The organism is Streptomyces sp. NPDC088387 (assembly GCF_044753385.1).
Taxonomy (GTDB): Bacteria; Actinomycetota; Actinomycetes; order Streptomycetales; family Streptomycetaceae; genus Streptomyces.
In genome coordinates, this window is record NZ_JBIVNC010000007.1 from 459,332 (window position 1) to 516,507 (window position 57,176).

The following is a 57,176-nucleotide window of genomic DNA, read 5'->3' on the forward strand; positions in this document are numbered from 1 at the left end:
GACCCCGACACCAGCGGCTTCCTCCGGGGCGACCCCGACAGCACCGCCCTCTTTCGGGGCGACCCCGGCATCACCGGTCCGAGGTCGCGTCGTGCGCGTGGGCTCGCCGTTCCGGGACCGCGGCGACCCCTTCACGCCGGATCACCCATAGTGCGCCTCCGCCCACCACTGGCCCTGTTCCAGGACGAGCAGCCAGGCCGGGCCCGCCTCGGTGACGACCTGCATACGGACCAGGCGGCGGGCCCGGTCCGCGTTCCACCACTGCTCAAGAGCCGGCCACGGTCCCGCCCAGCCCTGTACCGCCTCGGGCCGGCCGCCCTCGACGATCAGGCGGGCCGGCGGCGCGGACAGCACCAGACGCGCGGAGACCGCCACCGACTCGCCGTCGGCGTCGAGCAGCCGGGCCTGATTCGGCCGGGCGGGCACCCACGCGGGGTGCGGAGCGGGCAGCCTGCCCGGCCAGGGCCCGTCGGGCAGCCGGTGCTCGGGCGGTACGTCGCCGAAGGCCACCCGTATCGCCCGCTCGGCGGGTCCCCGGCCACCACCGAGCTCGACCCGGGTCACGGCGTGGTGTCCGAGCATCGCCTGCAACCGGGCGGCGGCGGTCTGCATCTCGGCGGTCGCCGACCGGGCGCCGAAGAGGAGTTCCTGCCGGCCGGTGGCCGCGCTCAGCGCCTCGGGACGCAGCGTGAGCCGGACGATGCCGGTGGCCGCTCCGCCCCCGTCCGTCAGCGCTCCGGTCTCCTGCCATGCGGTGAGCTGCCAGCGCACCCGCTCGGCGACCGCGAGCTCCGACAGCTTTCCCTCGTGGCGCCACAGCCGGGTCAGCCGCTTTCCGCTCTGCGCGCCGGCGCCCGCGAGCTCCAGGGCGACCTCGATCCGGGCGCACACCGCCCCGGCCGCGGCGAGGCGTTCGTGCAGCCGCCGCGCGAGCTCCTTCGCCGCGAACGCGACCGGCTCCAGCAGGGTCCCGGCCGGCTCGAAGACATGGGCGACGGTGAGGTCCTGTCCGGGCGTCCGGGTGCTCAGGCCCCGCGCCTCCAGACCGCGGGCGGTGCGGTGGACGGCCGCGCCGTCCGCGCCGAAGCGGGTGGTCACCTTGTCGCCGGGCAGCGCCGCGAAGGCGCCGAGCGTGGGCAGTCCCATCCGGGAGAGGAGCACCGCGAGCTCCGGCCTGCCGAGCACCCCCACCGGGTACGGGGCGAGGAAGCGCGCGGTCTGCCCCACGGGAACGAGCCGGCCCTGCCGGGCGGCGAGCGCGGCGGCGAAGACCGTGTCCGCGGCACCCACACGCACCGGGAAGCCAACGGCGGCGACCGTCTCGGTGATCCGGTCGGCGAGGGCCCGCTCGCCGCCGAAGTAGCGGGCGGGACCGCGCGCGGGCAGTACGAGGAGACCGGGGCGGATCACCTCCCAGCGGGGGGCCACGTGCTGCTCCAGCTGCTGGAGGACCGGTTCGAAGCAGCGGATCTCGCCCTCCACGTCCCGTTCGCGCAGCTCCAGCTCGGGCGCACGGCTGGTGGCCTGCCGCAGCCGCATCCCCCGCCGTACACCGAGGGCCCGTGCGGCCGCGGAGCAGGCGACGACCTTCCCACCGGCGACAACAGCGGTCGCCCGCGCCCCGTCGGGGTTGCTGCCGTCGGCGACGATGGGCCAGTCGGGCAACCAGGCACAGACGACTCGTTCGACGGCGCTCATCCGACGACGTGCAGTCCGCCGCGGCGCGCCTCACCGGCCGGTGCGGCACCGGACCGCACCCCACCGGAGGACACCGCCCCGGGCACGTCGGCCGGGGTGTCCGTCGCATCGGGGGTGTCCTCGAAGGGGCGGGCCCGTCCATCGGGCCCGGGCAGCCACAGCTGTACGGTGCGCGGCGCCCCGCCCGCCGCTCCGCGCCCGGTGGCCGAGACCCGCACCCGCCGGGCCCGCAGCAGTCCGTGCCCGGCGCCGACGCCCTCCCAGCGCGAGGCGGTCACCGCCATCCGCAGCTCGGCGCCCTCCCAGGAGCCGGTGGTCAGGAGTATCGCTCCGGTACGGCGCAGCACCGCCGAAAGCCGTCGGGCCTGCCGGCCGGGAGCGGGACCGAGCGGGCCGAGCAGCAGCACCGGCACGGCCTCGGCGAGCGTGGCGACGACCTCGGGCCAGCGCTTGCCGGGGCGGTCCACCCACAGTCCGGTACCTACGCTCAGCCCCATCGACTCGGCGGCGAGCACCCCCAGCTGGGGCAGCCCGACCACCGCCCAGGCGCCCGCCTCGGCGGCGGCCGGTGCGGCGAGGGCGAGCAGCAGCGGCAGATCCCGCCCCACGCTCACGGTGGAGCCGGGGCGAAGGCGGCCGTCGGGCAGCAGGGACCCCAGCTCGGATGCCACCGGAAAACCGGTGCCGATTCGTGCATCGTCCCTGCTGAGGACCGGTACTGCTGGCGCCATAACCCCGATGATCGGACAACAGTTCGAATATCGCAAGGTGACTCACTGCCACCTACGACCCCCCGGCCCACCCCCACGGGCCGGACGTGGCCCTAACTCCCTTCCCCCACAAGGAGATCGTCCTCCCCGTGCGTCTCGGATGAAATTCCTCACCGGAATCCCGCGGGACGCACACCCGGTCGAACACGGGGTCCGGCCGCCACCCCAACGCGATCGCCCCGACCCCTTCCGTCAGCCGGTGACCGGCTCCGCCTCGACGAAGACGGCGCCGATCTCCGCCAGCCGCTTGGCCGCGTAGGCCGGGTCGATCAGGCCCTCGGGGGTGTGGATGCCCGGCACAACGGCCTCGCCGCGCAGCCCGATCAGCCGCTCGACCCCGAGGGCGATACCCAGGGCGGTCAGCGGGCGCTGCCCCTCCGCGTGGACGAGGTAGTGGCTCGTGCGCAGCGGCTCACCGCCCGGGCCCACACCTTCGAGGTCGATCCGGGCCTCGACGGACGGACCGCCGCCCCGGCGCCGGCCCGCGGACTCGCCGACGGCGAACGCGAAGCCGACGTCCCGCGCTCCGGTGGCGAGGGCGACGCCCGGCACGTCGAGGACGGCGATGCTCCGCGCGGGCAGGGTCCGGCCGTCGGACAGGACCAGGTCGACATCGGCGTCGGGGCCGTCGATCCAGCGGAAGGCCCCGTCACGGCGGACCAGACCCGCCGAGGTGACCTCGCCCCACCGCTCCAGGTCCGCGATCCCCGCGGGCCCGCCGGTGTCCGACTCGTCGAGCATGGCGCCGACCCGGACGGCGTCGACCCGCTCGAACTCCCGGGCCAGCTCCAGCGCCGCGACGGTGATCACCCCCGCACACCAGTGGCTGGCCAGCAGCATCGGCGCGGCGCCGGCCCGCTGGGCGCCCAGGACGACCTCCGGCGCGATGTCGACCAGGCCGCTGGAGAGGCTGAGGTAGGGCAGGCCGCGGTCCTGCGCGTATCCCAGCCCGTGCAGCCGCGAGTCCCACAGCGCGGCCACCACCGCCGAGTGCTCACTGCCCTCCGGGAGCCCGAGGTCGGTCCGCTCCAGATCGACGGTGACGGCCGTCGCGTTGCCCACCTCGTCGGCGACCCGCTGCGCGCGGCCGAGGTCACGCCCCGCGATCGTCAGCGGCAGATCGGGGTGCCACTCCCGCAGCAGCGCCGCGGTCCCCGCGCCCGCCTGCCCCGAACCGCCCAGGATCAGCACCGATTCCGTACGCCCCATGACGCACTCCCTCCATAAGGCCGCGTCCCGCGGGCCGCGGCGGCTACCTACATTCCGTAACCTACACTACGTAGCTTACATTTTGTAGCCTACTTTTTGTAACCTAGAGTGGAGGGCACGTATCCGGTACCGCGGAGGAGGACCATGGCGACGACCGCACCGACCCGGCTGTCCAGACCGGCCAGGCGGGAGCATCTGCTCGACACCGCCATGGAGATCGTGCGGGGCCAGGGCACCGACGGCCTGACGCTGGTCACCCTCGCGGAGGCCGCCGGGGTCAGCAGACCGATCGTGTACGACCACTTCGGCACCCGGCCCGGCCTGCTGCTCGCGCTCCACCGGCGCCTGGACGAACGCCAGCGCGCCGCCATCGCACAGGCCCTGCGGGACGCCGCCCCCACCAGGGCCGAGATCGCCGGCGTCATCAGCGCCGCGTACTTCGCCTGCGTCGACACACCCGAACTCATCGCCGTCTCCGCCGCGCTCAAGGGGAGCCCGGAGATGGAGGCGGCCCAGTACGAGCTGAACGACAGGTACACGGACCTGATGGCCGACGCGCTGTCGCCGTACTCCGGCCTTCCGCCCGAGGCCCTGCGGCTGCGCTGCGTCGGCCTGCTGGGCGCGGCCGAGGCGATCGCCGGTGAGCTCAACCAGGACCGAGTGACGTCCGAGGAGGCGGTGGACGCGCTGGCCGAACTGACCCTGGGCGCCCTCGGGGACCACCAGGACGGGGACCGCCCTCAGCAGGACAGGGACCGCCCTTAAGACAGGGCCCCTCCCTGAGCAGGGATCACAGACGAAAGTCCCGCCCCTCGCGAGAAGGGCGGGACTTCGTCGAACCGGATCGAACGGGTGGCGCCGGCTGATCAGCCGATCTGGGTACCCGTGGCGGAGAGCGCCTCCGTCACCGGCTGGAAGAAGGTCTCGCCGCCGGACGTGCAGTCACCGCTGCCGCCGGAGGTGAGGCCGATCGCCTGGTCGCCGGAGAACAGCGAACCGCCGCTGTCCCCGGGCTCGGCGCAGACGTCGGTCTGGATCAGGCCGTTGACGATGTCGCCGTTGCCGTAGTTCACGGTGGCGTCCAGGCCGGTGACCGAGCCGTCGTGCACCTGTGTGGTCGAGCCGCTGCGGGTGACCTCCATGCCGACGGTGGCGTCGGAGGCGCCGCTGATGGCCTGCGAGGAACCGTTGTAGAGGTTGACCTCGCTCGGGTGGTCGACGTCGGCCGTGTACTTGACCAGGCCGTAGTCGTTGTCCGGGAAGCTCGACGCCTCGTTCTCGCCGATGACGGTGCCGGACGAGTCCGACCACGTGGAGATACCCTCGGTGCAGTGCCCGGCGGTCAGGAAGAACGGCTCGCCGCCCTTGACCACGTTGAAGCCGAGCGAGCAGCGGCCACCACCGCCGGTGATCGCGTCACCGCCGGCCACGAAGGGCTTGAACTCCCCCTTCGTGCGCTGTAGTTCGGCCGTCGAGCCGAGACCGTCGACGACCTTGGTGAGCTTGGCCCACTCGGCGGCGGAGACGGTCTTGTCGGCGGTGACGACCACCTTGTTCGTCGTCGGGTCCGTCACCCAGGAGGTGCCGGGGATGGTCGCGTCGCTCTTGAGGGTGGTGCGGGCGGACTTCAGCTCGGCGAGGGTGTTCTGGACGATTCTGACCTTCGCCCCGGCCTCCTCGGCGATCCGCGCGGCGGTCTCGTCGACCACGTTCACCACGAGGTTCTTCGCCTTCGCGTCGTAGTACGTGCCCGCCGCGTCGGTGCCGAGGTTCTGGCCGAGCGTCGAGGCGAGCTTTCCGGCCGCCGGTGCCGACAGGGTCTTCGGCACCACCGTGTCCGGGGTCTCGCTTGCGTTCGCACTCTGGAAGGTGACTCCCGCGGCGACCAGTGCGGCGATACCCGCACCTGCCACGGCGGCCCGCCGCCTGGGTATGCGTCGGTGCTTCAACTCGCGTCCTCCTGTGGGGGATCGGCCGGGTCGGTTGTGGGGACCTCACCGGCCGAAAAGGGTCTTGGACTGGGCGCCCACTATTCCGACCCCTACAGGGAGCACACAAGGTCGACTTCAGGACGCGCGTACGGCAACCGTCGTGCGCGCCCCGTGCCTTGAGCCGCCGGAGAATGAGTTGAGCATGCACGGTCAACACCGTGCGGGGCCCGGATCGTTCGCAGCGCAAACACTACGTGCGAGTAACCGGTAAGCACGGGGTGAGGTCTAGTCCTGTCTTGAATTCGCCCCTTGCGAATCCGGATCCGTCCGTGTTTGGCCCACCGGAAGTTGCTCCTGCACCGATTGCTCCACGGGAGCCGGCGCCTGCTGCACCGACTGCTCCACGGGAGCCGGTGCCGGCTGCCGCACAGGAACCGGCGCCGGCTGCTGCGCCCGCTCCAGGAACCGCAGCAGCTCCACCGGGAAGGGCAGCACCAGCGTCGAGTTCTTCTCGGCGGCGACCGCGACCACGGTCTGGAGCAGCCGGAGCTGGAGCGCGGAGGGGGTGTCCTCCATCTGCTGGGCGGCCTCGGCGAGCTTCTTCGACGCCTGGAGTTCGGCGTCGGCGTTGATGACCCGGGCCCGCCGCTCCCGGTCCGCCTCGGCCTGCCGGGCCATGGAGCGCTTCATCGTCTCCGGCAGCGAGACGTCCTTGATCTCGACCCGGTCGATGGTGACGCCCCACTCCACCGCCGGGCTGTCGATCATCAGCTCCAGACCCTGGTTGAGCTTCTCGCGATCGGCGAGCAGATCGTCCAGCTCGCTCTTGCCGATGATGGACCGCAGCGAGGTCTGCGCCATCTGCGAGACGGCGAACCGGTAGTCCTCGACCCGGACGATCGCGTCGGCCGCCGAGGTCACCTTGAAGTAGACGACCGCGTCGACGCGCACGGTGACGTTGTCCCGGGTGATGCCCTCCTGGGCCGGCACCGGCATCGTCACGATCTGCATGTTGACCTTCTGGAGCCGGTCCACGAACGGCAGGATCATCGTGAACCCCGGCCCCCGCACATCGGGGCGGAGCCTGCCGAGCCGGAAGACCACACCCCGTTCGTACTGCTTGACGACGCGCGCCGCCGCCATCACGTACACCACGGCGGCGGACGCGAGCGCCGCTCCCGCCACCACCAGCTCCTCGACCATCACGGCCCCCAGGGTCCGACGTGGGCGCATCAAGAAGGTGCGCCGGGCCCCCGTCCTTCGACGGTAACCCCGGTCTCGGAGCAAGAGCGAGCCCCCGCACGCCAGTTGCGTGCGGGGGCTCGCCCGTGGTGCCGGATCCGGATCACACGGTACGTAAAGGGGTGCCGCGGGGTGAGAAGGCCTAGTAGACGCTCACGCCGTACGCGGCCAGCGCCTCGGTCACCGGCTGGAAGAACGTCGTACCGCCGGAGGAGCAGTTGCCACTGCCGCCGGAGGTGAGACCGTAGGCCGTGCCGTTGCTGCCGTAGAGCGAACCGCCGGAGTCGCCGGGCTCGGCGCAGACGTTGGTCTGGATCATGCCGTAGACGATGCCGTCGGTGCCGTAGTTGACGGTCGCGTTGAGCGCGGTGACCCGGCCGGTGTGCGTGCCGGTGGTGGAGCCGTCACGGATGACGGAGGTGCCGACGCTGGGCGTGGCCGCGCGGGTGATGTCCACTCCGTTCGCGGTGCCGGGCCGGGCGACGGACCCGGAGTAGCGCACGATCCCGTAGTCGTTGTTCGGGAAGCTGGAGCCGGTGGTCGATCCGATGACCGAGGTACGGCCGGAGTTGGAGTACCACGTACCCGCGCCGTCGGTGCAGTGACCGGCGGTCAGGAAGTACTGGACACCGCTGCTGTTCTGGACGTTGAAGCCGAGCGAGCAGCGCCAGCTACTCGCATAGATCGCGTCGCCGCCCTGGATCAGCTTCTGGAACCTGCCCGGGGTGTGCTTGATCGTCAGCGCGTCGGCGTTGCTGCCGGCCTGCGCCTTGATCTTGGCGATCTCCGCCTCGGACACGGTCGAGTCGACCGTGACGACCAGGCGGTTGGTCTTGCTGTCGACGGCCCAGGCGGTACCCGGGACATCGGCCTTGAGCACCGAGTCGCCGGCGCTCTTGAGCTGGTTGGCACTGAACGGGGTGACGTCCGAGGCGCTCGCGTTGGGGATCGCGATCGCGGCCGCGGCCACGAGTCCGGTGGAAACGGCGATCAGCCGGGTCCGTCTCGCAATACCGCTACGGGGGGTGGTGCGCTTGATCCTCACTTGTCGTTCCTCCACATGGGAAGTCGGGGGCCCACTTGTGGGGTCGGGGCCCGTGAGGCGCAGCCGGGAGACAGGCGTGCCCGGATTCCGGACATGCCGTGTTCCTGACAAGCGCTGAGGGGGAGTATTCGGCCGCACGGCCGATCGGCGCAAGGGTGCCTTTCGGCCGCGCGGCTTTGACCCCTCTTTACCCAGAACCCCCTCGGACACGGCCCCCGCCCGCACCCCCGCCGGCGCGCCCCGCTCGCGCCCGGCGTCCGTCGTCAGGCCGTCAGATCGCGCTCCCCCGCGGCGATCGGCAGGTCAAGCCGGTTCCCGGGCGGTGGGAAGGGGCGGACGAAGTGGTCCGCGAACGCGCACGGCGGCAGCAGCGCCCGGTTGAAGTCGACGGTCGTACGGCCCTCGTCGTCCGGCGCGGCCGGGCGCGGAAACCGGAAACGGTAACTGCCGTTCCCGCTGGTGGCGTCGCCGAAAACCGCCCACAGCGAGCCCTCCGGTTCCACCGCCACCCGAAGGGTCGGCTCCCGGCCGTCCAGGGTGAACGCCAGCTCGCCGCCGAGCCCGAGCCCCCGCTCCCGGCCGTCCGCGCTCTCGACCCTGACCACACGGTGGTCGTCGTACGCGGTGAAGCGTCCCGGCACCGACCACGCGGGTCGTGGGGCGTGGCCCGGATGCCCGGGAACTGTTGACGTGCGGGTGCGGCGGGGTCGTAATCGCGCACGCCCCACGCCCCTTCGCGCATCAACACCACCAGCCGGCGCTCCCCGTGCGCCACCCTCGCGGCGCCCGCCGGACCGGGGTCCGCGACCAGCCGCACCCGACCCGCGAAGGGACGCCCGTCCACGGCCAGACCGTCGTCCGCGTCCGCGGTGAGCACCACGGCGTCCCCGTCGGCCTCCCAGACCCCGGGGATGGCCGGAAGTCGCCCGTCCGGATTGTCTTCCAGCCAGTGAGTGCCGGTCAGCGCAAGCGGCCCACAGGGCGCCGACACGGTCTCCACCCGCGGCTCGCGCCACAGCCTCCACTCACCGGATACGTCCGCCATCTCTTCCCTTCCTCCACACCGGGACAGCCGTCCCTCCCGGGGAGAGCCGAGCGCGGACCTCCCTGTTCCGCCCGGTCCGCGCCGCCCTCAGCCCCCCCCCCTATGCGGCCGCCCGTTCGGCCAGTGTCTGGAGGAACAGCAGGACCGCTCTCGCCGTGGCGTCGTTCTGGCGGAATGCCGGGCCGCCGGTGCGTGGGCGGGTGAAGGCTCCGGCGCCGCGTCCGTCGGTGTGCGGTCCGAGGGCGAAGCGCCGCGGGTGCGGCAGTCCGGCCCGGTCCAGGACCCGCCCGTCGGCGGGGTCCACGGCCAGCAGTCCGGCCGGGGTCGTGGCGGCGCCCTCGGCGTACAGCTCCCGCAGCAGGGCGTCCCGCGCGCGCTCGACGGTGGGGTGCGGCAGCCGCGCCTCCACCAGCGCCCGGGTCTCGACCGTCCATCCCGGCACGGTCGGGCTGGACGCCCGGAAGACCCCGTCCTCGGCGGCGACGGCCATGTCGGCACCGACGAACCGGACCACCCCGGCGCGCGACAGCGCCCCCAGCTGCCGCAGCCGCGGCCCCGGCGGCCCGGACGCGAGGTAGCTGAAGAACCCGTGCCACCAGGGCCCGATGTCACCGAGCCGCACCAACTGCCCGTACACCGACAGCAGTGCGAGGAAAACCGCCAGGTCCGGGCTGTGCGCCGAGTCGTGACGGCGGGTCAGATCACCTTCCACATAGGCCCGCAGCTCCTCCTGGAACTCCTCGTGCGAGCCGAACCGCGCCCCGGTCAGCGGTCTGTCCAGCGCCGCGAGGTCGAGCCGGTCGGCGGGATCGGGCACGGCCTCGGCGACCAGGACGGCCCGCCCGGCGGGATCCGCCACCGCGTACCGCTCCTCGAACCGCTCCCACTCCATGGCGGTCCGCTCCGGATGCGCGGCGAACAGCCGGTGATAGTGCGCGAACCCCAGCTCCTTCTCCACCAGCGGCCAGACGTCCCGCCGGAAGTCGAACCCGTCCGGCCGGGCGAGCAGCGCGTCGATCTCGGCGGGCCCGAGGAACCTCGGCACCGGCGGCCGCTCACCGACGAGGTCGTAGCCGATCTTCGAGTGGTACGGCACTCCGCGCCGCGATCCGACGTACAGCACCGGCTCCCGCCCCGAAGGGAGGTAGGTGTCGCCCTCGTACCGTCCGCCGCGCCCCTCGGTGAGCAGCACCATGAGGTCGACGAAGGCGAGCCCGAAGCCGCGCACCAGCACGGGTTCGCCGGGCGCGAGTGCGCCGAGGTCGGTGTCGGCGGTGAAGTCCGGCGGCACGTGGACCAGGCCGTGTTCCCGGGAGTACGCCGCCAGCCGGCGCTGTTCGTCGTCGAGTTCGGCGTCGAGATGGCCGAGCGTGAGCACCACGAGGTCGGCGAGCAGCGGACGCGGCCGGCCCTCCAGCCAGACCTGCTGCCGTCCCTCGCGCGGTCCGCCGATCCGCAGGGCCCGCCGTGGGTGGTGGTGGACCCGGACCCCGGGCGGCAGCGCGGCCACCGCCTGCTGGTGCACCCAGCGCAGATAGGCGCCCTGGAGCCGGCGGTCGGTGAAGGTGCGGCCGTCGACGCCGGCCCACTCGTGCAGGGTCGGGCCGTGCCGTACGGGGCCGTCCATCGCCACCGAGTCGTCGGTGAACATCGTGACGTCCTCGGCGTGCGAGTTCATCCAGAGGAGCGGCGACTGGGCATGCCGCCAGACCCGTCCGGCGCCCGGCGGATGCGGGTCGACGAGATGGATGTCGAGGCCCGAACCGGCGTACAGCTCGGGTGCGTTGGCGGCGATCCGCTCGATCACACCGGTCCCCCGCGGCCCGGCGCCGACGATCACCAGGGAGGGCCTCGCGGCCGACGGGGTGGGCAGGTGAGAGGGCATGCGAAGGCTCCGTGACACGACAGTTCCAACACGGGTGGTGCCTTCACACGGGCGGCCCCGGGGGGCGCCGCACGGCCGAGCCCCTCAGCAGGGCCGTGGTACGACGAGAGTACGGGCCTGATCGCGGACGCTGTCAAGGCTGTCCGTACTGTGAGCGGTACGTCTCAGGCCGGTTGACGCGGAACCGGATGCCTGTTCCACTTGCCCCATGCATCCACAGCAGTGGCTGGTCAAGCGCTCCCACATCGACTTCGGTCGCGTGTGGTCCTCCTCCTGTTGAGCTGACCCCCTGCCCGCGCCCGCCCCGAAGGGCGGACGCCCGCCGTGTTCCCCCTTCTTCCCGGGAACGCGCTGCCCCCTGCCTTCACACGCGCCCCCTCCCCTCGCACACGAACACCCGGCACCCGCGCGGCCTCAGCAGCCGCCACAGCGGTCGCGTCAGCGGTCGTCCCAGCGGTCGCCTCAGCAGTCGCACCCACAGCCGTCGCAGCAGCACCCGTCGCAGCAGCTTCCGCAGTCGCAGCAATTGCCACAGTCACAGTTGCAATTGCTACAGAACGACTCCTTGCGCTCCCGCGTCCAGGGGTCCTCGTACTCCCCGCAGCACAGCTGGCACGTACAGGCCAGTCCGGCCCAGACCGCGCAGCCGGCGACCAGTCCACGCCTGCCCCGGTGCGGTGGCTCGGGCGGCACGGGGGTGCCGGGGCCGCCGGGCGGGGCGTAGGGACCGGCGCCATGGGCACAGGTCGCGGGGCCGAACGTACGGTCGACCGAGGCGGGCAGTTCGTGCACGAGCAGCCGGTGCGCGAGGCGCCCCTCGCTGAACTCGACCTCGGCCAGCGCGAGCCGGATGCCGTGCACCGCGTCGTCGGCGAGCCGGCGGGCCTCGGCGAGCGAGGTCCCCGTCGCGGCCAGCGGGTTCCAGGCCCCGGCGGCGGCGTCCGTGTCCCGGTCCTCGACGGCGTCCAGCAGATGCGCCAGCCGCCCGAAGAGCCGTCCGGCCTCGGCGAGCGGCTCGGCGTTGCCCGGCCGGCCGGCGAGCACGGCGGTGTGCGCGAACGCGGCGGCGGTGGCCGACTCGGTCGGTTCGGTGACGGTGAGCAGAGGTGTTCCCGGCCCGGCCTGCGCCTCGACAAGCAACTGCCGGTCCACCGCGTCGACCAGCACGTTCGTGTCGAATCCGACGGCGGAGCCACTGCGGGCGCCGGCCCGTCCCCAGCTCTCGGCGACCCGGCGCGCGGCGAGCGCCACCGGCCGGCGGGCCAGCAGCCCGTCCCCGTCGGCGACATGGTCACGCACCTTGGCGGAGGCGAGCACCAGCGAGACGGCCGCCGCGAGCCGGGCCCCCTCGCCGCGTGCGACGGAGGCGGTCCGCATCCCGCGCAACGGGCACGGTCCCGCCGTACGCCGCCAGGCACCCGCTTCCCGTGCGGGGCCGTCGACCTGAGCCTCCGTCAGAACCGAGACCAGCAAACCGTCGTAATTGGTGACAATCCTGGCGAACTGACCGTGGTCCTTGCGCAGGGCGAGGCAAAGCCCGCACAAATGCGCCAGCCATTGGGTTTTGAGTCGCTGATCGAGGCGATGACGACAGGGTCTGACTATTCCGAACAACACGATCCCCCGTGATGCGAACGACTTTGACGCCGTGTCGGACCGGCGTCCTCGGCGCCGCATCGTAGCCCCCCGTCAGCGATCCGCACCGGTCGTCTCGTTCACCCGTACGACCCCGTCATCACCCGTCCGCCGTGAAGAATCATATTTCACTCACAGTCAGCAGCCATAGCCCGTACGACCCTTGGGAAGCCTTGTCACACACGGGCTCTCGACGTATTGGCTGTGCACCAGTAACGTCACAAACCCCCCGTGCGGCGTCTATCCACTTGGCGCGTCATACGCATCATGGATGACCATAGGGATGCGGAACGCAGAAGAGACCGCAGTGAGAGGAGGCGTCCATGGGATCGGTGCGCAAGGCGAGTGCGTGGCTCGGCCTCGTCGACGACAACGAAGACGAGCGCTACTACGACGACGACTACTCCGAGGGGAACGAGCCCGGGGAAGCCTGGGTCACCGACGCCCGGGTGAAGGTGGCCACGGACTCGGCGCAGGAGAAGGGCCGCCGGATCGGCACGGTCACTCCGGACAGCTTCCGGGACGCCCGCGCCATCGGTGAGCTCTTCCGGGACGGCGTCCCCGTCATCATGAACCTCACAGCGATGGAGGCCGGCGACGCCAAGCGCGTGGTCGACTTCGCGGCGGGCCTGATCTTCGGCCTGCGCGGCTCCATCGACCGGGTGTCGAACCGGGTGTTCCTGCTGACACCGGCCGACACCGAAATCATCAACGGGGAACCTGCCGCGCACCGCTCGGACGGCTTCTTCAACCAGAGCTGAGGCAGGGCCGCTCACCCGGCCCTGCCCGCGCCGGTCCGCGCCACAGCGGTCCGGCCCGGTCAGCGGAAGGCGTCGAGCCCGGTGAGCGCCTTGCCCAGCACGAGCTGGTGCATCTCGACGGTGCCCTCGTAGGTGAGCACCGACTCCAGATTGGTCGCGTGGCGCATCACCGGGTACTCCAGGGAGATCCCGTTGGCGCCGAGGATCGTCCGCGCGGTACGGCAGATCTCGATCGCCTCGCGCACGTTGTTCAGCTTGCCGAAGCTGACCTGCTCCGGACGCAGCCGGCCGGCGTCCATCCGCCGCCCCAGATGGTGGGCGAGCAGAATCCCCTTGTGCAGTTCGACCGCCATGTCGGCGAGTTTGGCCTGGGTGAGCTGGAAGCCGCCGATGGGCCGCCCGAACTGCTCCCGCGACTTCGCGTAGTCGACGGCCGCCTCGAAACAACTGCGCGCCGCGCCCATCGCGCCCCAGACGATTCCGTAACGGGCGTGCGACAGACAGCTCAGCGGTCCGCGCAGTCCCGTGACCTCCGGCAGTACGGCGCCGGCCGGCAACCGGACGTCGTCGAGGACCAGTTCACTGGTGACGCTCGCCCTCAGTGACCACTTGTGCCTGATCTCCGGCGCGGAGAAGCCGGGTGCGTCGGTGGGCACCGCGAACCCCCGGATCCCGTCGTCGGTCTGCGCCCACACAACGGCGACACCGGCGACGGAGCCGTTGGTGATCCACATCTTCCGCCCGTTGAGCACCCAGTCGGACCCGTCACGCTTGGCGTAGGTCCGCATGCCGGCGGGATCGGACCCGTGATCGGGCTCGGTCAGCCCGAAGCACCCGATGACGTCCCCGGCCGCCATCCGAGGCAGCCACTCCTGCCGCTGTGCCTCACTGCCGAACCGGTGGATGGCGTACATCGCGAGGGAGCCCTGCACCGACACGAGCGAGCGGACTCCGGAGTCGGCCGCCTCCAGCTCCAGACAGGCGAGCCCGTACTGCACGGCGCTCGCGCCGGCGCACCCGTACCCCTGGAGCGACATCCCGAGCGCCCCGATCCCCCCGAGCTCCTTCGCCAGTTCGCGGATCCCCGGCAGCTCACCGCTCTCGTACCACTCGGCGACGAACGGCACCACCCGCTCCCCCGCCCACCTGCGCACGGTCTCCCGCACGGCCAGATCCTCGGGTTCGAGCAGATCGTCGAGCCCGAGCGGATCCCGGGGATCAAAGGCAGGCAGCTTCGACACGAATCACCCTCCAAAAGCCTCAAAAACTAGCACCGCTAACACCGAACGTCCTCCGACGCTACGACGCACGCTGACGGAGGTCCAGGGGGTGGGGACCGGGGCGCCCCCGGACGGCTGGGCCCAGCCCCTGCCGGTAAAGGTCTAGACCGGGACGCGGGGGGTCACGGCCTCACGGGGCGCCGGTACCTCCGCGAGAGGCGCCTCGCACTGCATCCCCCGCGGCAACCGCAACGCCGCCACCGCCCCCAGCAGCAGCAACCCCGCACTGACGAGCAACGTCACATGCAGCCCGTGCACAAAGGAGTCCCGCGCCGCCCGGCGCAGGGCCACCCCGGCCGACCCACCGAGCCGGTCGGCCACCTCGTAGGCCTCCCCGAGCGAATGCCCCGCCGACTTCGACGCGGACGCCGGCACCCCCGGCACGGACGCAAGCCCGGGCGTGTACGCCGCGTTCATCACACTGCCGAGGAGCGCGATCCCGATCCCGGCCCCGAGTTGGTACGAGGTCTCGCCGACCGCCGCCGCACCACCCGCCTGTTCCGGCGGAGCCTCGCTCAGCATCGACTCGTACGCCCCGAACAGCGTTGTCTCCAGCCCGAACCCGAGCAGCACGAACCCGCTCAGCAGCAGCGGCGCGTTGTCCGCGTGTCCCATCGACGTGAGCAGCACCACCGCGAACGCCGTGAGCGCGAACCCGGCGCACACCATCCGCCGCGGCCCGAACCGGCGCAGCAGCCGCGCCCCGAACAGCCCCGCGGCCATCGCCGCTATGGTCAGCGGCAGCAGCCGCAGCCCGGTCTCCAGCGGCGAGAGCCCCAGCACCAGCTGGAGATACTGCGCCGCGATCAGCTCAAGACCGACCAGCGCGAGCATCGCGAGCACAATGCACCCGACGGACGTGCTGAACGCCGGCCGGGCGAACATCCGCAGGTCGACGAGCGGATGCTTGCGCCGCCGCTGACGCCGTACGAACAGGACGAGAAGCGTGACGCCGGCGACGAGCTGGACCAGCGTGAACGGGCCGCCCGGATCCTCGCCCCCGCCCAGCCGCTTGACCCCGAGCACCACACCGAAGAGTCCGGCCGCCGCCATCAGCGCGCCGACGACGTCCCAGGGACCGTCGTCCGAACCCGTCGACTCGGGCAGCAGAAGTCGCCCCACCGGCAGGCTGATCAACATCAACGGGATGTTGACGAGGAAGACCGAACCCCACCAGAAGTGCTCCAGGAGGAACCCGCCGAGCAGCGGTCCGACGGCCGCGCCCACGGCGGCGACCGCGCTCCAGATGCCGATGGCGAGCGCCCGCTCGCGCCGGCTCGGGAAGACCTGGCGCAGGATCGACAGCGTCGCGGGCATGATCATCGCGCCGCCGACGCCGAGCAGCGCCCGCGCCACGATCAGCACCTGCGCGGTGTCGGCGAGGGCCGCCATCGCGGAGGCGACGCCGAACAGGCCGTACCCGAGGAGCAGGATCCGTCTGCGGCCGACCCGGTCGCCGAGCGTGCCGAAGAGGATCAGCAGCGAGGCGCAGACAAGGGGATAGGTGTCGACGATCCAGAGCAGCTCTATCGCGCTGGGTTTGAGGTCCTCGGTGACGGCCGGCACCGCGACGTGCAGCACGGTGGCGTCGACCGCGACCAGCAGCAGGCTGGTGCACAGGACCACGAGGACGACCCAGCGGTTGGCACCGGCCCCGGCCGCCCGACGGCGCAGCGCAGCGGCGGCCGTGGTCGTCCCGGACATGTACGTACCTCCCAGAAGTTCCCTCGCGATCGGCGGGTTCTCGGGGTGGGGGACTCCCCCGAGACTCGGCCGGAGAGGAGCGGTGGTCTCCGGCCCGCGCATCGGACGGCGAGTGACACGTCAGAGTACGCGAGTCGGTGCGGGCGTCGCGTGGCGGACCTCTCACATGTCCTGCACAGACATGTGGCGTACGCCACGTACTCACCCGTCTCCACACCACCGCGAGCGGTACGGCTCCGGGCGCCGTCGATAATCGAGCCCGTGACCGATCTTGAAACGCCCGTGGCACGACCGCTCCTCGCGAGGGCGGCCCCGGCCCTGCTCGGCTACGCGGCCGTGCGCGCCCTGGGCCTGGTCGCCCTGGCCGTGTGGAGCGCCGGGCGCGACAAGAGCCCGTACACACTGCTGACCGCCCGCTGGGACGCGCTCTGGTACACGAGAGTGGCCGAGCTGGGCTACGGCTACGAGGTCCGCCTCGCGAACGGCGACGTCCACTCCAACCTCGCCTTCTTCCCGCTGCTGCCGTGGCTGGAGCGGCTGCTGCACGCGGTCACGCCGCTGTCGTACGCCGACTCCGGCTTTGCCGTGAGCCTGCTCGCCTCGCTCGCGGCGGCCTGGGGCGTCTTCGCCGTCGCCGATCATGTGTACGGCCGCCGGGTGGGCGTGTGCGCGGTGCTGCTGTGGGCCGTGCTGCCGGTCGGGATCGTGCAGTCGATGGCGTACAGCGAGTCGCTGTTCACGGCCCTGGCCGCCTGGTCGCTGTACGCGGTCCTCACCGGCCGCTGGCTCACGGCCGGCACCCTGGCCCTGCTGGCGGGGCTGACCCGCCCGGTGGGTCTGGCGGTGGTCGCGGCGCTCTGGACGGCGGCGATCGTGTCGTTCTTGCGGGAGCGCGGGGCCGAGGAGCACGCGGGCGCACCCCCGTGGCGGCGCGCCCTCGGCATGCTGCTGGCGCCCCTCGGCGCCGCCGGTTACGTCCTGTGGGTGGGCCACCACACGGGCAAGGGCCCCCTCGGTTATCTGGACGTCCAGGCGGGCTGGCGCAACGGCTTCGACGGCGGCTGGGCCTTCGCCCGGTTCGTCGCCGACAAGTTCACGTCGTTCCCGTCCGCCCTCGCCGGCATCGGCCTGATCGTCGGGGTCGCCCTGCTGATCCGGCTGTACGCCGTCTGTGTGCGGCAGCGCCAGCCGCTGCCGCTGCTGGTGTACGCGGGTGTCGTCACCCTGCTCGCCCTGTGCGCGTCGAGTTACTTCGGCTCGAAGCCACGCCTGCTGATGCCGGCCTTCCCGCTGCTGCTGCCGCTCGCCGTGGCGCTGGCCCGGCTGCGTACACCGAGGTCGGCGGCGGTGGTCGGCGCGGTCGCGGTGGCGTCGGCGGTGTACGGGGCGTTCTGGCTCAACGGCTCCGGCCCCCCGTGACGCTCACCGTCCGTGACGGTGAGCGCATGGACAATTCCACACCACGTCCTGGTGAACGAATACATAATCCCGGTAAAACGCTGCCCCTGGAATGATCAAAGGAATTGAAGGCGGCCCGTCCGAGGCATTGCGGATTCCTTGGAAATAAACCCCTCGCGAGAGCAATCCCACATCACATCGTCATTACAAAGGCGCTGCCTGCACCGGAATCACACCTCACTCCCTGTAGCGTCGATTGGGTGCGTACCGAACCAAGGCCAACCGGGCTAGACCGGATCTTCGCCCGACTGGACCGTGAGCCGGAGCGGCCCAGCCTCGACGTGCCGCGGATGACGCGGCACCGGGTGGTGCTGTTCGGCGCGACGCTGACCTTCTACATCACCATCGTCCTGGCGGTGGTGACGACCTCCTGGCTGGTCCGCTTCGACTGGCAGGCCATGCTCTTCCGCCCGTACCAGCAGTGGCCGGAGATCCACGCCTTCCTCGACTACTGGGTGGTCCTCGGCCAGCGCGGCCCGACCGCCGTGATGGTCGCCGCCTGGCTGGGCTGGCGCTGCTGGCGCCAGCACACCGTGCGCCCGCTGCTCGCGTTCGGCACCGCGCTGCTGCTGCTCAACATCACGGTCGGCGCCGTGAAGTACGGCCTGGGCCGCTCGGGCCCGCACTACGCGACCGAGGTCGGCTCCAACGAGATGTGGCACTGGTTCCAGGCCGGAAGCGACATATTTCCTTCGGGCCACACCGCGAACGCCGTGGTCACCTGGGGCATCCTGGCCTATCTGGCCTCCACCCCGGCCGCCCGGCGCTGGCTGTCCGCGCTGTCGGCCGTGATGTCCCTCAGCGTGGGTCTGACCACCGTCTACCTCGGCACGCACTGGCTCAGTGACGTGCTGCTCGGCTGGGCGGCGGGCCTGCTGGTGCTGCTCGCCCTGCCCTGGCTGGAGCCGCTGATCGCGCACTGCGAGGCCGTGCTGTTCGATCTGCGGGACCGTCTGTACGCCCGCGCGCGTGCCACCGCCCCCGCCGCAGAGCCCACCCCCGCCCCGGTGGGCGCCCCGGCCTCCGTACTCCCGGCCGCCGCGGACGAGACGGCCCCGGTGCGCGAGACCGCCGGCTCCACCGCCCCGCGCACCGCCCGCACCCCCGTCTACCTGGCCCCGGGCCCGCACACCACCCGCTCCGAGCGCACCCCGGTCACCCCGGCGGGCAGCAGGCGCCCCCCGCAGACCGACCGCGGCGCGCGCGGTACGGCGTCGACACCCCGCCCGGTGACCGGCGGCTGACCACCCATGAACCGGCGGGCGCCCGGTACGCACACACCGCGCCCGCCCAGCCCAGCCCGAAGGCCCCGGTCCTCCTGAACGGACCGGGGCCTTCGTATGTCCTGCCGTGCCGGGTCAGCCCTTCCAGGCGCGCGTCACCCGGCCGTCCCTGACCTCGAAGTTCAGCCGTCCCGCGCGGTACTCCATGGTGATGATCGCGCCCGGCGGCAGCGCGCGGACGGTCGACCACCCGCGCTCGCGTGCGCTGCGCTCGGCCGCGTCGGCGTCGAGGCCGACATAGGTGTCGGTGCTGTCGTCGGGTTCCCCGGAGGGTGTCGGTATCCGTGCCATACGGCCACGCTAGGCGCTGCGCGACGGGCGCGGTAGCGGGCCGGTCGGACCGCCGGTGGCGGAACACGGACACCGAGGGTCACCGGTTCCCGGGCGGTCACGCTTTTGTCACAGCATCACGACACGCGTTTCGGCGGAACTCCCTCACCCGGACGAGGGGATCCGTACGCGTTCCGCAGGCATTCGAACGTAATTCCCGCGTGCCGCACCGGCGCCCCGAAATGCCGGGCGGAAAGCGCCCCGAAGGGCCGTCCCGTACGGCATTTCACCGGGATTCCGGGTGGGGCCGGGGAAGCGGACACGCACCCGGAATCCGGGGCCGGCGCACGGTTTCTGTCCGTTCCCTGTCGACGGGCCGGGCGGGCTTCACGGCGCCGCTCCGGAGGCGCTGGTCGCGCCCGGCGTGCGATCCGCGCCCGCCGCGGACGACCCGTTCCTGGCGAGCGCCCGGCTCAGCCGGTCCCGTGCCGTGGTGATCGCGTCGGTCAGCTCACGCGGCTCGACGACCTCGAACTCCAGGCCCAGCAGCATCACGTGAATCACCATCACGTCGAGGTTCGCGGCACCGGTGCGCAGGATGCAGGTGTGCTCGGTCTCCGCCTCCAGTGTGCCCGCGGACGGGGAGATCTGCCCGGCCGCCTCGGCCAGGGGCGCCAGCACCCGGACCACGGCCTGTGCGGCGTACGCGCGCGTGGAGACACCCCGGGAGACATAGGCGGCCAGGTCCTCGGCGGGTGCCTCGCGCGGGGTGAAGCGCGGGCCGTGCGGGGGCCTCGGGGTGATCCGGTCGGCCCGGAACGTCCGCCAGTCGGCGCGGTCCAGGTCCCAGGCGACCAGGTACCAGCGGCGCTCGGTGCAGACCAGCCGGTGCGGTTCCACACTGCGCCGGGTCGAGGCGCCCTCGTGGTCCCGGTAGTCGAAGCGCAGCCGCTCGGTGTCCCGGCACAGCCCCGCCAGCTCGCTCAGCAGCCCCGGGTCGACGGCGTCGGGGCGCTGGGCGCGCAGCATCGGCACGGTGAAGGCGTTGAGCGCGCCGACCCGGCGCCGCAGCCGGTGCGGCAGTACCTGTTCCAGCTTGGCCAGCGCGCGTACGGAGGTCTCACCGATGCCCTCGATGCCCTGCCCGGCGGCCGTGCGCAGGCCGACCGCCACAGCGACGGCCTCGTCGTCGTCGAGGAGCAGCGGCGGCAGTTCGGCGCCGACGCCCAGCTGGTAGCCGCCGCCGGTGCCGGGGCTGGCGTTGACCGGGTAGCCCAGCTCGCGCAGCCGGTCGACGTCGCGGCGCACGGTCCGCGGGGTGACGCCGAGGCGGTCGGCGAGGTCGGCTCCGGACCATTCCCGGTGGGCCTGGAGCAGCGAGAGGAGACGCAGCAGTCGTGCCGAGGTTTCGAGCATGGAAGGAAGTCTGGCAGCAGTTGCGGACAGCGGTTGTCCGCAAGGGTCCCTACTTTGGACTCATGGACACCACGGTGCACGACTTCCGGATCGACATCCCGCAGGCCGACCTCGACGACCTGCGTAGCCGCCTGGACCGGACCCGCTGGCCCGACGAACTGCCGGACGCGGGCTGGGACTACGGCACCTCGCTCCCGTATCTCCGGGATCTCGCCGCGTACTGGCGGGACGGGTACGACTGGCGCGGGCACGAGGCGGCGATCAACGAGTTCCCGCAGTACACGACCGAGATCGACGGCGCGACCGTGCACTTCCTGCACGTCCGCTCACCGGAGCCGGACGCGCTGCCGCTGCTGCTGACCCACGGCTGGCCGGGCTCGATCGTGGAGTTCCTCGGCCTGATCGGCCCGCTGAGCGACCCGCGCGCGCACGGCGGCGACCCGGCCGACGCCTTCCACCTGGTGATCCCGTCCCTGCCGGGCTTCGGCCTGTCCGGCCCGACGCGCGAGAAGGGCTGGAACATCAGCCGTACGGCCCGGGCCTGGGCGGAGCTGATGCGCCGGCTCGGCTACGAGCGGTACGGCGCCCAGGGCGGCGACCTCGGCGCGCTGGTCTCCCCCGAACTCGGCCGCCTCGCACCCGAGTCCGTCGTCGCGATCCATGTGAACGCCGCGTCGGTCGGCTTCATCCCGCTCGGCCCGGTGTCCGAGGAGGAGCGGGCCGGACTCGACGAGCGCGAGCTGCGCAGTCTCGCGTCGATCGAGCGGTTCACCACCGACGGCTTCGGCTACAACGTCCAGCAGTCGACCCGCCCGCAGACCCTGTCGTACGGGCTCACGGACTCGCCGGTCGGCCAGCTCGCCTGGATCGTCGAGAAGTTCAAGGAGTGGACGCACTCGTCGGCCGAGCTGCCCGAGGACGCCGTCGACCGGGACGCCCTGCTGACGAACGTGATGCTGTACTGGCTGACCGGCACGGCCGGTTCGGCGGCCCGTATGTACTACGAGAACGGTCACTCGGGCGACTGGTTCCCGGTCTCGCCCTCCGGGGTGCCGACCGCCGTCGCCAACTTCGGCGACGACGTGGCGATCCGGCGCTGGGCCGAGCAGGCCAACACTCTGGTGCGCTGGACGGAGTTCGACCGCGGCGGGCACTTCGCGGCCCTGGAGGTGCCGGAGCTGCTGACCGGGGACGTACGGGAGTTCTTCCGCTCGTACCGCTGACGGCCGCTTGGGTCAGGGCTGGTCGGTCAGGGTAGTGGGTCAGAGCTGATCGGTCAGGCTGGTGGGTCAGGACTGGTGGGTCACGGCTCCCAGGACAGCTGCGGCACCTCGAAACACGTGTCGTTCATGTCCCCCTGGCCCACCCAGCCCTCGCCGTCCTGCCAGCGGGCCACCGACAGACACGCCCGGCGGGTCTTCGGCGGCTCCGGCAGCGCCTCGAAGCGCACGGGCAGCAGCAGCCCGCCGGCGGTGTAGCCGTCGCTGCCGCGCACCTGCTCGTCGACGCACGCGCGCGTGACGCCGGTTCCGGTCGTGGCGCACTCCCGCGCGGCGTCCGTGAACCACCGGGCCGCCGCCCACCCCTCCAACTGCCACTGCGCGTGCGAGGCCAGCTCCTCGGTCGCCGCACGGAACTCCCGTACGGCCTCGTCGTCCGGGTCGTCGAAGTTGCGGCTCGCACCCGTCGCCCACAGCGCGTTGCGGCAGCGCGGCGCGTCCCGGTAGTCGTCGGCGACCTTCGACGTCCAGTTCTGTACGTTCGTCACCTTGGCGGTGACGTCGGCGCCGACCTCGTCCATCGCCTCGCACAGCCGCGCGTTGCCGTGGCCGTCGATCGCGTCGAAGACCAGGTCGGCGCCCTGCTCCTTCAGATCGGCCGCCACCGCGCGGAAGTTGGGCAGCGCGAAGTCGACCTGCTCGGTGACCACCTTGTAGCCCTCCGCGCGCAGACCGCGCTCGACCAGACGCGCGTAGGCGGCGGAGGAGGCCTGGTTGTACGAGACGACGGCGGCGGTGCGGGCGCCGTGCTCGCGCTTGAAGTACCGGTAGACCTCGGTGCCGCCGTACAGCTGTCCGCCCCAGCCGGGGGTGCCGTCGCGGGGCGCGAGGCTGCCGTAGATGCCGTACAGGTGCGGCCAGGTGTCGTAGGCGGCGCCGATGGGCTGGCCGCCGATGTCGGGCACGCGCGCGTGGGAGACGCGGGAGGCGCCGGCGTAGTCGAGCGCGGTGGTGGCGACCAGCGCGACGACCTTCTCCTCGTCGATCAGCTTGTGCACGCACTCGTTGTTGCCGACACCGCTGCCGCCGTCGTCGCAGAGCCGGACGTCGACGCGGCGGCCGTTGATGCCGCCGCGCGCGTTGAGCCGGTCGAAGTACGCCTTGGCGCCGTCGCGCGGGCCGGTGAAGGCGTCGCCGCCGACCGGGCTGGTGACGCTGGTGATGATGCCGACGCGCAGCGGCTCGGCGTCCCGCGTCGGCGCCCCGGTCGCCGTGCTCCGCTCCTCGAAGTCGCTCTCCGGCAGGCGGCTGCCGCAGGCTGTGCCCAGGGCGAGCAGCAGCACCGCGGCGGCGGCCTCAGCAGCCCGGCAGCGGCGACTGCGACGCGGCATCGGTCTGGCTCAGCTGGACCAGTGCGCACAGGGTCTTCGCGGACACCTTCCAGGTACCGTCCTGCTCGACGGCGGTCCCGGCGGCGCCGGGCAGCGCGGTGGCGCCCTCCAGGGTCAGGTTGTACGTCACGTCGGCGTCGGTCGCCGAGGTGAACTCGACCTTCTCGACCTCCGCCCGGACCTGGCCGCCGCGTTCGTCGCCGCTGAAGGCCTGGAGCACGGGCGCCATCTCGTCGCCGTTCTCCAGCACGGCCCGCTTGTCCGTCAGGGACGTCTTCGGGTCGAAGAACTTCTGCCAGTTCTCCTCGACCTCTCTCGTGGCCGCCGCCGGATCGGCGGGACCGCTCGCCGAGGGGTCACCGGTGTCTCCGCCGGTGTCGTCGGGGGTGGGCTCCGTCCGCTCCACCGAGGGGGTCGGGGGTGGGCTGTCGCCTCCGCCGCCCGTGTCGTCGCTGCACGCCGCGAGGGCGGGGGCGAGGAGCAGCAGCAGGGCGGCCGCCAGGGCCGTCCCCCGTCCGCGTGTCCTCGGACCGTTCACCTTCGTCGCGTGCCGCCGCCTGAGGTCGCTCCCGAGAACCATCTGGCTCACCACCGGGTGTCGGTCCGGGCCAAGTGCGCCCGGTGCTTTCAGGGTCAGCTTCCAGAAGGCATAGTGCAAGCCATCGGCAGACTTGGACATAGAGCCAACACATGACGTGTGGGAGCCGGCCATGAGGACAGCCCGACCGCAGTCCCCGCGTCCCGTCCTCTGGGCCGGCTGGGCCGCGCTCGCGGCGGGCGCGGTGCTGTGCGTGATCGGCTGGTACGGCATCTCCGGCGAGCGCTTCGCGGAACGCCAGCTGCCCTATCTGGCGTCCTGCACGGTCCCCGGCGCCGCGCTGATCGTCGCCGGGGCGGTGCTGCTGACCCACGGCCGCGACACGACCGCCGCCGCACGCGTGGAGGAGCTGTACGGCCTCCTGGTGGCCGCCGCGCCCGCCGACGCCGACGGATCCGCGCAGCCCGCGGTGGCGCCCGTCGCGGTCAGCGGGGAGCTGCTGATGGTGCCGGGCGGCACGCTGTTCCACCGCGCGGACTGCCCCCTGGTCGCCGGGAAGGCGGAGGCGGTGCCGGTGGACGCCAAGGTGCTGGCGGGCGGCGAGCTGGGCCCGTGCCCGATCTGTGAGCCGGGCGGGTCCGGCGACTGATGTCGTCGCTGACGTACGACCTCACGCTGGCCGGTCTGTCGGTCGGCGGCGCCGCCGCGCTCACCGGGATCGGTCTGGTGGTGACGTACCGCGCGACCGGCGTTCTCAACTTCGCGCACGGGGCGATCGCGATGGTCTGCGCGTATGTGCTGCGGCAGTTGGTCGTGGAGTGGGGCCGGCCGCTGTGGCTGGGCGCGGTGGTGACCGTGGTGGTGCTGGCGCCGGCGCTCGGTGTGGTGCTGGAACGGTTCGTCTTCCGGCCGCTGTCGGTGCTCGGCGGCGATCCGGCGCAGTCCCTGGTGGCGTCGATCGGGGTGTTCGTGCTGCTGGTCGGCGGGGCGACGCTGGTGTGGGGGCCGGGGGCCCGGGACGACGCGCCGGAGCTGGTGTCGGCGGATCCCTGGGGGCAGTTGGCGGTGGTGCTGGTGCTGGCCGCCGGGGTGGCCGCGGTGATCCGGTTCACCCGGTTCGGGCGCGAGCTGCGGGCCGTTGTCGACGACCGGCGGCTCGCCGTGCTGGGCGGGATCGACGCGGACCGGGTGGCCGCGGCGGGCTGGGCCTTCGGCGCGTTCACGGCGGGCCTGACGGGCGTGCTGCTGGCGCCCTACGTGCGTCTCGACCCGTACGGCATGTCGCTGCTCGTGATGGAGGTCGTCGCGGTCGCGGTCGCCGCGCGGATGCGCAGTCTGCCCGTCGCGGTGGCCGTGGCGCTGGGCATCGGGGTCGCGCAGAGCCAGCTGACGCGGCTGCATCCGGCGGGCTGGGGCGAGCCGCTGCTCCAGGCGGTCGGCGCCAACCTGTTCGTGGTGGCACTGCTGTTCGCCGCCCTGGTGCTGCCCGGCACCGGGACCCGGGACGCGCTGCCGCGTACGGCCACCGCGCGGGTGCCGACCCCGCCGGGCGCCTGGATCGTAGCCATGGTGCTGTTCCTGCTGCCGCTCGGCTTCGCGGGCGGCGACCTGCACACGTCGGTACAGGTGCCCGCGCTCGGTGTGGTGCTGCTCTCCCTGGTGGTGGTCACCGGACGCGGCGGCCAGATCTCCCTGGGGCAGGCGGCGTACGCCGGTCTGGGCGCCCTCTTCACGGCCCTGCTTGCCGCGGGCCGCTTCCCCGGCCTGCCCCGCCTGCCCGAGCTGGCGGCGCTGGCCGTCGCGGTCCTCCTGGTCGCACCGCTCGGTCTGCTCACCGGCCGGCCCGCGATCAGCCGCCGCGGCCTCGCGCTGGCCCTCGCCACGTTCGCGGTCGGCGTCGGCGTAAGCCGCTTCGTCTTCGCGCAGCCCTACGCCACGTCCGGCCTCTCCCTTGGCCGCCCCGCGGGCTTCGACGGCGACCGTGCCTACTACGTCCTCGAACTCGCCCTGCTGGCCGCCGCCCTGCTCACCGCGCACGCCCTGCGCCGGGGGCGTACCGGGCGGGCGCTGGCCGCGATGCGGGACCACGAGGCGGGGGCGTCGGCGGCGGGCGTGCGGGTGCCGTCCCTGAAGCTGCTGGCCTTCGTCGCGGGCGCCGCGCTGGCCGCGCTCGGCGGCGGCATGCTCGGCATGGGAGTGCGCGCCTTCGACCCGAGCGCGTTCGACCCGGTGAGGAGCCTGCTGTGGTTCGCGGCGGTGGTGGTGCTGGGCGCGGACAGCACCCTCGGCGCGCTGGCCGCCGCGGCCCTGCTGGTGGGCCTGGACGCGGGCGCGCGCGGCGGGGTGGCGGCGGCCCTGGTCGGCGTACTGGCGGTCCTGGTGGGCCGGTTCCCCGGCGGCCCGTACGAGGCCCTGCGGACGGCGTCGAACCGGCTGCGCCTGGGACGGGGCGCGACGCTGACGCCGCTGGGCGCACGGCTGAGGGCGCGACTGCGGGCCGCGCGGGTGGTGGAGACACAGGTGGTGGAGGCGCGGGGAGCGGTGGTGCCGATGGGGGCGACGGCTGTGGGGGACGCCGGGGGCGAGGTCGCGCGGGGTGGGGTGTCAGGGGCGGGATCCGCGGGAGCGGGACGCTCGGGAGCGGGGCCGTCGCCATCCCCGCAAGCAGGGGCAGCCCCCGCCCGCCTTCCTGAACAGGGCAGGCCCGAGCCGGCCCCCGCCCGACCCCGTACCGCCCCTACCGCTCCTCCTCCCACCCCTCTCCTCACCACCCGTGCCCTCCACGCCCGTTACGGCGGTTTCACCGCTCTCGACGGGGTCGGTCTCGATGTCGTCCCCGGCCGGGTCACCGCAGTCGTCGGGCCCAACGGGGCCGGAAAGAGCACCCTGTTCCACTGCCTCGCCGGAACCCTGCGCCCCGCGCGGGGACGGGTGGCGCTGGAGGGGCGGGACATCACGCGGCTCCCCGCACACGCGCGGACGCGCCTCGGCATCGCGCGTACCTTCCAGCAGCTGGCGGTGTTCCCGACCCTGACCGTGGCCGAGAACGTCCGCGTGGGCGCCGAACAGGGGCGGATCACCGACCCCACCGCCGTGGAGCGGGCGTTGCGGCTGCTGGGCCTGGACGGACCGGTCCGCACCCTGCCGGCGGCCGGGCTGCCCACCGGCACCCTGCGCCGCGTGGAACTGGCCCGTGCGCTCGCCGGCTCCCCGCGTGTGCTGCTCCTCGACGAGCCCGCCGCCGGTCTCGACAGCGCCGAAGTCGCCGCCCTGGCCCGCGTCCTGAAGGCCCTCGCCGCCGACGGCACCGCGCTCCTGGTCGTCGAGCACGATCTCGACCTGGTCGCCGATCTCGCCGACGTCGTGCACGTCATGTCGGGAGGCCGGATCGTGGCCTCGGGCCCGCCCGGCCGTGTCCTCGACACACCGCACCGGGAACACGTCCCCGACACGCCCCGCCCTGCGTTCGGCACCCGTGACACGCCGGACTCTCCCGACCCGTCGTCCCTCCAAACCCGGGACCCGTCGTGACCGCCATCGCCCTGCGCCACGCGCGCGTGCGCTACGGCCCGCTGGAGGCCCTGCACGGCGTGTCCCTCGTCGCGCCCTCCCCCGGCCTCACCGTCCTGCTGGGCCGCAACGGCTCCGGCCGTACGACGGTCCTGCGCGCGCTGGCCGGGTCGGTGCCCCTGTCCAAAGGCTCGGTGGTGTGGGACGGCATCAACGTCACCCGCGTGCCGGCCTTCGAACGGGCCCGCCGGGGACTGTGCCTGGTCCCGGAGCGGCAGGCGGTGTTCGGCTCGCTCACCGTGCGCGAGAACCTCGCCCTCGCCGCCCGCGACCCGGCCCCCGCGCTCGACGCCTATCCGCAGCTGGTGCCATTGCTGGAGCGCCGCGCGGGCACCCTGTCCGGCGGTGAGCAGCGGATGCTGGCCGTATCGCGGGCCCTGCTGGCACGTGCGCGGGTGGTTCTGGTCGACGAGCCCGCCCAGGGCATGTCGCCGACGGTCGCGGCCCGCACGTACGAACTGCTCGTCGCCCTGGACGCGTGTGTGGTCGTCGCCGAGCAGCGGCTGCCGCCGGCCCTGCGCGCGCGTCCGGTGTTCGTGTACGAACTGCGCCGGGGTGCCGTGGTGTTCAGCGGCGAGGCGACGGAGCGGTCGCTGCGCGCTCCTCGGGGGTGAGCGGCGGGCCGAACAGGGCCACGTCCGCCGACCGCGGATCCCCGGCACGGGCCGAACCCTCCGGGACGACCAGCAGGATCCCGGCCCTGAGCGCCTCCGGCCGGGGCCCGACGGCCTCCCTGTTGGCCTCGTACAGGGCCTGCCAGCCGCCCTTGACGCCGTACTTGCGGGCCAGGGAGTAGAGCGTGTCGCCGGGCTTCACGGTGAGCATGCGGCCGGAGAGTCCGTACCGCTTCGAGCAGACCGGCCAGGCCTTCCAGCCCTGCACGGCCAGCACCTCCTGGGCGATGGCGATCTGCTGCTCCCGGGTGGCCAGGTCCGCGCGCGGGGCGTACTTCAGGCCGCCGAACTCGACCCAGGTGGGGTGCCAGAACTGAAGTCCGCCGTAGAAGCCGTTGCCGGAGTTGATGTGCCAGTCGCCGCCGCTCTCGCACTCGGCGACACAGCCCCAGGGCCACTGGTCCTCGGCGCAGTCGAGGGGCACGTGCGCGGGCGGCCCGGGAGCCGGGGGCGGTGGCGCGGCGTGCGCGTCCGCGGGGGCGCCGACGGCGAGCAGTGCGGCGGCGAGGGCGAGCGTGGTCCGCTTGGGGTGGGGCATCGGCACACGCTAGGCAGCGTGCCGCGGCGGCCCCCAGAGCCGCGCCAGGTGCGCCGCGGGGCCCCACCCGGTCGGCGGACCGGGTGGGGCCCCGTGGTCGGGGCGGTGGTGCGACGGCTCAGACGTCGAGGCGCTGGCCGGGCACGATCTCGTTGGGGTCGCCGCCGATGACCGACTTGTTGGCGGCGTACAGCCGCTGCCAGGTCGTGCCGTTGCGCTCGGCGATCTCGCTCAGGGTGTCGCCCGCGCGGACGGTGTAGTCGCCGCGCGAGGAACTCCGGTCGGTGCGCTCCGGGGAGCGGTCCGGCGTCCTCGCCGGCTGCTCGGCCGGGGTCGACTTCGTCGACGTGGGGCCGGAGCCGCCGGAGTTGCCCGAGCCGTTGGACTCCGGGGTGCTCGCGGCCGGTGCGTCGCCGTAGGCGCCCGCCTTGGCCGAGCACGTGGGCCACGCGCCCCAGCCCTGGGCGCGCTGGACCTTGGTGGCGACGGCGATCTGCTGCGCCTTGGTCGCCCGGTCGGCGGTGGCCGCGTAGGCCGACCCGCCGAACGCGTTCCAGGTCCCGGCGGAGAACTGCAATCCGCCGTAGTAGCCGTTCTCGGTGTTGATGTGCCAGTCGCCGCCACTCTCGCACTGCGCGATGCGGTCCCACACCCCGTCGTCCGCCGCCGCGGCGTTGCCGGACGCGGCCAGCACCCCGAGCGGGGCGAGCAGGGCGGCTCCGGCGAGCACGGCCGCCGTACGGGTCTTGCGGACGTTGTTGCGGCTGGTATCGGCACAATCGGACATGTAGATCCCTCTCCACGGACCCGGGGTCCCCGGACGTGGCCCGCCTTCCGCGCATCGACGCGGTCGGCGTGCTCCGTCCCGTCCGCCGAGGGGGCCTTGCTGTGGTGCCGGTGGTGCGGTGGCGGACGTACCCGAGCGGTGCTCGCTGCACACGGCGGAGGAATGTACGGACGCCGGGCGGCCGAGATCAACCAACTCCGGGTCGTCCGAGGCCAGTTGACTGTTACTCAGGGTATCGGCGCTTTTCGGCCACCCATTTCATTCGCTGATTTCGCGATATGTCGACCACACACCGATAAAACCTGTGACTCACCTCACCGGCGCAAGTACCTTGCCATTCCCACTACTTGACTATGAGTGTCCGATTCCGCGCCGAGTGTGACCGAGTGCGTCGGATGGTTCGGTTCCGTTCGCCGTAGCGCGTGACCCCCGCCACAGGTCGTCCGTTGTCTTCTTCATGGGCCCGGACCACCCGGGCCACGGGCCGGGAGCCACCCGGCCCCGCCCCTGTACCGCATCCCGAGGGAGCCACCCGTGCCGCGCATGCTCGACGTCAGCGACGAGGTACGCGCCGAGATCGGCGCCGAAGAAGCCGACCGGCTGCTCGCCGGAGAGAACGCCCCGGGCAGTTACGACTGCACGTCCTGCCGCACCCCGGGCGACTCCGAGCACGAGCGCACCAGCACCGTCCTGTTCATCGGCGACGAGACCGCCGTCCTCGCCTTCGCCCACGCCGGCTGCCTGCCCTCGCAGGTGGTCCAGGTGACCGAGGCGCAGCTCCAGGGCGCCGTGAAGTCCATCAACGGCGACGCCGTCGATCTGGAGCCGAACAAGGTGGTGCCGGAGCAGGCCGTGCTCGGCGTCACCAGCGGACTCGTACTGATCGCCGGAGAGCTGCACCCGGCGCTGGTCGTGGAGCCGACCGGCCCCATCGTGCGGCCCGGCTCCAGCGGCATCGGCGACGACTTCCTGCCGCTGCTGATCGAGCAGGGCTTTATGCCGCTGAGCGAGCTCTCCGCCGTGCCGCCGGTGCTGCACGGCTGGTCCGTACTGCTGGCGGTGGGTCAGCTGCACGCGGTGCTCCAGCCCGGCAGCAACGGCGGCCAGCCGGTGGCCTGGTGGCAGGCGCACCAGCCGCTCCAGGTCACCGACGGCTGGCGCAGCGCCGCGAACAAGCACCAGCAGGTGCTGATGTTCGCCGCCCCGGTCGGCTCCATCGGCCGGCAGCCGCGCGAGGACCTGCTCCGCGACGCCCTCGACAAGGCGGCCGCCAACGGCAAGCTGGTCGGCAGCGCGCTGCCGCTCGCCGGCACCTGAGCCGCTGACCGACAGGGGCGCGCGGAGCCGGGACTTCACGCGCCCCTCGGGGGCGGGGCGTCAACGAGCCGCATCCCTTCGCGAAGCGGGTCGTTTGGACATACGTGCACGCATACGACGTCCCCCACCGCCAGTCCTATCCGTCGATCCCCTCCGGCCGATCGGCTCAGGACGGCCCCGTCGGTCCTTCGGCCACGCCGATCTACGACGCGCTCTACGCCGAGTACGTCAAGTCCTTCCGGACGCTGCCGGGTGACCGCAGCGGCGAGGAGAAGCTGGGGTTCGCGGCCTTCGGGATCCTGCCACACGGCTCCGGCACATACGGCAGCGGCGCCTACGGCACCGGCTCGGTCGGCTACGGCGGCGGCTCGTTCGGCGCGGGTGGCTCGTACAGCGCCTACAGCGCGGGGGCCAACAGCGCACGGCACGGCGGACAGCAGGGGCAGTGGCAGCGCGTGGGCCAGCTGGGGCAGCACGGCACCATGCACCACATTCCGGCGGCCCTGCCACCGGCGCCCCGCCGAGGCATGTGAGACCAGGCATGTGAGGCATGGGGAAGGGGGGGGCCCCCCCCGGGGGCGCCCCCCCCCCCCCCCCCGGGCGGCCCCCCCCCCCCCCCCCCCCCGGGGGTTTTTGCCCCCCGCCTTGGGGGGGGGGGGGGGGGGCGCCCCCCGGGGGGGGCCCCCCCTTCCCCATGCCCGTGACAGGACTGCGCCTGCGCCTGCGCCGGGGCTACTTCTTCTTCGCGCCGCGCTTCTCGCGCACCCGCACCGAGATGTGGATCGGCGTCCCGTGGAACCCGAACTCCTCGCGCAGCCGGCGCTCGATGAAGCGCCGGTAGCCCGCCTCGATGAAGCCGGAGGCGAACAGCACGAACCGGGGCGGCTTGGTGCCGGCCTGGGTGCCGAACAGGATGCGCGGCTGCTTGCCGCCGCGGACCGGGTGCGGGTGGGCGGAGACCAGCTCGCCGAGGAAGGCGTTGAGCCGGCCGGTCGGGACGCGGGTCTCCCAGCCGGCGAGGGCCGTCTCGATCGCCGGGACCAGCTTCTCCATGTGCCGTCCGGTACGCGCCGAGACGTTGACCCGCGGCGCCCAGGCGATCTGGCCGAGCTCGGTCTCGATCTCGCGCTCCAGGTAGAACCGGCGCTCCTCGTCGAGGGTGTCCCACTTGTTGAGGGCGAGGACGATCGCGCGTCCGGCGTCCACGGCCATCGTCACGATCCGCTGGTCCTGCACGGAGATGTTGTCGGCGGCGTCGATCAGGATGACCGCGACCTCGGCCTTCTCGACGGCGGCGGCGGTGCGCAGCGAGGCGTAGTAGTCCGCGCCCTGCTGGAGGTGGACACGCTTGCGGATGCCGGCCGTGTCGACGAACTTCCAGGTGATGCCGCCGAGTTCGATCAGCTCGTCGACCGGGTCGCGGGTGGTGCCCGCGATCTCGTTGACGACGACGCGCTCCTCGCCCGCCACCCTGTTCAGCAGGGAGGACTTGCCGACGTTCGGGCGGCCGATGAGGGCGATCCGGCGCGGGCCGCCGACCGCGGTGCCGAAGGTCTGCTCGGGCGCGCTCGGCAGCGCCTCCAGAACGGCGTCCAGCATGTCGCCGGTGCCGCGGCCGTGCAGGGCCGAGACCGGGTGCGGTTCGCCCAGACCGAGCGCCCAGAGGTAGGACGCGTCGGCCTCGCCGCTCTGGCCGTCGACCTTGTTGGCGCACAGCACCACGGGCTTGCCGGCCTTGCGCAGCAGTCGTACGACCGCCTCGTCGGTGTCGGTCGCGCCGACCTTGGCGTCCACGACGAAGACGACCGCGTCGGCGGCCTCGATCGCGTACTCGGCCTGCGCGGCGACGGAGGCGTCGATGCCGAGGACGTCCTGCTCCCAGCCGCCGGTGTCGACGACCTTGAAGCGGCGGCCCGCCCACTCCGCGTCGTAGGTGACCCGGTCGCGGGTGACGCCCGGCTTGTCCTCCACCACGGCCTCGCGGCGGCCGATGATCCGGTTCACCAGGGTCGACTTGCCGACATTGGGACGGCCGACGACGGCGAGGACGGGCAGCGGGCCGTGCCCGGCCTCCTCGATCGCGCCCTCGACGTCCTCGGCGTCGAAGCCCTCCACCGCGGCGAGCTCCATGAAGTCCGCGTACTCGGCGTCGCCAAGCGCTCCGTGGTCGTGCTCTTCGAGCGAGCCCTCGGAGTGGCTGTCGTCGTTCATGAAGTCCGTACCTCGTTCATCGTGGTGATCGGTGGACCCGCCCGTCGATTTGGGCTGATCCACTACTCAGTGTCGCTTAGCGCCCGGTCAGGCGCCTGGCGTTTTCCAGGTGCGCGGTGAGCTGCTTCTGGATGCGCTCGGTCGCCTCGTCGAGCACCTTGCGCGTACGCCGCCCGCTGCCGTCGCCCGCGTCGAACGGCTCGCCGAAGACGACGTCGATACGGCTGCGCAGCGGCGGCAGCCCCTTGACCAGGCGGCCCTGCCGTTCCGAGCTGCCCAGTACGGCGACCGGCACGATCGGGGCGCCGCCGCGCACCGCGAAGTAGGCGAGCCCGGCCCGCAGCGAGGCGAAGTCGCCCTCGCCGCGGCTGCCCTCCGGGAAGATCCCGAGGACTCCGCCGTCGTCCAGGATGCCGAGCGCCCGCGTGATGGCGGTGCGGTCGGCGCTCGTCCGGTCCACCTTCACCTGGCCGATGCCGGTCAGGAAGGGGTCCAGGGGGCCGACGAAGGCCTCCTGCTTGATCAGGAAGTGCACCGGCCGGGGCGAGACGCCCATCACCATCGGCCCGTCGACGTTGTGCGAGTGGTTCACAGCGAGGATCACCGGACCGGCCGCGGGCATCCGCCAGCTGCCCAGCACACGCGGCCGGAACAGCCCGTACATCAGCGGTACGCCGATCCGCCGGCCGACTTCGGCGCGGCGCGCCGTGGGACGTACGGTCACTTCGCCGCCCGCTTCTCCCCGACGAGGGTGACGACACACTCGATGACCTGCTGGAGCGTGAGCTCGGTGGTGTCCACCTCGACGGCGTCGTCCGCCTTGGCGAGCGGGGAGGTCTTGCGGCCGGCGTCGGCGGCGTCGCGCTTCACCAGCGCGTCACGGGTGGCGTTCACGTCGGCGTTCTTCAGCTCACCGCTGCGCCGGGCCGCGCGGGCCTCCGCGGAGGCGGTGAGGAAGATCTTCAGATCGGCGTCGGGCAGCACGGTCGTACCGATGTCACGCCCCTCGACGACGATGCCGTCGGCGGCGCCGGCGGCGATGGTCCGCTGGAGCTCGGTGATCCGTGCCCGCACCTCGGGGACCGCGCTGACCGCGCTGACCTTGGAGGTGACGTCCTGGGTCCGGATCGGACCGGCGACGTCGGTGCCGTCGACGTGGATCGTGGGGTTCTTCGGGTCGGTGCCGGAAACGATCTCCGGCTTGCCCGCCGCGTCGGCGATCGCCGACGGGTCGTCGACGTCGATCCCGTTGGCCACCATCCACCAGGTGATCGCCCGGTACTGGGCACCGGTGTCCAGGTAGCTCAGGCCCAGCTGGGCGGCCACGGCCTTGGACGTGCTCGACTTGCCCGTGCCGGAGGGACCGTCGATGGCGACAATCACGGGCTGGGCGACGCCGTTTTCCACGGGTGGACACCTTCCTGGTGCGCTGAGGCGGGACATGGGGGCGAGCGGACGCCCCGCACAAGGTTACTGCGTACGCGTCACTCATCCGGACCCCCACAGCCCGCCCTCCCGACACGGGGGCCATTTCAGCCCACCCGACGCCCGAGACCCCGTCCTCCCTCCCGACGCGGGCGCCGTTTCAGCCCGTCCGGCGTTTGAGGACGAGGCCCGTGCAGGGCCGAAGCGGGGGTGTGGGGGCGCCGCCCCCACAACGGGACCCCGGCCCGCGGCCGGACTACTGCCGAAGCGCCCACCCCTGCTCCCGCAACGCCGCGCCGAGCACGGCCACCGACCTGGGCTCGACCATCAACTGCACAAGCCCCGCCTGCTGCCCCGTCGCATGCTCGATCCGCACATCCTCGATGTTGACCCCGGCCCGCCCGGCATCGGCGAAGATCCTCGCCAGCTGCCCCGGCTGGTCGTCGATCAGCACCGCCACCACCTCGTACACCCGCGGAGCGGACCCGTGCTTGCCGGGCACCCGCACCTGCCCCGCGTTCCCCCGCCGCAGCACGTCCTCGATACCGCCCACACCCTCGCGCCGCTTGGCCTCGTCGGACGACTGAAGCGCCCGCAGCGCCTCGACGGTCTCGTCGAGATCGGCGGAGACGTCGGACAACAGGTCGGCCACCGGCCCCGGATTCGCGGAGAGGATGTCGATCCACATCGCGGGATCGGACGCGGCGATCCGCGTCACGTCCCGAATGCCCTGCCCGCACAGCCGTACGGCGGCCTCCTCGGCGTTCTCCAGCCGCGCGGCGACCATGCTGGACACCAGGTGCGGCATGTGGGAGACGAGGGCGACGGCCCGGTCGTGGGCGTCGGCGTCCATGACGACCGGCACCGCGCGGCAGTGCGAGACGAGTTCCAGGGCGAGGTTCAGCACCTCGGTGTCGGTGTCCCGGGTCGGGGTGAGCACCCAGGGGCGGCCCTCGAAGAGGTCGGCGGTGGCGGCCAGCGGGCCGGACCGCTCACGGCCCGACATGGGGTGCGAGCCGATGTACGCGGACAGGTCGAGACCCTGGCCCTCCAGCTCCCGGCGCGGTCCGCCCTTGACGCTGGCCACGTCGAGGTAGCCCCGGGCGAGCCCGCGGCGCATGGCGTCGGCGAGGACGGCGGCCACGTGGGCGGGCGGCGCGGCGACGATCGCGAGGTCGACGGGCCCTTCGGGCTGCTCGTCGCTGCCCGCGCCGAGCGCGGCGGCCGTGCGCGCCTGCTCGGGGTCGTGGTCCGCGAGGTGGACGGTGACGCCGCGCTGCACCAGGGCGAGGGCGGCGGAGGTGCCGATCAGGCCGGTGCCGATGACGAGGGCGGTTCTCACTGGGCGATGTCCTTGCGCAGGGCGGCCGCGGTGCCGAGGTAGACGTGGGCGATGTCGGCGCGCGGCCGGTCGGACTCGATGTGCGCGAGGATCCGTACGACCCGTGGCATGGCGCCCTCGATGTCCAGTTCCTGGGCGCAGATCAGCGGTACGTCGACGATGCCGAGCCCGCGGGCCGCGGCGGCCGGGAAGTCGCTGTGCAGATCGGGCGTGGCCGTGAACCAGATGCTGATCAGGTCGTCGGCGGTGAGCCCGTTGCGTTCGAGGATGGCGGTGAGCAGGGCCGCCACCTGCTCCTCCATGTGTCCGGCGGCGTCCCGTTCGAGTTGGACGGCGCCCCGGACCGCTCGTACCGCCACGGCGTTGCTCCTTGCTGGTCGTGCGGATCGGCCGCGAGTGCCCGCGGTGCCCGCCGCGCGTCCCGGCGCCGCGGACCCCTGTGCTCCTCGCCCGTCCAGCCTAGTCAGCCCGCGTACGGCCGGTGTGCGGCGCCCGTCTCCTGAGACGCGGCGGGCGCCCCGGGCCGGCCGGTCACAGCCGCTGCTGCCTGATGATGTCCTCCAGCGACTCCTGGGGCACCTGGCCCTCGGGGGTGAGCCTGTCGACGGCCTGCGGCAGGACCTGGGCCAGGCCGTCGGCCGCCTGCTCGGGACTGACACCCGCCTCCTCGGCGACCTGCCGAAGCGTCTCGTCGGGCAGCGCCTGGCGGAGCTGGGAGCCGCTCACGGGCTGGTTGCTGCCGGAGCCGACCCAGGACTGCGCCTGGTCGACGAGTCCGGACTTGGTCAGCATCTCCAGCAGCCCGCCCAGCGGGTTGGATCCGGCGGCTCCGGTGGTGCCGCCACTTCGCATCAGGGTGCCGAGCAGCACGGCGAGCAGATTCGCCCCACCGCCGGCGCCCCCGCCGCTCTGCTGTCCGCCCCCGAGGAGGCCGCCGAGCAGACTGCCGAGATCGTTACCCGCCATGGTCGCGCCTTTCGAGAGGCGGCCGGGCGCAGGGTGCGGGCCCGGCCTCGATCCCTGCCAATGTCACGTGGATGATCCGCTTCCGCTACTCGGGACGGATCCGTGACTCCGGGACGTACGACATGCGCGCTTTGTGGCATTGTTTGCCGGGCCGGTCCCCTTCACCCCTGGTACTTCCGCACCTTCGGAGTGACGACATGACCCACGGAACAACACGGCGCACGATGCTCCTCGCGACGGGCGCGGTGGGCGCCACCGCGCTGGTGACGGCCTGCGGCGGTGACGACGACGGCGGCGGTGACGCCCAGCCCACACAGTCGGCACAGGAGACGCAAGAGACCCAGGAGTCACCGCCGGGCGATGCGGAGAGCTCCCCGGCCACCGGCCCCGAGCTGGCCACGACGGCCGACGTCCCGGTCGGCGGCGGCACGATCCTCGCCGACGAGAAGATCGTGCTGACCCAGCCGGATCAGGGCGAGATCCTGGCCTTCTCGGCGGTCTGCACCCACCAGGGCTGCACGGTCGCGGACGTCTCGGGCGGCACGATCAACTGCGCCTGCCACGGCAGCAAGTTCAGCATCACGGACGGTTCGGTGGCCCACGGCCCCGCGACCAGGCCCCTGCCGAAGGAGCAGATCACGGTGACGGGCGACTCGATCACCAGGGCCTGACCACCCGCCGTCACCACCCACCCGCCACCGCCCGCCCGTCAGCGGCCCACCCCTCAACCGCTCATCCCACAACCACTCGCCCCACAACCGCTCACCGCACTCAGTTGTCCCAGAGCGCCCCGAGCGTCACCAGCTCGCTCTCGTACTCGATCCGGTCCGCCCAGTCCCGCGGCCAGGCGTCGACGCCGAGGTACGCCCCCGCGAACGCGCCGGTCAGACACGCGATGGAGTCCGAGTCGCCGGAGCTGCACGCGGCGCGGCGCAGCGCGGTGAGCGGTTCGTCGACGAAGAGCAGGAAGCACAGCAGCCCGGTGGCGAGCGCCTCCTCGGCGATCCAGCCCGCGCCGGTCGCCAGGCAGGGATCGGCCTCGGGCGAGACGGTGCGCACGGCGTCCTTCAGCCGGTCGAGGACACCGAGGCACTCGTCCCAGCCGCGCACGATGAAGTCCTCCGCCGAGGCGTCCTGGCCGCGCCGCCACAGATCGCCGAGCCAGCGCTCGTGGTACCGCCCGCGGTTCTCGTAGGCGTACGACCGCAACTGCCCGACGAGTCCGGTCGGTTCGGCGCCCTGCGCGAGCAGCCGTACGGCGTGGGCGGTGAGGTCGGACGCGGCGAGCGCCGTCGGATGGCCGTGGGTCAGGGCGGCCTGCAACTGGGCGGCGCCGGCGCGCTGTTCGTCGCTGAGCCCGGATATCAGCCCGACCGGCGCGACCCGCATGTTGGCGCCGCAGCCCTTGGAGTCGATCTGGCTGGCGTCCTGCCAGAGCCGGTCCTCCTGCTCCAGCAGCTCGCACGCGCGCAGGCAGGTGGTTCCGGGGGCCCGGTTGTTCTCCGGGGACCGGTTCCAGGCGACGAACTCCTTGCGTACGGCGGCGACCATCCCGACGGGTGCGAGCAGGCCCCGGTCCATCGCCTCCCGTATGCCCCGTCCCACGGCCAGTGTCATCTGTGTGTCGTCGCTGACGATCGCCGGTGTGGGCAGATCCATGTGCCCCCAGGGGCCGCACTTCGCGAGGATCGAGGGCACGTCGTTGAACTCGGTCGGAAATCCCAGCGCATCCCCCAGGGCCAGCCCCAGCAGGGATCCGGTGGCGGCACGCTTGCGGACGGTGGTCGTGGTCATGCGGGACCTTCCCGGGACGGTCGGAGCAGCGGCGGATGGAGTGCGGTGGCGGTGCCCGCGCGGTAGAGCGCCGCCGGCTTGCCGCGTCCGCCGGTCAACCGGGCGGCGCCGGGTACCGGTTCGACGAAGCCGGGCGTGGCGAGCACCTTGCGGCGGAAGTTGGGGCGGTCGAGCGGTGTGTCCCACACGGTCTCGTAGACCTGTTGCAGCTCGCCGAGTGTGAACTCGGGCGGGCAGAAGGCGGTCGCGAGGCAGGTGTACTCGAGTTTGGCGCCGACGCGTTCCTGGGCGTCGGCGAGCATCCGGTCGTGGTCGAAGGCGAGCGGCCGGGCGCTGTCGTACGGCACCCAGCGGGCCTGTGTGACATCGCCGCCGCCGTGTGGTTCGGGCGGTTCGGGCAGCAGCGCGGCGTAGGCGACCGAGACGACCCGCATCCGGGGGTCGCGGTCGGGCTCGCTGTAGGTGCGCAGTTGTTCGAGGTGGAGTCCGGAGACGTCGGACAGCCCGGTCTCCTCGGCGAGTTCACGCCGGGCGGCCGTCTCGGCGGACTCCTTCGGCAGCACAAAGCCGCCGGGCAGGGCCCAGTGTCCGGCGTACGGTTCGTGGCCGCGCTCGACGAGCAGGACGTGCAGCGCGCCCGCGCGGAGGGTGAGGACGGCGAGATCGACGGTGACGGCGAAGGGCTCGAAGGCGTGTCTGTCGTAGCCGTCCGGAAAGCTCACGCCCGCTCACCCCCCCATGCCCACGGCCCTTGTGGCCGCGCCGACTTGTCGTCGGAACGACATATAGTCAGTGCGACTATAAAGAGCCCACACGGGTCACCACAACCCATGCGTTTCCCAAACCGCTCCCCCGCTCCGGTCCCGCCTCACCCGGCGCAGAGGTCGCGGCGCCCCAGGAACGCCAGCAGCCGCTCGTCGGGCTCCGCCCACACGGGCACGGCGAGCGGCGCGCCGAACCGGGCACCCCGGTCCGCGTCCCCGACCGCGTACCGCGCGACGGGCAGCAACTCGGCGGCGAGCCGCACCGGCAGCGGCCGTACGTGTCCGCACGCCTGCGCCACGTCCCAGCCGTGCACGGCGATCTCGACGGCGCCCACGGCCGCCATGAGCCGTATGTCCAGCGGCCGTTCGCCCACCCGCACCCGGTCCGGCGGTCCGGCCGCCCACGCGCCGAGCAGGGCGCAGGCGCGTCTGCGGAACCCGCACGCGGCGTCCGGCTCCGCCACCCCCGGGAAGAGCCCGATCGAGCCGCCCGTGATCCCCTCGTACAACGCGTCCAGCGAGTCGTCGAGATGGCCGAGCAGCTTCGCGAGGTCCCACTCGGGGCACGGTGTGTCCCGGCCGAGGTTCCCGGTCTCCACCCCGGCCACGCTCCCCAGCGCGTAGGCCAGCGATCGCTCCAGCAGTTCCCCGGGGTCCGTCGTCGCAGTCATGTCTCTCCCTCCGTCATGGATGAAGACCGCGCGGGGAGCCAAAAAGCATCGGGGCGGCGGAAGACGAACGGCCGGCCCCGGGGAATCCGGGACCGGCCGCCGCCCGCGAAGGGCGCTGATCGTGTGTGCTCTACAGCTCGACTTCCTGCATCAGCATGCCGACCTCGGTGTTCGACAGGCGGCGCAGCCAGCCCGACTTCTGGTCGCCCAGCGTGATCGGGCCGAAGGCGACCCGCACCAGTTTGTCGACCGGGAAGCCCGCCTCGGCGAGCATCCGCCGGACGATGTGCTTGCGGCCCTCGTGCAGGGTGACCTCGACCAGGTAGTTCTTGCCGGTCTGCTCGACGACCCGGAAGTGGTCCGCTCGCGCGTACCCGTCCTCCAGTTGGATGCCGTCCTTGAGCTTCTTGCCCAGGTCGCGCGGGATCGGGCCGACGATGTGGGCGAGGTAGGTCTTCTTGACGCCGTACTTCGGGTGGGTCAACCGGTGGGCCAGCTCGCCGTGGTTGGTGAGCAGGATGACGCCCTCGGTCTCGGTGTCGAGCCGGCCGACGTGGAAGAGCCGGGTCTCCCGGTTGGTGACGTAGTCGCCGAGGCACTGCCGGCCCTCGGGGTCCTCCATGGTCGAGACGACACCGGCGGGCTTGTTGAGCGAGAAGAACTGGTACGACTGGGTCGCCACGGTTAGTCCGTCGACCTTGACCTCGTCCTTCTCCGGGTCGACCCGCTTGCCCTGCTCCAGGACGATCTCGCCGTTGACCTCGACCCTGGCCTGCTCGATCAGCTCCTCGCAGGAGCGCCGCGAGCCGTAGCCCGCGCGGGCGAGGACCTTCTGGAGCCGCTCGCCCTCCTGCTCGGCGCCGGGGAAGGTCTTGGGGGGCAGCTTGACCTGCTTGGCCTCCGCGTAGCGGTCCCGGTTGCGCTCCTCGCTCCGCGCGTCGTACTCGCGGGAGGTGGCCGGCGTCGTACGCCCGCGCCCGGTGCCCTGGCCCTGCCGGGGCCCGCCCTTGGCGCCACCGCGCGCGGACGCGCCGCGCCCGGACTTCGGGCCCTCCTGGGAGGCGCCCGGCCCTACGTCGTAGCGCCGCTCCTCGGGGCGCGGCCTCTTCGGCCGGCCCGCCTGCTTGTCGTCGCGGTCGTTCCCGGCACCGCGGAAGTTTCCGCGGCCACCGCTGCCGGCGCCACGGCCGCCACCGCTGCTCGCGCCACGGCCTCCGCCGCCGCCACCGCTGCTCGCGCCACGGCTCCCGCCGCCACCGCTGCTACCGCCGCGGCCGCCGCTGTTGCCACCACGGCTCCCGCCGTTGTTTCCGCTGCTGTTCCTGCCGCTGCTGCTTCGCATCAAATTTCCGTCTTGTCGTCTGCGTCCTCGGAATCCGGAGCGTCCGGATCGAACGACGGGACCCCTTCCAGCGTCTCGGCCTCGATCGCCTCCGCCTCGGGGAGGAAGGGCGCGAGCTCCGGGAGCTCGTCCAGGCCACGCAGGCCCATCCGCTCCAGAAAGTAGTTCGTCGTCACGTACAGGATCGCACCTGTTTCGGGTTCCGTGCCCGCCTCCCCGACCAGACCCCGCTGGAGGAGGGTGCGCATCACACCGTCACAGTTCACTCCGCGCACCGCGGAGACCCGGCTGCGGCTGACCGGCTGGCGGTACGCGACGACCGCCAGGGTCTCAAGAGCCGCCTGCGTGAGGCGGGCGTGCTGCCCGTCCAGGACGAAGCCCTCGACGGCCGCGGCGTACTCCGGCCGCGTGTAGTAGCGCCAGCCGCCGGCGATCAGCCGCAGCTCGAATCCACGGCCCTGTGTGACGTATTCGTCGGCCAGCTCCCGCAGCGCGTCGGCGATCCGGCGCCTGGGCCGCTGGAGGATCTTCGCGAGGTGCTCCTCGGTCGCGGGCTCGTCCACGACCATCAGGACGGCCTCCAGAGCGGGCTTGAGGTCGAGGTCCGCGACCCCGCGCTGCCCGACGGGAAGTTCCGTGGTCTCCTCACTCACGCCTTCTTCTCCTCGTCCTTCGGCGGCTCCGGCGGCCGGTCGAACTCGTCCGTCACCATCGGCTCGGCGTCGCCCTCCCCGCCGGTCCACCGCACCAGCAGCTCTCCGAGGGCGATCTCCTGCTCCAGCGCGACGGCCTTCTCCCGGTACAGCTCCAGCAGCGCGAGGAACCGGGCCACGACGGTGAGGGTGTCGTCGGTGTCGTCGACGAGCGTCCGGAAACTCGTCTCGCCCAGCTCCTTCAGCCGCGCGACCACGATCCCGGCCTGCTCCTGCACGCTCACCAGCGGCGCGTGGATGTGATCGACGTACACCTGCGGCTTGGGCCTGGGCTGCATCGCCTTCACGGCAAGCCTCGCGAACCCCTCGGGCCCGATGCTGATCACGACGTCGGGCAGCAGCTCGGCGTGGTGCGGTTCGAGCCCGACGGTACGGGGATAGCGCCGGCCCTCTTCTTCGAGCCGCCGGTTGAAGATGTCGGCGATCTGCTTGTAGGCGCGGTACTGGAGCAGTCGCGCGAAGAGCAGGTCCCGTGCTTCGAGGAGGGCCAGGTCGGCCTCGTCCTCCACCTCGGCGGCGGGCAGCAGCCGGGCCGCCTTCAGGTCGAGCAGTGTGGCGGCGACCACGAGGAACTCGGTCGTCTCGTCCAGGTCCCAGTCCGGCCCGAGGGCCCGGATGTACACCATGAACTCGTCGGTCACCTTGGACAGCGCCACTTCGGTGACGTCCAGCTTGTGCTTCGAGATCAGCTGGAGCAGCAGATCGAAGGGCCCTTCGAAGTTCGCCAGCCGGACCTTGAAGACCCCACCGCCGTCGGGCTCCTCGCCGGCTCCGGCCTCCACGGCCTCCGGCTCGCCGTCCACGCCGTCGCCGCCGTACTCACCGGCCGGAGGCGCCTCCGTAACCCCGACGACCGGCTCGGCGACCGGCTCGATGAACGGCTCGGCCGCGGCAACCTCGGCCACCGGCTCATCAGCCGGCGCCCCGGGCCCTCGCCCGAGCACCCGCCGACGTCCGGAACCGCCGGAGGCAGCGACAGAAGCGTCATTCGAGGTCATAGCCCCCGCAGGCTACCCCTACCGGCCGCGCAACCGTCGTACGAGGATGCTGGCGTCCCCACGGGTCTCCAGATCCGCCAGCACCACGGCGACGGCCTCCCGCACGATCCGCCCACGATCCACCGCGAGCCCGTGCTCCCCACGGAGCACCAGCCGGGCGTGTTCCAGGTCCATGAGCTCCTCGGCGGAGACGTACACGGTGATCTTCTCGTCGTGCCGCTCGCGTCCACTGGGCCGCCGCGAGCCACCGCCACGACCGCGCTTGCGCGGCTGCGACTGCCCGCCGTCGGCGGAACCCTCCTGCGTGGCCGCGGCCGAGCGCCGGTCACGGCCGCGCGACTCCGCGTCGGCCGATTCCGAGTCGGTGGCGACATGCTCGGCCCCGTCGCCGTCCCCGCCCTGCGCGGGCACCGACTGCGGCGCGTCCTCGGCCGCAGCCTCGTCGCTCTCCCCGGCCGGCGCCGGCACCCGGGCCTCGCCGTTGGCCTGTCGCCGCGGGCTGGACGGCTGAAGCGCCATGCCCCCTGTCGTACGGAAGAGTTCGTCGGCCCCCGGCAGACTCACTCGGCGTGACACCGGGCGAGCACCTCCCTGGCGAGCTGGCGATAGGCGGCGGCACCGACCGAGTTGGAGGCGTACGTGGTGATCGGCTCACCGGCGACCGTGGTCTCCGGGAAGCGGACCGTGCGCCCGATGACCGTGTGGTAGACGTGGTCGTCGAACGCCTCGACGACCCGCGCGAGCACCTCGCGGCTGTGCACGGTGCGCGAGTCGTACATCGTGGCGAGGATCCCGTCGAGCTCCAGCTCCGGGTTGAGCCGCTCCTGCACCTTCTCGATGGTCTCGGTGAGCAGCGCGACACCACGCAGCGCGAAGAACTCGCACTCGAGGGGCACTATCACCTTGTGAGCCGCCGTCAGGGCGTTGACGGTGAGCAGGCCCAGCGAGGGCTGACAGTCGATCACGATGTAGTCGTAGTCGGCCATGAGCGGCTTCAGGGCGCGCTGGAGTGTCGACTCGCGGGCGACCTCGGAGACGAGCTGGACCTCCGCCGCCGACAGGTCGATGTTGCTCGGCAGCAGGTCCATGTTGGGGACCGCGGTCTTCAGGAGGACCTCGTCGGCCGCCATGCCCCGCTCCATGAGCAGGTTGTAGACGGTGAGGTCGAGCTCCATCGGATTGACGCCGAGACCGACCGACAGCGCGCCCTGCGGGTCGAAGTCCACGAGCAGCACCCGGCGTCCGTACTCCGCGAGCGCGGCACCCAGGTTGATGGTCGACGTCGTCTTGCCCACGCCGCCCTTCTGGTTGCACATCGCGATGATCTTCGCGGGTCCGTGGTCCGTGAGCGGGCCCGGGATCGGGAAGTACGGGAGCGGGCGCCCGGTCGGGCCGATGCGCTCGCGGCGCTGACGGGCAGCGTCGGGCGCGAGCGTGGCCGCGTACTCGGGATCGGGCTCGTACTCGGCGTCGGGGTCGTAGAAGTGCCCCTCGGGCAGTTCGTCGTAGTCGGCGAAGTGGTTGTGGGGCGCGCCACTTCCGTCGCCGGCCATGGCGTTCACGTGATGGCCATCCATGCTCTGGTGTGCTGGCTGAGTCACCCCTGACTTGTGGTGACTCTGGTGGGCTGCGAAGGTGCGCACCGCTACGGAGCCGACAGCCTCGAACCCCGCGGGCGCCTGACCCCGCGCAGGGCTTCCTGGTTGACCACCCCCGGGAGAAAATGTCGACTCATTCACAAGTCGTCTTACCTCCTTGGTGACCAGGAAATTTCTAGACAGGTCAGCGTGGCACCATGCCGACGGTTGGCGACTCTATGGCGTGTCGGGCGTTCACAGCAACACAATCCGCCGGACCCGGCAGGATGTGTCGGCAATGAAACATCCTGCTGTCAAGGGCGTACGACCGTCGCACGGTAGGTTTCACCGGTGCACGAATCGGCTCAAGGGTTACGTTCGAGGCGAGTTGACCTTGTGCCGCAAAGTGACCATACACACACCCGGCCGGACCTTGTGTCGCAAGGTCCGGCCGGGTGCGTGGGGTTGACGAAGCGTGTTGACGAATCGCCTTTTGACGGCTGACGACTTGGTGGCCGAGTCGACATGGGCCGGGGTGCGAGGGCTCAGCCGAGGAGGGTCTCCAGCTCGATGTGCTCCAGGCCGTGGGCCTCGGCGACCTCCTTGTAAACGACCTTGCCGTCATGCGTGTTGAGACCCCTGGCCAGCGCCGGGTCGCGGCGCAGCGCCTCGACCCAGCCGTTGTTGGCGAGGGACACGATGTACGGCAGCGTGGCGTTGGTGAGGGCGTTGGTGGAGGTGTTGGGCACCGCGCCGGGCATGTTGGCGACGCAGTAGAAGACCGAGTTGTGGACCGGGAAGGTCGGCTCGGCGTGGGTGGTGGGACGGGAGTCCTCGAAGCAGCCGCCCTGGTCGATCGCGATGTCGACAAGGACACTGCCGGGCTTCATCCGGGACACCAGCTCGTTGGTGACCAGCTTCGGGGCCTTGGCGCCCGGGATGAGGACGGCGCCGATGACGAGGTCGGCCTCCAGGACGGCCTTCTCCAGCTCGAAGGCGTTGGACATGACGGCCTTGACCTTCGTGCCGAAGATCTTGTCGGCCTCGCGCAGCTTGTTGATGTCGCGGTCGAGCAGGGTCACGTCGAAGCCCATGCCGACGGCGATCTGGGTGGCGTTCCAGCCGGAGACGCCGCCGCCGATGACCACGGCCTTGGCGGGAATCACACCCGGCACGCCGCCCGGCAGCACACCGCGGCCGCCGTTGGCGCGCATCAGGTGGTAGGCGCCGACCTGGGGGGCGATCCGGCCAGCGACCTCGGACATCGGGGCGAGCAGCGGCAGCGCGCGGCCGGGCAGCTCGACGGTCTCGTAGGCGATGGCGGTGGTTCCGGACTCGACGAGGGCGTCCGTGCACTCCTTGGACGCGGCCAGGTGCAGGTAGGTGAAGAGCGTCTGGTCCTTGCGGAGGCGGTGGTACTCCTCGGCGATCGGCTCCTTGACCTTCAGCAGCAGGTCGGCGGTGGCCCACACCTCGTCGGCGGTGGGCAGGATCCGCGCGCCGGCGGCGACGTACTCCACGTCCGTGATCGAGGAGCCGATGCCGGCGCCCTGCTCGATGACCACCTGGTGGCCGTTGCGTACCAGCTCGTGCACGCCGGCGGGGGTGATGGCCACCCGGAACTCGTTGTTCTTGACCTCGCGGGGGATGCCGACCTTCACGTCGATCACGGTCCTTGGCTCAGAGGGGGTGCTTACGTGACATACCCGGCCGTGCGTGGGCACACCAGGAGACACCGCAGAGAACGTGCGGCAGAGCCAGTTTAATGAAGGCGTTCCTGCTGTCTAGCCTTTCATTGCTTCAATCTTTCGCGGATGCACTACGGATTTCGCAGGCATCGTCCCCGTCTTCGGCAACGGGATCACCGGAATCGCCCTCCTGGCGCTCCTCCCCCAGCATGCGCTCGGCGGCACTGCGGTGCAGGCCGGCGGCCGTGGGATCGCCCAGACGTTCGAGGGTGTCGGCCTGCCGCAGATGCAGCGCCGCCTGTAGTCGTACGTCCTCCGCGCGGCGCGCCCACTCGACCGCCTCCTGGCAGGTGCGCAGCGACTCCTCGGGGCGACCCGCGTACTCCTGGACCCGCGCCAGCTCGCTCAACGCCCGTGCGTACGCGGTCACGTCCCCGAGCTTGCGGTGGCCGGCCAGCGCGGCCCGCCAGGCCCGCTGTGCCTCGCCGTAGCGGCCCCCGTAGGTGTGGGCGGTACCGATCCGGCCGTACAGCCGGGCGACGTCCGCGCGCTCGCCGCGGGCGAGCCGTTCGGACAGGGCGCGGCCGAACCAGTCGGCGGCCCGGTCGTAGTCCCCGAGCTCCTGGTGGGCGCCGCCTACGGATTCCATCGCGCGGCCGGTCGCGTAGGGGTCGTTCGCCTCGCGTCCGGCGTCCAGTGCGGCCCGGTAGCGGGCGAGCGCCTCGGTCGTCCGGCCGGTCCTGGCGTCCAGGTCGCCGAGGTTCAGCAGCGCCGCGGCCTGTTCGCGGGGCAGGTCGCGCCGCTCGGCGACGTCGAGGACGAGACGGTGGATGCCGTAGAGGTCGGGCGCGGCGGCCTGGGTGCCGAAGTGGGCGACCATCGCGCGGACCAGCTGGGACATCAGCCGCCTGGCCAGCGTGTCCAGCTCGCCGTCGGCGACCGCGAGACGGGCCGCGGCCAGCAGCGCGGGCCGGCGGATCCGCAGCCAGTCGGCGGCGGCCCGCGGGGTGGGGAAGCGCAGGGCGCGCGGCATGCCCTGGAGCTTCTCGCGCGCCTCCGGGTTGTCGGTCTCGGTGATGGCCCGGCAGGACTGGAGCAGCCGTACCGTGCGCTCCAGCATCCGGGCGCGGGCCAGCTGGAGCTCGGCGGGCCGGTCGTGGGTCTCGGCGAGGGCGGTGAGCAGGGGGTGCAGGCAGCCGGGGACCTCGTACTGCGGGAGCGAGGAGTCCACGCGGTGCAGCAGGCCCAGCTTGACGAAGTCGTCCATCGTGGTGCGGGCCCCGGCGACCGAGCAGCCGGCCAGCGCGGAGGCGGTGTGCGGGTCGACGACACCGCCGGGGGCGAGGGCGAGCAGGCGCAGTATCCGGGCGGCCGTGGCGGGCAGCGCGGAGTAGGCGAGGCGGAAGACCCGGCCGAGCGCGGTGCCCTCGTCGCCCTCGGCGTGCAGCTGCTTGGCGAGGTCGGCGACGGCCGCCTTGGGGCGTGCGGCGAGCCAGCCGCCGGCCAGCATCAGCGCGGCGGGCTGCGCCTGGCAGGCCTCCACGAGACCCTCGGCGGCCCGCGGGTCGACGGTGATCCGGACGGAGCCGGTGTGCCGGGACAGCAGCTCGACGGCGGACTTGGTGTCCAGGCCGCCCAGCGTGCACGGGCGGACGTCGGCGATGCCGGTCAGCGGGCCCCGGGAGACGGCCACGACCAGGCAGTCCGGGGCGTCCGGCAGCAGGGCGTCGACCTGCTCGGCGTCGCACGCGTCGTCCAGCAGCAGTACGGTCCTGCGCTCGGCGAGGGCGTCACGGACCGCGCCCGTGAGGTCGTCCTCGGCGGCGCCGGGCGGGTTCGGCAGCTCCATTTCGGCCAGCAGGTCGCGCGCGGCGCGCCCGACGGGCACCGGTGTGCCGTCGGGCTCGGAGAGCCGGACCCGCAACACGCCGTCGGGGTAACGGTCCGCGATCTGCGCCACCAGTTCCTCACCGAGCGCGGTCCGGCCGGAACCGGGCTTGCCGGCGATCAGCAGCACCCGCGCGCGGGGTGCCTTCTTCCCGGAGAGGGTGTCGAGTCCGGCACGCTCGATGTCCGCGCGCAGCTCCTTCAACTCCCGTGTGCGGCCCAGGAATCCGCTGTCCAGCGACGAGTGTCCCGACAGCCGCACGCCGTCCGTGTCCACCGCCTGATCCGTCACGGGCCACACTCCCGTCCCACCGCACGCGCAGAGCCCGCCGGGACTCCGGTTCGGGCATTTCCAGAGCCTAGTTCACGCTCTGCGACGATCTGTGCGGAGCGCGGCGGAGACGTCCCCCGATCGGATCAGGCGATCGTCACACCACGCGGGTGCGGGCGGCGCTCACGCCTCGAAGGGACGCGCCGGCCACGGCGCCTCGGCCGGGCGCAGTGCGTCGAGGCCGTCACCGGCCCGTGCGGCCACCAGGGAGAGCACCCCGACGACGAGGCAGTTGTTGTGGAGTTCGCCCGCCAGCGCCCCGCGCACGAGCTCCTCGACGGGTACCCGGGCCAGCTCCAGGTCCAGCTCCTCGTGCTCGGCCTCGAACCGCTCGCCCTCGACCTCGGACAGCCCCCGGGCGAGGAAGATCCGTACGGCCTCGTCGCAGCCGCCCGGCGTGGTGTAGACGTCGGTCAGCACGCGCCAGTCCTCGGCCTTGACGTGCGCCTCCTCGTAGAGCTCGCGCTGGGCGGCGTGCAGCGGGTTCTCGCCGGGGACGTCGAGCAGTCCGGCCGGGATCTCCCAGAGCTTGTGGCGTACGGGGTGGCGGTACTGGCGCAGCACCAGCACCCGGCCCGCGTCGTCCAGGGCGAGGATCGCGACCGAGCCGGGGTGCACCTGGTAGTCACGGCGGACAACGGTCCCGTCGGGCATGACCACGTCGTCCGTGCGGACGGAGGTCTTCTTGCCCACGAAGGGGGTCCCGGTGGCCCGGATCTCCCACTCCTCGGGGGTGTCCTTGATCGTCATGCCCTGTCCCTCCACGTGCACACGGAAAAGCCGGGGTGCCCACCTTTGAAGGTTTGCACCCCGGCCACCGTACAACTGGTGTGTTACTTCGAATCCTTCGACGCGGAGCCGGTGGACGCGGCGGACGCGGCGGTCCCGGTGGGCTCCTCGGCCCCCGCCGCCCCGGCCGTCCCCGCGTTCTCCTTGCGCTCCACGGCCGCCTTCACCAGCCCGGCGAACAGCGGGTGGGGGCGGGTCGGGCGCGAGCGCAGCTCCGGGTGGGCCTGGGTGGCGACCAGATAGGGGTGGACGTCACGGGGGTACTCGACGTACTCGACGAGCTTGTTGTCCGGCGAGACGCCCGAGAAGAGCAGGCCGGCCTGCTTCTCCAGCTCCGCGCGGTAGGCGTTGTTCACCTCGTAGCGGTGCCGGTGGCGCTCCTCGACGTACTCCTTGCCGTCGTACACCTCGCGCACGATCGAGCCCTCGGCCAGCTTGGCCGGGTACATGCCCAGGCGCATCGTTCCGCCCATGTCGCCGTCGCCGGCGACGATGTCCAGCTGCTCGGCCATGGTGGAGATGACCGGGTGGGCGGTGGCGGCGTCGAACTCGGTGGAGTTGGCGTCCTTGATGCCGGCCAGGTTGCGCGCGGCCTCGATCACGATGCACTGGAGACCCAGACAGAGGCCGAGCAGCGGGATCCGGTTCTCGCGCGCGTACTGGATGGCGCCGACCTTGCCGGAGACACCGCGGTCGCCGAAGCCGCCGGGGATGCAGATGGCGTCCACGTCGGCGAGCTGCTCGGCGGCGCCCGCCGGGGTCTTGCAGTCGTCGGAGGTGACCCACTTGATCTTGACGCGGGTCTTGTTGGCGAAGCCGCCCGCGCGCAGCGCCTCGGTGACCGAGAGATAGGCGTCGGGCAGGTCGATGTACTTGCCGACCAAGGCGAGGTTGATCTCGTGGCGCGGCCGGTGGACACGGTCGAGCAGGTCGTCCCAGGTCGTCCAGTCCACGTCGCGGAACGGCAGGTCGAGGCGGCGCACGGCGTAGGCGTCCAGGCCCTCGGAGTGCACGGTCTTCGGGATGTCGTAGATGGACGGCGCGTCCGGGCAGGCCACCACGGCGTCCTCGTCGACGTCGCACATCAGCGAGATCTTGCGCTTGATCGCGGTGGGCACCTCGCGGTCGCTGCGCAGCACGATGGCGTCCGGCTGGATACCGATGTTGCGCAGGGCCGCAACCGAGTGCTGGGTCGGCTTCGTCTTCAGCTCTCCCGAGGGGCCGATGTACGGCAGGAGCGAGATGTGCACCACGAACACGTTGTCCCGGCCGACCTCGTGCCGGACCTGACGGACTGTCTCCAGGAACGGCAGCGACTCGATGTCGCCGACCGTGCCGCCGACCTCGGTGATGACGACGTCCACGTCGTCCGCGGCCATGCGGCGGATCCGGTTCTTGATCTCGTTGGTGATGTGCGGGATGACCTGGACGGTGTCGCCCAGATACTCGCCGCGGCGCTCCTTGGCGATGACCGTCGAGTAGATCTGCCCGGTCGTGACGTTTGCAGAGCCGTCCAAGTCGCGGTCGAGGAAACGCTCGTAGTGTCCGATGTCCAGGTCGGTCTCGGCGCCGTCGTTGGTGACGAAGACCTCGCCGTGCTGGAAGGGGTTCATCGTGCCAGGGTCGACATTGATGTACGGGTCGAGCTTCTGCATCACGACGCGCAGGCCCCGGGCCTTGAGCAGCATGCCCAGGCTGGAGGCCGTCAGGCCCTTGCCGAGCGAGGAGGCGACACCCCCGGTGACGAAGATGTGCTTGGTCGTCGAAGATTTGGGTGGCATGGCCAAGACGGGGCTCCCGTGGTCGCGGTCTGGGGGTGCGGTGCGGCTGCCGGACCGGCTGTTGCCGGCGGCGCCGTCGCTGCGGTTCGGGGGTTTTACTCCCACCGGTCCACGGGCTACCAGGGTATCAGCGCCGCGGAGCGACGGCGTCCGGCCACGCTCCGCGCATGTTCCGACACTCACGCCGACCTCTTACGGGCCGCTCACCAACCGCTCACCCGATCGGCTCACCCGCGTTGCCCGGAGCGGCGCGCAGATCATCTACGTGCGTCGTATCCTGCTCGGACACTCGCTGCCGAGCGCACCGGAAACAGGGCACCACCCCCGCCCGTATTCCTCCGGAACAACGAGAGCTCGTCAGTTCGTTGAGCAACGACGGTCGTTTTGCCAGACGGCTGATCGACTGCTTTGCTTCACCGCTCAACGACGCATTTCAAACACCCCTTGACCGCACTAGCGACAGCCCCTTCATGGGGTGACGTGGCCGTTCGACTGGAGTTGCACGTGGCCGGGCGCATCGAAGACTACGCACTCATCGGAGACATGCAGACCGCCGCACTGGTCTGCCGGGACGGCACGGTGGACTGGCTGTGCCTGCCCCGCTTCGACTCGCATGCCATCTTCGCCGGTCTGCTGGGCACCGAGGACCACGGTTTCTGGCGGATCGGCCCGGCGCACGCGTCGGACTCCGAACCGCCCACGGCGGCCCGGCGCGGCTACCGCGGGGACTCGCTGATCCTGGAATCGGAGTGGGACACCCCGCGCGGCACGGTCCGGGTGACCGATTTCATGCCGCCGCGCGACGGCGCGCCGCAGCTGATCCGGATCGTGGAGGGCGTCACGGGCCGGGTCCCGATGCGCTCGGCCCTGCGGATGCGGTTCTCCTACGGCCGGATCGTCCCCTGGGTGCACAAGCACGACGGGCGTACGGTCGCGGTCGCGGGCCCGGACTCGGTGTGGTTCGACACATCGGCGGAGACCTACGGCAAGTCGCTCACGACCTACGCCGACTTCACGGTCTCGCCGGGTGAGCGGATCGCGTTCACCATCTCCTGGGAGCCCTCGCACAAGCAGCCCCCGCCGCTGCCCGAGCCGGAGCAGTCCCTGGAGGCGACCGAGGACTTCTGGCGGGAGTGGGTCGAGCACTGCACGTACCACGGCCCCTACCGCGAGGCCGTGGTCCGCTCGCTGATCACGCTGAAGGCGCTGACGTACGCCCCGACGGGCGGCATCGTCGCCGCGCCCACCACGTCCCTGCCGGAGGAGATCGGCGGTGTCCGCAACTGGGACTACCGCTACACCTGGCTGCGGGACGCGGCCATCACCCTCTCCTCGCTGCTGCGCACCGGCTACCGCGAGGAGGCCCGCGCCTGGCGCGAGTGGCTGCTGCGCGCGGTCGCCGGCGACCCGGAGAACCTCCAGATCATGTACGGCATCGCCGGCGAGCGCGAGCTGGGCGAGGCGGAGCTGGACTGGCTGCCCGGCTACGAGAACTCCGGCCCGGTCCGCGTCGGCAACGGCGCCGCGCACCAGCTCCAGCTCGACGTCTACGGCGAGGTCACCGAGGCCCTGCACCTCGGCCACATGACGGGCCTGGCCCGCAGCGACTACGCCTCGCTGCTCCAGCTGAAGCTCATCCGCTACCTGGAGGGCCACTGGCAGGAGCCGGACGAGGGCATCTGGGAGGTGCGCGGCCCGCGCCGCCACTTCGTGCACTCCAAGGTGATGGCCTGGGTCGCCGTCGACCGCACGATCAAGCTGATCGAGTCCGGTGACGCGGACGGCCCGCTGGAGCGCTGGCGCGAGCTGCGCGACGACATCCACCGGGACGTCTGCGAGCGCGGCTACGACAAGGAACGCAACACGTTCACGCAGTCCTACGGTTCCAAGGAACTGGACGCCTCCCTGCTGCTGATCCCGCAGATGGGCTTCCTGCCGCCGGACGACAAGCGGGTCATCGGCACCATCGAGGCCATCCAGCGCGAGCTGTCCACACCGGACGGCTTCATCCTGCGCTACCCGACCTCGGGCGGCGACGAGGGTGTGGACGGGCTGCCCGGCGACGAGGGCGCCTTCCTGGCCTGCTCGTTCTGGATGGCGGACGACCTCGCGATGATCGGCCGCGTGGACGAGGCCCGCAAGCTCTTCGAGAAGCTGCTCTCGCTCCGCAACGACCTGGGGCTGCTCGCCGAGGAGTGGGACCCGCGCCTCCAGCGCCAGGTGGGCAACTTCCCGCAGGCCTTCAGCCATGTCCCGCTGATCGACACGGCCCTGCGGCTGACGGCCTCCGGGGCGTACGGCGGCTGACGGTCCTCGCGCGGCCCGGCCGCCCGTCTCCGGTGGAGGCGGGCGGCCGGGCCGTTTCTCACGGGTCTTCTCGCGCTGACGGTTCTCACACGGCCGCGGACGTCTCCGCGCGGTCGTCGTCCGGGCGCTCGGCCGCGTCTTCCAGGACGACCCGCCCGATGACCTCGTACCGCGCGGGATGCCTGGCCCGCAGATAGAGGCCGAGGCCGAGCCCGCCGAAGAAGACCAGGCCGACGATCCACGGGATGGACTTGAAGAACAGCGAGTCGGCCGCCGCGCCGGCCGCGGTGTCCAGGTTGACCACCAGCAGCACCACCACGGCCGTCATGCCGATCCCGCCGAGCAGCGGGGCGGTGAAGGTGCGGAACCAGTGCCGGTCCTCGGGATGGTTGCGCCGGAAGTAGCCGATGACGGCGAAGGAGCACAGGGTCTGCACGATGAGGATCGCCATCGTGCCGAGGATCGCCAGCAGGGTGTAGAGGTGGGTGTACGGGTCCTGCCCGGTCAGCCAGAACGCGCCGACCAGCCCGACCGCGATCGCCGACTGCACCACCGAGGCGACGTACGGCGATCCGTGCCGGGGGTGGGTGCGGCCGAGGGCCGGGTGCAGGAAGCCCTCGCGGCCGATGGCGTACAGATAGCGGGACGCGCACTGGTGGAAGGCCATGCCGCAGGCGAACGAGCCGGTGATCAGCAGCCACTGGAAGGCGTCGACGGCCCAGGCGCCGATGAAGGTGTGCGCCGGGTCGAAGAACAGGTCGAGCGGGCTGCTGCCGGAGGAGACCTCGACCGAGCCCTTGAGGCCGTTGCCGGCGATCGTCATCCAGGAGACGTAGATGTAGAACAGGCCGACGCCGATCACCGAGATCAGCGTGGCGCGCGGGATGACCCGCTTGGGGTCGCGGGACTCCTCGCCGTACATCGCGGTCGACTCGAAGCCGACCCACGACCAGAACGCGAAGAACAGTCCGAGGCCGGCGGAGGCGCCGGTGAAGGCGTTCTTGGGGTTGATCGGTTCGACCGGGATGCCGTCCGGGCCGCCGCCGTTCAGCAGTACGGCGGTGGCGACGGCGAAGAGCACCGCGATCTCGGCGATCAGCATCACGCCGAGGGCCTTGGCGGTGAGGTTGATGTCGAAGTACGACAGCACCACGGTGACCAGCAGCATCGCGGCGGCGTACAGGATCCACGGCAGGTCCACACCCAGCTGGTCCTGGACCGTCGTGCGCGCGAAATAGGCGAAGACGCCCACGATGGACGCCTCGAAGACGATGTACGCGAGGACGGCCAGCATGCCGGAAGCCATGCCCGCGATCCGGCCGAGGCCGTGTGAGATGAAGCCGTAGAAGGCGCCCGCGGCCGTGATCCGGCGGGCCATGGCGACATAGCCCACGGAGAACACCGTCAGCACGAGCGTCGCGAAGAGATAGCCGGCCGGGGCACCGGTGCCGTTGCCGAAGCCGACCGCGATCGGCAGGTTGCCGGTCATCGCGGTGATGGGCGCGGCGGTGGCGACGGCCATGAAGACCACGCCGACCAGGCCCACGGAGTTCGCCTTGAGGCGGTGCACCTCGCGCGCGGGCGCCGGGTCGCCCGGCATGGGTGCCGGAGTCCCTGGCGGGGGTGCCGGAGTCCCTGGCGGGGGTGCCGGTGTCCCTGGCGGGGGATTCTGTGCCATTCCGCCCTCTTCCTGCTCCGTCACGACGAAAACCGAAGATCACGCGGGAGTGTCCTCGCGGATTCGACAGTGTGGCCGTCCGGTGATCCACACCACAACCGGCACCCGGTCGCGGAATCCGGCGCACGGCGCGACGCAGTGTCGGGCCGCGCGCCCCGGTGATCGTCCCCGTAACCGCCAGGAGATGTCATCGGAACCTCCGCGCAGGTACCGTCCGCCTCATGGACAGCCGCACGGACCCCCGATTCGACAGTCACGACGCCGGGATCACCGTGCAGCGGGCGCTGGAGCTGCCCGGACTGCGCAGCGGGCTCCCGGAGGTACTCGCGGGCGCCGACCGGCTGCACCGGACCGTGCGCTGGGTGCACGCGGGCGAGGTCCCGAACATCGCCTCCCTGCTCAAGGGCGGCGAACTGCTGCTGACCACGGGCTACGGCCTCGGCACCCGCCCCGCCGAGCAGCGCGCCTTCGTGCGCACCCTCGCCGAGCGCGGGATCGCGGCCCTGGTCGTCGAGCTGGGCCCGCGCTTCACCCGGCTGCCCGCCACGCTGGTGGAGACGGCCCGCTCGGCCGGGCTGCCGCTGGTCCAGCTGCACCGCGAGGTGCCGTTCGTGACGGTGACCGAGGAGATCCACACCGAGATCGTCAACGGGCACTACGCGCTGCTGCAACGCGCCGAGGAGGTGCACCGGCGCTGCACCGAGGCGCTGCTCGGCGGCGGCGGTGTGCCGCAGGTCCTCGGCATCCTGGCCGACTTCAGCGACAACCCGGTCTTCCTGGAGACCGCGGAGGGGCTGCTGCTGTACGCGGCGGGCGCCGGGCCCGAGGGCGCCGAGCCGCTCCAGGTGTGGGAGGGGCTGCGCGGACAGCACAAGGACGCGCCGCCGCCCGCCGGTTCGGTCGTCGTCGACGTGCCGGGCGGCGGACCGGGCACCGGCTCGGTGCGGGCCCGGCTTGTGCTGCTGCCGGTGCGCGGTCCGCTGGCGCCGGTGCACCGGATCGCCGCCGAGCGGGCCGCCGGCATCCTCGCGGTGGTCCTGATGCAGGCCCGCCAGGACGAGGAGCTGGCCGCGCGCGGGCGCGGCGACTTCCTCACCGACCTCGCCGAGGGCCGGATCCCGGCCGACGAGGCGCCTGCGCAGGCCCGTGTCCTCGGCTTCAAGCCGGGTGGCAGCCCGCTGCTGCCGGTCGTCATGCGGCTCGGCGACCCGCTCTCCCAGGGCGGGGGCTGGGCGCTGCTGGCCCGCGCGGTCGCCGAGGAACTGGCCTCGGTCGGGGTGCCGGTGCTCCTTGGTGTGCGGCCGGTGGAGGGGCGGGTGCCGCTGCTGCTGGGCCTGCGCTCGGAGTCGGAGCGGGCGGCGGTCGCCGACCGGGTCGCGGCGGCGCTGCGCGCGGGTGTGGAGCGGGCCGGGATGCAACGGCCGGGCGCCCAGCCGCCGGTGGTGGTCGTCGGGGTGGCGGGCAGCTGGGCGGCGGCGTCGGCGGGTCTGCGGCACGCGGCGGAGACGGCGACCGCGGCGCAGGGCCTGTCGGACCGGGCCTGGTACGACGCCCGGCGCCTCGACATCGACCTGCTGCTGTGGCGGCTGCGCGACCACCCGGACCTCGCCGCGTTCGTGGACCGCGCGATCGGCCCGGTCCGCGACCACGACCGGCGCTCCAAGCCGCCCCTGCTGCCCACCCTGGAGACCTATCTCGCCCACGCGGGCCGCAAGGCGGAGACCGCCCGCGAGCTGCACCTCAACCGCCAGACCCTCTACAACCGGCTGGCCCGCATCGGCGAACTCCTCGGCACGGACCTGGACGACCCGCAGACGGTCCTGGCGCTGAGCCTGGCCCTGCGCGCGAGACGACACGCCGGGTGAGGGTGCACGCCGGGTGAGATGAGACCGGCGGCGGATGAGGTGAGACCGGCGCTTCAGAGCATCGGCCGGGGCTGCGTCAACTCGTCGTACACACTCAGCACTTGCGCGACCGTCTCGTCCTCCGTCGGCCAGTGCGCGGCCTGCCGCTCGCCCTTGTGCCGCAGCTCCTCCCGGCGTTCGGGGTCGCCCAGCAGGCGGACGACCGCGTCGGCGAGGGCCTCCGGGTCGCCGTACGGGACGAGTTCGGCGGCGTCGCCGACGAGTTCGGGCACACCGCCCACGGCGGTCGCGACGAGCGGCACGCGCGCGTGCAGCGCCTCCTGCGCGAGGACCGAGCGCGACTCCCAGCGGCTGGGCTGCACCACGAGGTCTGCGGCGGC

Annotated in this window: 48 protein-coding genes and 2 pseudogenes (1 of these 50 cut by a window edge); 13 read left to right on the top strand and 37 right to left on the bottom strand. The window is 72.3% G+C overall.

What is annotated here, in order from left to right; genetic code table 11:
• Positions 1-141 precede the first annotated feature (141 nt).
• The 3 genes from ACIQAC_RS21500 to ACIQAC_RS21510 form a co-directional block, all read right to left on the bottom strand.
• Entirely contained in the window at positions 142-1,698 is a 1,557-nt protein-coding gene (locus ACIQAC_RS21500) for a DNA polymerase Y family protein (RefSeq protein WP_402193316.1), read from the bottom strand.
• The gene (locus ACIQAC_RS21505) at positions 1,695-2,369 is read right to left on the bottom strand and encodes a hypothetical protein (protein ID WP_402193317.1); all 675 of its coding nucleotides are present in this window, start codon (positions 2,367-2,369) and stop codon (positions 1,695-1,697) included. Before ACIQAC_RS21505 ends, ACIQAC_RS21500 begins: the two co-directional genes overlap by 4 nt.
• Positions 2,370-2,660: 291 nt before the next feature.
• Entirely contained in the window at positions 2,661-3,677 is a 1,017-nt protein-coding gene (locus tag ACIQAC_RS21510) for a saccharopine dehydrogenase (RefSeq protein ID WP_402193319.1), read from the bottom strand.
• A 144-nt stretch (positions 3,678-3,821) separates the two neighbouring features.
• Between ACIQAC_RS21510 and ACIQAC_RS21515 the strand changes: the two genes are divergently transcribed.
• On the top strand, positions 3,822-4,442 hold the full coding sequence (locus ACIQAC_RS21515; protein ID WP_402193321.1) for a TetR/AcrR family transcriptional regulator: 621 nt from the start codon (positions 3,822-3,824) through the stop codon (positions 4,440-4,442).
• A 101-nt stretch (positions 4,443-4,543) separates the two neighbouring features.
• Here the strand turns inward: ACIQAC_RS21515 and ACIQAC_RS21520 are convergent, their stop codons facing one another.
• From ACIQAC_RS21520 to ACIQAC_RS21545, 6 genes and pseudogenes are all read right to left on the bottom strand, one after another.
• The gene (locus tag ACIQAC_RS21520; RefSeq protein ID WP_402193322.1) at positions 4,544-5,626 is read right to left on the bottom strand and encodes a S1 family peptidase; all 1,083 of its coding nucleotides are present in this window, start codon (positions 5,624-5,626) and stop codon (positions 4,544-4,546) included.
• Between the two features lie 267 nt (positions 5,627-5,893).
• Positions 5,894-6,811 (bottom strand): slipin family protein, encoded by a 918-nt coding sequence (locus tag ACIQAC_RS21525; protein ID WP_402193413.1) that lies wholly within the window; start codon positions 6,809-6,811, stop codon positions 5,894-5,896.
• Positions 6,812-6,992: 181 nt separating this feature from the next.
• A complete protein-coding gene (locus ACIQAC_RS21530) occupies positions 6,993-7,895 on the bottom strand; it encodes a S1 family peptidase (protein WP_402193323.1) in 903 nt (300 codons plus the stop codon).
• Positions 7,896-8,158: 263 nt separating this feature from the next.
• Positions 8,159-8,940 (bottom strand): annotated as a pseudogene (locus ACIQAC_RS21535) (DUF1684 domain-containing protein).
• Between the two features lie 100 nt (positions 8,941-9,040).
• Positions 9,041-10,825, bottom strand: a complete 1,785-nt coding sequence (locus ACIQAC_RS21540) for an FAD/NAD(P)-binding protein (RefSeq protein WP_402193325.1) — start codon at positions 10,823-10,825, stop codon at positions 9,041-9,043.
• A 462-nt stretch (positions 10,826-11,287) separates the two neighbouring features.
• The gene (locus ACIQAC_RS21545) at positions 11,288-12,439 is read right to left on the bottom strand and encodes a DUF5685 family protein (protein WP_402193415.1); all 1,152 of its coding nucleotides are present in this window, start codon (positions 12,437-12,439) and stop codon (positions 11,288-11,290) included.
• A gap of 344 nt (positions 12,440-12,783) precedes the next feature.
• Between ACIQAC_RS21545 and ACIQAC_RS21550 the strand changes: the two genes are divergently transcribed.
• Positions 12,784-13,221, top strand: coding sequence for a cell division protein SepF (locus ACIQAC_RS21550; RefSeq protein WP_402193327.1), 438 nt, complete (start codon positions 12,784-12,786; stop codon positions 13,219-13,221).
• A 59-nt stretch (positions 13,222-13,280) separates the two neighbouring features.
• Here the strand turns inward: ACIQAC_RS21550 and ACIQAC_RS21555 are convergent, their stop codons facing one another.
• Positions 13,281-14,453, bottom strand: a complete 1,173-nt coding sequence (locus ACIQAC_RS21555; protein WP_402193417.1) for an acyl-CoA dehydrogenase family protein — start codon at positions 14,451-14,453, stop codon at positions 13,281-13,283.
• A 150-nt stretch (positions 14,454-14,603) separates the two neighbouring features.
• Positions 14,604-16,205, bottom strand: coding sequence for an MFS transporter (locus ACIQAC_RS21560; RefSeq protein ID WP_402193329.1), 1,602 nt, complete (start codon positions 16,203-16,205; stop codon positions 14,604-14,606).
• A gap of 261 nt (positions 16,206-16,466) precedes the next feature.
• Between ACIQAC_RS21560 and ACIQAC_RS21565 the strand changes: the two genes are divergently transcribed.
• Together ACIQAC_RS21565 and ACIQAC_RS21570 are read left to right on the top strand one after the other, a co-directional pair.
• Complete coding sequence (locus ACIQAC_RS21565; RefSeq protein ID WP_402193330.1) at positions 16,467-17,624, top strand: mannosyltransferase family protein; 1,158 nt, start codon at positions 16,467-16,469, stop codon at positions 17,622-17,624.
• Positions 17,625-17,863: 239 nt separating this feature from the next.
• Positions 17,864-18,907, top strand: coding sequence for a phosphatase PAP2 family protein (locus tag ACIQAC_RS21570; RefSeq protein ID WP_402193331.1), 1,044 nt, complete (start codon positions 17,864-17,866; stop codon positions 18,905-18,907).
• A gap of 114 nt (positions 18,908-19,021) precedes the next feature.
• Here ACIQAC_RS21570 and ACIQAC_RS21575 read toward each other — a convergent pair whose 3' ends face one another.
• Together ACIQAC_RS21575 and ACIQAC_RS21580 are read right to left on the bottom strand one after the other, a co-directional pair.
• On the bottom strand, positions 19,022-19,237 hold the full coding sequence (locus ACIQAC_RS21575; protein WP_402193332.1) for an I78 family peptidase inhibitor: 216 nt from the start codon (positions 19,235-19,237) through the stop codon (positions 19,022-19,024).
• A 366-nt stretch (positions 19,238-19,603) separates the two neighbouring features.
• The gene (locus ACIQAC_RS21580; protein ID WP_402193334.1) at positions 19,604-20,632 is read right to left on the bottom strand and encodes a helix-turn-helix transcriptional regulator; all 1,029 of its coding nucleotides are present in this window, start codon (positions 20,630-20,632) and stop codon (positions 19,604-19,606) included.
• Between the two features lie 62 nt (positions 20,633-20,694).
• On the opposite strand from ACIQAC_RS21580, the gene ACIQAC_RS21585 reads away from it, so the two are divergent.
• Positions 20,695-21,855: an epoxide hydrolase family protein gene (locus tag ACIQAC_RS21585; protein WP_402193336.1), complete on the top strand. Its 1,161-nt coding sequence runs from the start codon at positions 20,695-20,697 to the stop codon at positions 21,853-21,855.
• An 80-nt stretch (positions 21,856-21,935) separates the two neighbouring features.
• On the opposite strand, the gene ACIQAC_RS21590 is transcribed toward ACIQAC_RS21585, so the two are convergent.
• Both ACIQAC_RS21590 and ACIQAC_RS21595 read right to left on the bottom strand, forming a co-directional pair.
• Entirely contained in the window at positions 21,936-23,243 is a 1,308-nt protein-coding gene (locus ACIQAC_RS21590; RefSeq protein WP_402193337.1) for an ABC transporter substrate-binding protein, read from the bottom strand.
• Positions 23,209-23,823, bottom strand: a complete 615-nt coding sequence (locus ACIQAC_RS21595; protein WP_402193338.1) for a hypothetical protein — start codon at positions 23,821-23,823, stop codon at positions 23,209-23,211. The genes ACIQAC_RS21590 and ACIQAC_RS21595 overlap by 35 nt, the downstream gene beginning before the upstream one ends.
• A 130-nt stretch (positions 23,824-23,953) precedes the next feature.
• On the opposite strand from ACIQAC_RS21595, the gene ACIQAC_RS21600 reads away from it, so the two are divergent.
• Genes ACIQAC_RS21600 through ACIQAC_RS21610 form a run of 3 tightly spaced genes read left to right on the top strand, consistent with a single transcriptional unit; the run spans position 23,954 to position 27,965 of the window.
• The gene (locus ACIQAC_RS21600) at positions 23,954-24,430 is read left to right on the top strand and encodes a hypothetical protein (RefSeq protein WP_402193340.1); all 477 of its coding nucleotides are present in this window, start codon (positions 23,954-23,956) and stop codon (positions 24,428-24,430) included.
• Positions 24,430-27,312: an ATP-binding cassette domain-containing protein gene (locus tag ACIQAC_RS21605; protein ID WP_402193342.1), complete on the top strand. Its 2,883-nt coding sequence runs from the start codon at positions 24,430-24,432 to the stop codon at positions 27,310-27,312. The genes ACIQAC_RS21600 and ACIQAC_RS21605 overlap by 1 nt, the downstream gene beginning before the upstream one ends.
• Positions 27,309-27,965, top strand: a complete 657-nt coding sequence (locus ACIQAC_RS21610) for an ATP-binding cassette domain-containing protein (protein ID WP_402193343.1) — start codon at positions 27,309-27,311, stop codon at positions 27,963-27,965. The genes ACIQAC_RS21605 and ACIQAC_RS21610 overlap by 4 nt, the downstream gene beginning before the upstream one ends.
• On the opposite strand, the gene ACIQAC_RS21615 is transcribed toward ACIQAC_RS21610, so the two are convergent.
• Together ACIQAC_RS21615 and ACIQAC_RS21620 are read right to left on the bottom strand one after the other, a co-directional pair.
• The gene (locus ACIQAC_RS21615; protein ID WP_402193344.1) at positions 27,919-28,563 is read right to left on the bottom strand and encodes a transglycosylase family protein; all 645 of its coding nucleotides are present in this window, start codon (positions 28,561-28,563) and stop codon (positions 27,919-27,921) included. The two genes, ACIQAC_RS21610 and ACIQAC_RS21615, sit on opposite strands and share 47 nt — an antisense overlap.
• Before the next feature lie 118 nt (positions 28,564-28,681).
• Positions 28,682-29,350 (bottom strand): transglycosylase family protein, encoded by a 669-nt coding sequence (locus ACIQAC_RS21620; RefSeq protein ID WP_402193345.1) that lies wholly within the window; start codon positions 29,348-29,350, stop codon positions 28,682-28,684.
• Between the two features lie 534 nt (positions 29,351-29,884).
• Here ACIQAC_RS21620 and ACIQAC_RS21625 point away from each other — a divergent pair.
• Both ACIQAC_RS21625 and ACIQAC_RS21630 read left to right on the top strand, forming a co-directional pair.
• Entirely contained in the window at positions 29,885-30,667 is a 783-nt protein-coding gene (locus tag ACIQAC_RS21625) for a hypothetical protein (RefSeq protein ID WP_402193347.1), read from the top strand.
• Between the two features lie 104 nt (positions 30,668-30,771).
• Positions 30,772-31,200: a hypothetical protein gene (locus ACIQAC_RS21630; RefSeq protein WP_402193349.1), complete on the top strand. Its 429-nt coding sequence runs from the start codon at positions 30,772-30,774 to the stop codon at positions 31,198-31,200.
• Positions 31,201-31,399: 199 nt separating this feature from the next.
• Here ACIQAC_RS21630 and der read toward each other — a convergent pair whose 3' ends face one another.
• The 6 genes and pseudogenes from der to ACIQAC_RS21660 form a co-directional block, all read right to left on the bottom strand.
• Positions 31,400-32,878 (bottom strand): ribosome biogenesis GTPase Der, encoded by a 1,479-nt coding sequence (der, locus tag ACIQAC_RS21635; RefSeq protein WP_402193350.1) that lies wholly within the window; start codon positions 32,876-32,878, stop codon positions 31,400-31,402.
• A 76-nt stretch (positions 32,879-32,954) separates the two neighbouring features.
• A complete protein-coding gene (locus ACIQAC_RS21640) occupies positions 32,955-33,542 on the bottom strand; it encodes a lysophospholipid acyltransferase family protein (RefSeq protein ID WP_402193419.1) in 588 nt (195 codons plus the stop codon).
• Between the two features lie 56 nt (positions 33,543-33,598).
• Positions 33,599-34,285 carry a (d)CMP kinase gene (cmk, locus tag ACIQAC_RS21645; RefSeq protein ID WP_402193352.1) on the bottom strand — a complete coding sequence of 229 codons (687 nt, stop codon included), beginning with the start codon at positions 34,283-34,285 and terminating at the stop codon, positions 33,599-33,601.
• 274 nt (positions 34,286-34,559) lie between these two features.
• Complete coding sequence (locus ACIQAC_RS21650) at positions 34,560-35,645, bottom strand: prephenate dehydrogenase (RefSeq protein ID WP_402193354.1); 1,086 nt, start codon at positions 35,643-35,645, stop codon at positions 34,560-34,562.
• Positions 35,642-36,004: a chorismate mutase gene (gene aroH / locus ACIQAC_RS21655; RefSeq protein ID WP_402193355.1), complete on the bottom strand. Its 363-nt coding sequence runs from the start codon at positions 36,002-36,004 to the stop codon at positions 35,642-35,644. Before aroH ends, ACIQAC_RS21650 begins: the two co-directional genes overlap by 4 nt.
• 172 nt (positions 36,005-36,176) lie before the next feature.
• A pseudogene (locus tag ACIQAC_RS21660) lies at positions 36,177-36,647 on the bottom strand (YidB family protein); the annotation flags it as partial.
• A 161-nt stretch (positions 36,648-36,808) separates the two neighbouring features.
• Here ACIQAC_RS21660 and ACIQAC_RS21665 point away from each other — a divergent pair.
• Positions 36,809-37,282, top strand: a complete 474-nt coding sequence (locus ACIQAC_RS21665; RefSeq protein WP_402193357.1) for a Rieske (2Fe-2S) protein — start codon at positions 36,809-36,811, stop codon at positions 37,280-37,282.
• A gap of 100 nt (positions 37,283-37,382) precedes the next feature.
• Here ACIQAC_RS21665 and ACIQAC_RS21670 read toward each other — a convergent pair whose 3' ends face one another.
• From ACIQAC_RS21670 to ACIQAC_RS21725, 12 genes are all read right to left on the bottom strand, one after another.
• Positions 37,383-38,405 carry an ADP-ribosylglycohydrolase family protein gene (locus tag ACIQAC_RS21670; protein ID WP_402193358.1) on the bottom strand — a complete coding sequence of 341 codons (1,023 nt, stop codon included), beginning with the start codon at positions 38,403-38,405 and terminating at the stop codon, positions 37,383-37,385.
• Positions 38,402-39,127 (bottom strand): NUDIX domain-containing protein, encoded by a 726-nt coding sequence (locus tag ACIQAC_RS21675; protein ID WP_402193360.1) that lies wholly within the window; start codon positions 39,125-39,127, stop codon positions 38,402-38,404. The genes ACIQAC_RS21670 and ACIQAC_RS21675 overlap by 4 nt, the downstream gene beginning before the upstream one ends.
• 146 nt (positions 39,128-39,273) lie before the next feature.
• The gene (locus ACIQAC_RS21680) at positions 39,274-39,840 is read right to left on the bottom strand and encodes a TIGR03086 family metal-binding protein (protein WP_402193362.1); all 567 of its coding nucleotides are present in this window, start codon (positions 39,838-39,840) and stop codon (positions 39,274-39,276) included.
• A 130-nt stretch (positions 39,841-39,970) separates the two neighbouring features.
• The gene (locus ACIQAC_RS21685) at positions 39,971-41,182 is read right to left on the bottom strand and encodes a pseudouridine synthase (RefSeq protein ID WP_402193363.1); all 1,212 of its coding nucleotides are present in this window, start codon (positions 41,180-41,182) and stop codon (positions 39,971-39,973) included.
• The gene (gene scpB / locus ACIQAC_RS21690; RefSeq protein ID WP_402193365.1) at positions 41,182-41,835 is read right to left on the bottom strand and encodes an SMC-Scp complex subunit ScpB; all 654 of its coding nucleotides are present in this window, start codon (positions 41,833-41,835) and stop codon (positions 41,182-41,184) included. Before scpB ends, ACIQAC_RS21685 begins: the two co-directional genes overlap by 1 nt.
• Positions 41,832-42,893: a segregation and condensation protein A gene (locus tag ACIQAC_RS21695; RefSeq protein WP_402193366.1), complete on the bottom strand. Its 1,062-nt coding sequence runs from the start codon at positions 42,891-42,893 to the stop codon at positions 41,832-41,834. The genes scpB and ACIQAC_RS21695 overlap by 4 nt, the downstream gene beginning before the upstream one ends.
• An 18-nt stretch (positions 42,894-42,911) precedes the next feature.
• Positions 42,912-43,469, bottom strand: a complete 558-nt coding sequence (locus ACIQAC_RS21700; protein ID WP_402193368.1) for a hypothetical protein — start codon at positions 43,467-43,469, stop codon at positions 42,912-42,914.
• Entirely contained in the window at positions 43,454-44,632 is a 1,179-nt protein-coding gene (locus tag ACIQAC_RS21705; protein WP_402193370.1) for a ParA family protein, read from the bottom strand. Before ACIQAC_RS21705 ends, ACIQAC_RS21700 begins: the two co-directional genes overlap by 16 nt.
• A gap of 383 nt (positions 44,633-45,015) precedes the next feature.
• A complete protein-coding gene (gene ald, locus ACIQAC_RS21710) occupies positions 45,016-46,131 on the bottom strand; it encodes an alanine dehydrogenase (RefSeq protein WP_402193421.1) in 1,116 nt (371 codons plus the stop codon).
• 139 nt (positions 46,132-46,270) lie between these two features.
• Positions 46,271-48,337, bottom strand: a complete 2,067-nt coding sequence (locus ACIQAC_RS21715) for a tetratricopeptide repeat protein (RefSeq protein ID WP_402193371.1) — start codon at positions 48,335-48,337, stop codon at positions 46,271-46,273.
• A gap of 162 nt (positions 48,338-48,499) precedes the next feature.
• A complete protein-coding gene (locus ACIQAC_RS21720; protein ID WP_402193372.1) occupies positions 48,500-49,126 on the bottom strand; it encodes an NUDIX domain-containing protein in 627 nt (208 codons plus the stop codon).
• 83 nt (positions 49,127-49,209) lie between these two features.
• Complete coding sequence (locus tag ACIQAC_RS21725) at positions 49,210-50,946, bottom strand: CTP synthase (protein WP_402193373.1); 1,737 nt, start codon at positions 50,944-50,946, stop codon at positions 49,210-49,212.
• 504 nt (positions 50,947-51,450) lie between these two features.
• Between ACIQAC_RS21725 and ACIQAC_RS21730 the strand changes: the two genes are divergently transcribed.
• Positions 51,451-53,253, top strand: coding sequence for a glycoside hydrolase family 15 protein (locus ACIQAC_RS21730; RefSeq protein ID WP_402193423.1), 1,803 nt, complete (start codon positions 51,451-51,453; stop codon positions 53,251-53,253).
• An 85-nt stretch (positions 53,254-53,338) separates the two neighbouring features.
• On the opposite strand, the gene ACIQAC_RS21735 is transcribed toward ACIQAC_RS21730, so the two are convergent.
• Positions 53,339-54,853 (bottom strand): APC family permease, encoded by a 1,515-nt coding sequence (locus tag ACIQAC_RS21735; protein ID WP_402193375.1) that lies wholly within the window; start codon positions 54,851-54,853, stop codon positions 53,339-53,341.
• Positions 54,854-55,152: 299 nt separating this feature from the next.
• On the opposite strand from ACIQAC_RS21735, the gene ACIQAC_RS21740 reads away from it, so the two are divergent.
• Positions 55,153-56,796, top strand: coding sequence for a PucR family transcriptional regulator (locus ACIQAC_RS21740; RefSeq protein WP_402193377.1), 1,644 nt, complete (start codon positions 55,153-55,155; stop codon positions 56,794-56,796).
• A 53-nt stretch (positions 56,797-56,849) separates the two neighbouring features.
• Here ACIQAC_RS21740 and ACIQAC_RS21745 read toward each other — a convergent pair whose 3' ends face one another.
• A protein-coding gene (locus tag ACIQAC_RS21745) for a glycosyltransferase family 4 protein (protein ID WP_402193379.1) crosses the window boundary here: on the bottom strand, positions 56,850-57,176 show its 3' end. Its footprint extends 801 nt past the window's final position; the window shows 327 of its 1,128 coding nt (coding positions 802-1,128); its start codon lies off the right edge, out of view — the gene reads right to left on this strand; its stop codon occupies positions 56,850-56,852.

What these genes read in the sequence shown, in the direction of transcription:
- ACIQAC_RS21500 (WP_402193316.1), bottom strand. Translation starts at nt 1,698, where the DNA reads ATGAGCGCCGTCGAACGAGTCGTCTGTGCCTGGTTGCCCGACTGGCCC.
- ACIQAC_RS21510 (WP_402193319.1), bottom strand. Translation starts at nt 3,677, where the DNA reads ATGGGGCGTACGGAATCGGTGCTGATCCTGGGCGGTTCGGGGCAGGCG.
- ACIQAC_RS21515 (WP_402193321.1), top strand. Translation starts at nt 3,822, where the DNA reads ATGGCGACGACCGCACCGACCCGGCTGTCCAGACCGGCCAGGCGGGAG.
- ACIQAC_RS21525 (WP_402193413.1), bottom strand. Translation starts at nt 6,811, where the DNA reads ATGGTCGAGGAGCTGGTGGTGGCGGGAGCGGCGCTCGCGTCCGCCGCC.
- ACIQAC_RS21540 (WP_402193325.1), bottom strand. Translation starts at nt 10,825, where the DNA reads ATGCCCTCTCACCTGCCCACCCCGTCGGCCGCGAGGCCCTCCCTGGTG.
- ACIQAC_RS21550 (WP_402193327.1), top strand. Translation starts at nt 12,784, where the DNA reads ATGGGATCGGTGCGCAAGGCGAGTGCGTGGCTCGGCCTCGTCGACGAC.
- ACIQAC_RS21560 (WP_402193329.1), bottom strand. Translation starts at nt 16,205, where the DNA reads ATGTCCGGGACGACCACGGCCGCCGCTGCGCTGCGCCGTCGGGCGGCC.
- ACIQAC_RS21575 (WP_402193332.1), bottom strand. Translation starts at nt 19,237, where the DNA reads ATGGCACGGATACCGACACCCTCCGGGGAACCCGACGACAGCACCGAC.
- ACIQAC_RS21580 (WP_402193334.1), bottom strand. Translation starts at nt 20,632, where the DNA reads ATGCTCGAAACCTCGGCACGACTGCTGCGTCTCCTCTCGCTGCTCCAG.
- ACIQAC_RS21585 (WP_402193336.1), top strand. Translation starts at nt 20,695, where the DNA reads ATGGACACCACGGTGCACGACTTCCGGATCGACATCCCGCAGGCCGAC.
- ACIQAC_RS21590 (WP_402193337.1), bottom strand. Translation starts at nt 23,243, where the DNA reads ATGCCGCGTCGCAGTCGCCGCTGCCGGGCTGCTGAGGCCGCCGCCGCG.
- ACIQAC_RS21595 (WP_402193338.1), bottom strand. Translation starts at nt 23,823, where the DNA reads ATGGTTCTCGGGAGCGACCTCAGGCGGCGGCACGCGACGAAGGTGAAC.
- ACIQAC_RS21600 (WP_402193340.1), top strand. Translation starts at nt 23,954, where the DNA reads ATGAGGACAGCCCGACCGCAGTCCCCGCGTCCCGTCCTCTGGGCCGGC.
- ACIQAC_RS21605 (WP_402193342.1), top strand. Translation starts at nt 24,430, where the DNA reads ATGTCGTCGCTGACGTACGACCTCACGCTGGCCGGTCTGTCGGTCGGC.
- ACIQAC_RS21615 (WP_402193344.1), bottom strand. Translation starts at nt 28,563, where the DNA reads ATGCCCCACCCCAAGCGGACCACGCTCGCCCTCGCCGCCGCACTGCTC.
- ACIQAC_RS21620 (WP_402193345.1), bottom strand. Translation starts at nt 29,350, where the DNA reads ATGTCCGATTGTGCCGATACCAGCCGCAACAACGTCCGCAAGACCCGT.
- der (WP_402193350.1), bottom strand. Translation starts at nt 32,878, where the DNA reads ATGAACGACGACAGCCACTCCGAGGGCTCGCTCGAAGAGCACGACCAC.
- ACIQAC_RS21640 (WP_402193419.1), bottom strand. Translation starts at nt 33,542, where the DNA reads ATGTACGGGCTGTTCCGGCCGCGTGTGCTGGGCAGCTGGCGGATGCCC.
- ACIQAC_RS21665 (WP_402193357.1), top strand. Translation starts at nt 36,809, where the DNA reads ATGACCCACGGAACAACACGGCGCACGATGCTCCTCGCGACGGGCGCG.
- ACIQAC_RS21670 (WP_402193358.1), bottom strand. Translation starts at nt 38,405, where the DNA reads ATGACCACGACCACCGTCCGCAAGCGTGCCGCCACCGGATCCCTGCTG.
- ACIQAC_RS21680 (WP_402193362.1), bottom strand. Translation starts at nt 39,840, where the DNA reads ATGACTGCGACGACGGACCCCGGGGAACTGCTGGAGCGATCGCTGGCC.
- ACIQAC_RS21685 (WP_402193363.1), bottom strand. Translation starts at nt 41,182, where the DNA reads ATGCGAAGCAGCAGCGGCAGGAACAGCAGCGGAAACAACGGCGGGAGC.
- ACIQAC_RS21695 (WP_402193366.1), bottom strand. Translation starts at nt 42,893, where the DNA reads ATGACCTCGAATGACGCTTCTGTCGCTGCCTCCGGCGGTTCCGGACGT.
- ACIQAC_RS21720 (WP_402193372.1), bottom strand. Translation starts at nt 49,126, where the DNA reads ATGACGATCAAGGACACCCCCGAGGAGTGGGAGATCCGGGCCACCGGG.
- ACIQAC_RS21725 (WP_402193373.1), bottom strand. Translation starts at nt 50,946, where the DNA reads ATGCCACCCAAATCTTCGACGACCAAGCACATCTTCGTCACCGGGGGT.
- ACIQAC_RS21735 (WP_402193375.1), bottom strand. Translation starts at nt 54,853, where the DNA reads ATGCCGGGCGACCCGGCGCCCGCGCGCGAGGTGCACCGCCTCAAGGCG.
- ACIQAC_RS21740 (WP_402193377.1), top strand. Translation starts at nt 55,153, where the DNA reads ATGGACAGCCGCACGGACCCCCGATTCGACAGTCACGACGCCGGGATC.